Here is a 43,507-nt window from a genome sequence, read left to right on the forward strand (position 1 = left end):
GCAATAAAAATGGCTCTAGAAAAACGGGCCGCTTAAGGCCAATAGTATAACCTAAGACTCTCCTGAAAAATGGAGGAGCATTGGGGCCCAGGTCAATCGCCACCCCTTCCCTACACGATGAGTACTGTGTATTTCAAAATACCAATTTAAAAATCTATTGCTATATTTTCGTAATGGTCGCTTTATTTCTCTAATAATTCGCTCGCCAATCCCAATTTGAATTTTATTGCGTCTCCTTTCTTCGACCTCCATCGAATGCCATTCACTACGCTCAACATCTATAATACTGCCATCAGTTTTTTGCTTACAAAGAGCCGGAAAAATTTGGTAAACACAAAAATTACTCAGCTCGCCCTCACATCCGGAAAATAGATAATTGTCGATTGGGATTTCAGGTTTTTTTAAAATATTTATAATATTACTGGCAGCTTTCTTTGATATAATATACCCAGCTGTACCTAAGTGAATTGATTTTAATTTTCCAATTTTAAAATCAAAATCCGTTAAATTCACAACTTCATCTAATTTAATTTTTTTCTTTTCATCTTTAGTCTCTATTTTAATTATATCAGCATCACCAGGTATCCATTCAATACTACTAAGAAAATGTGAAGCCGATTTAGATAAGATAATATCATCTTCGAAAATCGCAGCATAATCCTCATCCCCCGCCGCGATTAATTCAAAGCACCGTATGTGACTATAAAAACAACCGACCTCTGGCGGCGTTATAAGATAGCTCCAATTCCGTAGAGTTTTAGCATACTCTTTACCATCCACCGCTCTAACCCGAACGAAATCTAAGTTATTATGCTTAAAAACCTCAACAATGTCCTGTAAACGGTCTGCACAACGATCTAGATTAATAACGTATGATTTCATAATACTCCTGACTTAAATCATTGCGCCCGATAGAGCTCCATAAAAGCAGAGTAAACTAGTCACATTATTGACTAGCCCTCAATCTAAATTAAGTATCAAATAATATTATTATATTTAAATTTGTCATAAATGCGCCAGAATTTCATCAACCTCATTAAATTAAATATAAAATACAAAACAAGTATATTAAAATAAATATACTTTTTAAATTATACAAAAATGTTAATTTTAGAAGTAAATTATAAAATAACTATAGTAATTTTATTCAAACAATAAAAATTATATATTTTTTGCAAATTTATTTACACCAAACATCATCCAAAACTGATCAAACGAATAAAATTATAAATAAAAATCGGCAGTGAATAACAATAAAAACAAAAAACTTTAATAATATTTAACATTAACGATTAATTTTAAACATAATTCAACAACAAACAAGACTTTAAAAAAATTAGCAATATAATAAAATAGAAAACAACTATAAAACAAGAGGCACCAATGAATTGCATACCTCACAATGACTTTGCTGCAGGATTTATTGCAGGGTGGCAGACCGTTAACGGGCGAAATTCTTCTATCCCCCCAATTCCAGCGAAACCATACGTACCTGAATTCAAAACACCATTTCTTGTTGGGATAGAACTTGGTTTGGAAAAAGCGCTGGGCTTTCGAGTAGCCTAGCCCCTCACCAGATAAAATACTGCTCACTTTTCCTTTTGTCACAGTCGCTAACTGTAGCTTCATGTTCGCGACAACGGATATTCACTGCATCCTAAAACGCCTTAAATCTGAAAAATTTCAATAACCACTGACAGCTACTACAGGCCGACGGAAATAAAAAAGGCAGAAACAAAAATTGCGCCAACCTTTCCGCTCATCAATAAATCACCAGTGTCAGAACATTCGCACTGAAAAATAAAATCAATGAAGACATTTGTGAATACAGCAAGAGATGGAATATTTATGTGTGTTTATTATTAAATATAGATTGAAACTGTATTTAAACATATTAGTAATCACAATAACTATTGAGGCACCAATTTTAGTTTCTGAAAATCTATACCAAGATCGTCGGCAATTTTGATAGTCCACATTTTTTTCTGATACCACAGAGGTACGGCATATTACCCCAAAATATTTTGTGCTGAAGCCAACAATAATTGCCCAACTTTAACCTGCATCAATCGCTACGATATTATATCCGCCATAAAACAGACCAAAGAAAGATATCTTCAGAGCGCTAACGTCTTTTTCCGCACGAATACAGCAGTTCCGGATACACACATATATCTGCCCGATATCTCATCAACACCAGCATTCAAAACATACACTGTGTCGTCACTATTGAGCGTATATTCTGCCGTCGTTTTAAACAGGCCTTTTTCAAACCGGTTATCTATCCGGCAGCCTCAAACCACTTCCCCAAATAGCGATCAAGCTCAAAACCGCCTACCAGCACAATATCATCCGGAATTGTCAAATTAGCAGATATGTATAATTTATAACCTGCAGCCAAGGCTGCAGCTAGTAGCAATATTTTTTAACACTCATAACAGACTCCTGTCAGGTATATTATAAACGCCAAGAGGCTTTGATCGTTCCGAAATCAATACAGCCGAAGAAAACCAAACTCGACGACAGATCTCCCAATAAATCAATAAAAACAGTCACTTGAGATCAAGAAAATTCATCAATTTCATTCATAATCTCAATCATTTAAATTCATTTGCAATAAATTGAATTCCTTTTATTCAGTAATAATCCTGACGTTTTTATATAGAGAAAATCTTTCTATGCGCTTCCGCTACGACATGAAAAAGCTTCCAACCGGTTCATGGTGCGTCTACGACATCATTACAGGGGCTATTGCAAAACATAATGGCAAAGAAGTTATCGGACTTAATATTGTAGAAACCGATAATATGGTTGATCATTTAAATATGATTTATCAGAACGATTTTTCCAGAACCCTGCACTAGCATTCTGTTTAGCATCAGGATTCCCCTGATTAAAATGCCATTATTTTATCAAAAAGGCTCAATATAACATGACGATAAAAGTCATATTATATTGACTTTATCAAAATTATTTCCCACAAAGCCCCTGCTTCACATCTAACGGGCGAACTGATGGCTATTTACAGGGTAACCTTACTACTTATCTTGATCATAATGGCTGGGTGTACTTCCACAGAGATGGAAAAAGACGCAAAATTTTCAACACCAAGAATTCCGCTCAGTGACGGAACTCTCTTCACACAGAGAGTGACACCTAGCTCTTCCTGTCGTCAAAAATGGAGCGAAATAAAACGTGTACAAAAGATTGTAACGCAGGAGGGCTTTGTCACGCGCGGAAAAGGTGAAGTGCTGGTATTCAGCTATCAGGTCAAACTGATGGAGGATTTTACTAGAACCTGCAAAGCATTCATTATGCGGAACAGCCACTAAAATCCCCCCCCCAAAAAAAACAGAAAGCTCTGCATGTCAGCAAAAGGTTTCGTTCTAGGAGCAATAATAGGCATCGGTGTTGGAGCAGCCCTTATAACATCCAGCCCGAAAACCCCTATTATTGGTATTACCACGGCGATAGCTTTTACAATTTTATTCGGGTTATTATTTTCAAAAATAGACAAAAAATACAAATAAAAACAATGTACTAATTTATTTTTATAAAACCGGAAATTGCTCATGAATCTGGGACTCTAATTACATGAAGCTGTTTAGTACATCATCCTATAGAGCCTCAGAATATTAAGTGCTAACGACAAACATGCATTTATCAATTTTGAGCCACAGAGCTATCAAAAACTTTTTTTAACAACGCTTTATAAAATATCTTATTCAAATTTAATAATTTAAAGCTATTTAAAAAAATAAAGAGAAAAATCATTGAGGACAAGGTTTTGCATCGCGAAAAATTTTCAAAGGTTGACTGTGCTTACGAGACTTTAAAAAATGATATTTTACACATCAAAATTGCCCCTGATTTTCCTTTGAAAATAAATTGGCTACAAGAGACATATGGCTTTGGATCAACGCCGCTTCGTGAAGCCTTATCCCGCCTCGAAGGTGACTACTTAGTAAAGTTAATCCCAAACAAAGGTTATTACACAGCCCCGGTTTCCATTGAAGAATTAATGGAACTCTACAGAAGCAGAAGAATATTCAAGCTACAATTGTTAAAAGAAGCGATGCTATTTGGTGATAATAATTGGGAATCCGAAATCGTTCGCACCCATTATCTTTTAGCAAAGCAAACTTCACCATCCGAAGGCAAGTGCTCCTATGAAGATTATATTGCATGGACGCAGGCACATGATGCTTTTGATAACGCCTTAATCTCAGCCCACCGCTCTCCTTGGGCGAGCCACTTTCACATCATGGCGACCAACCATATACGACGTCAGGGCCGTGCTTTCAGAATTTTGATGCCTAATTTTGAAGATCAGAAGTTTTCAACCGGAACGATACAGTCCCCAACCTTACGTGCTCTGTATGCTACGGATCGATATACAGATTTAAGAAATGCTGTATTAAACCGTAATTTTGAACAAACAGAGATTTTAGTAAACAAGCACCTTGATATGGTTATGGCGACATATAATGAGCTACACAACAAAAATTAAATTGCTCTTTTATGGCTTTAAAACGCATTTTTTTAAATATTATGAAGTTGAAAAATTACTTTTAATTTCCTAATGAAGGATAGTTATCATTAATGAGGCTGAATTGATAAAGAATTATACGGATTTTTTGATTGTAATTATTTAACATTAGGTTATATTTCTTACGCATTATTAAACTATTTTAATTTTTATTTTATCAAAACCCGCTTCAGCGAGTTTTATTACATATGAAAATTAAAAAAATAATACCTAAGCAATCATCCATCTCCTCTCCGCTCACCGAAAAAACTCTACGAACAAACACAGCCCTTTTAGATGAGGGCTTATTTCGATCTTCGCCGCTTTCGCAATTGCCAAGCCAAAAATACAATCAGGACAATTGCTATCGTGACCACTGCCACAGAACTATTATAAATGGATATATATTCATAAACAGCCATACTGCACCTCCTGTATAAGAAACAGGCAATGCGCTTTTTTGTTCCTTTCCAGCTTCAAAGCCACCATGAAACCATTGCGAATCCTTAATAATCGGCGCTTAGATACTCAGGTTCTTGATTATTTGTATGATTTCAGGGTGCATTGATGAAAATATGGGGTCGCATTAACTCAACCAATGTTCGCAAGGTACTTTGGTGTGCGGAAGAGCTCAACCTTACTTATGAAACCATTCCGGCAGGCGGTGAGTTTGGACTTGTAAATGAAGCAGCATATCTGGCGAAGAATCCCAACGGGCGTATACCGTGCCTTGAGGATGAAGGATTTGTACTTTGGGAATCGAATGTGATTGTACGCTATCTGGCTGAGAAATATGGCCTAACACCTTTCATACCATCAGATATCCAGTCTAGATATGCTGCTGAAAAATGGATGGACTGGACATCATTTTCCTTTGGGTTGCCTTTCAGAAATTTATTCTGGAATTTGGTCCGGCATACCCCTGAACAGCGTAATGAAAATGAAGTTATATTGGGCATCAAGCACTGCACACCTTTGATGGCAATGGCAAATGCAGAGCTGAAAAAAACACCTTATTTATCCGGTAATCATCTAGGTATTGGTGATATACCTTTAGGATGTATCGCTTACTCTTGGTTCTCGTTCCCAATTGAGCGGCCATCTATGCCTGCGCTGGAGGATTGGTATGAAAGACTGAAATCCCGTCCGGCCTACCAAAAAGGCGTCATGTCTCCACTTACCTGAATATGATGAAGCCCCGTATATGCGGGGCTTCATCATGTTGGGTCATGCTAAATCTCAACTATCCTGATTAACTCAGTGCTGATTTTTAAATTGTGTAATAGCAATCTCTGCATTGAACGCTACATCCTCAAGTCTGGTAATTTTGCGCGCTGTATATGATGTCAAAATAGCTGCACCGACTGAAAACAGACCACACAACATTAAGACTATTGGTACAACATACCAACGCAACCAATTTGATCCGCCTGCGAACCAACCTATCGCACTTGCTATCAGAACAATGCAAATCATTCCGAGATTACGTCGCTGCACTCTTTCTACGAATGTTATAAGAGCAGCTTTGTCCTGTTTAAGCTTAACCAAATTCTGGCGTAGTTGCACAACATCTTGTTCAAGCTGACCAAGGTGAGCTTCATGAATTTCAGTGTTCAACAAAAAACATCCCGCCATCTTAACCGGCATATTACAACACGCTTACTAGCCGATAGGTATATTTCTCTCATTGAGTAAGCACATTATTATAATCAATGAGCGATAACAAATTTCACAAAAGCACGTAAATTTAAAGACTTGAACAGCTTTATAATTTCACTGCTGAATTTCCTCCGTCAGCAAACAATGCGGAACCGGCAACAAAACTTGCCATCGGACTTGCCAAAAACAGAGCCGCTTTTGCTATTTCTTCAGGTTGCGCAATGCGTTTCATAGCATGCAAGCCGGCTGCCCATTCTTTCTGAGCCGAATCCCCTGCCATAGCCGTGTCAGTACCACCAGCCATCAAGGCATTCGCCCGTATTCCTTGTGCTGCATAATCAGCCGTAACCCCTTTCACTAATCCCATCAAAGCGGACTTGGCAGCAGCATAAACACCCATACCGGGCAGCCCCACACTTGTACCTACAAAACTGGATGTGAAAACGATTGAGCCTCCTCCTCGCTTCAGCATAGCTGGAATTTGACTGCGCGCCCCCAGGAATGCAGATGTCAAAGTCGCAGCAACGGTATCCTCCCACTCCAGATACGCAACGTCCGCAAGTGGCTTAACAGGACCGATAGTGGCAGCATTATTAAAAGCGATATCAACACCGCCAAAAACCTTTTCAGCCTCGCGGACAAGTCTTTCGTGTGTTGTCATCAATTTGACATCGCCGGAAATTGTGCTGACCTGCCCACCCGCAAAACGGATTTCTTCAGCAACTTCCTGCAAACCCTTTTCACCTCTGGCATTTAATACAACGGCTGCACCTTCTGCGCTAAACAGCAAAGCTGCCGCACGGCCAATCCCCGATGATGCGCCTGTAATAATCGCAACCTTATTTTCCAGCATTCTCATGACGTTTCTCCAATCAAAGAAAACAGCCATAAGAATTCCCGAACTACCCAACTATGCATTTCTTACGATCAAATTTTAAATGCCTTCCCGGGATAAAAACAGTTTTGAAAATGAAAGCGCAAACGCAGTTATCACATATTTCCTCGCAGGCGGAGGCTTGTAACTACATTATATGTCTAAGAAACAGGCAGAACTATATAAAGTTCAAATTGAATACACCTCTCTCCATTCTAAAAAATGGAGAGAAGCCCATATAAATAAATTTAAATCATAGCGTAACGGTTCTACGCTCTCAAAATATCAAGCAGAATATAATTATCACTGCCATACCAGTAAACTGCTCTCGATCTATGTCAGGACTTACAGCAAGATCTTACTGTCCAAAAGATAGTCCGTTTGAATAACCTTCCATCTCACTTGCTAACACCCAACCTTGAGGGCAACCAGCATAACCTTTGTGGTTGTCAGCCTTACAATTGGCCATAGTAGCCTGATATTCTTCTGCAAGAGGCTGAGGCTTTTTACACAATTCTTCGCCTTTACATTCCGGCCCGTAATCCATCGGAAGCGCCATGACGTAATATACCATGTCAGTCGCATTCACTTGCGCAACTGCCTGAATACAAACCAACTGATTAGGTGCTAATGCGCCGTTTGTTTTGCCGTCAGAACCCGTTGTAGCCACACCTTTTCTTAAAGAAACCGGCTTGTCATTTATCCGGCCATAGTAAGCTGCATTTACGCAACTTCCGTAGATCCGTACATTATAGTAATCGCCGCTTTCGATTTCGCCGGCAGTGCAATTCTCACTTTTATTCTTATCGCAAGTGATACCTGCAGCACTTTGTAACTCCGCGTGCTGTTCAGCAGTTAAATCACCGGAACCCGAAGAAGCTGCTAAAACCGGAGACAATGGTAATGATGCCATGCTCAGGGCAATCGTAAATCCGCACAATGTTTTTTTAAGACTGATCATCGGGAGGTTCCAAAGTTTTTATTCAGCTTTCGCGATATACGGATAAATTGCCACCTAAGGTCACAATATTACGCATGAGAGAAAAACTTCTAACCCCAAAAACCAACTCAGGAAAGAGCTAAAAGCCACCTTGTAACACTGAACGGACCTGGCAGAAGCTTGCCTTAGATAGGCAGAACAACCAAAGCAAACATGCATCCGGACACCATTGTCGCGAATAATCTTCATCTCTGTAGATGAACATATTGAGCACTTTATACCCAGCCAAACTCAGAATAATTTACCCCTTGTTTAATCAAATCCAGTGCCTGTCTCACATATGGAATGAGATTATCCGGCAGAGTATTAACCTCGCACCACAACACCTGAGTATGTTTATCAGGTTCACAAATGTGAGGTTCCCCATGCCAGCTTTCAACAACGAAAAAATGCCCCATCCATGTGGCTGATCCGGTTTTGCAATGCATCGTGTGGGTATGAATGGCATCGTGAGGGTGAACAATGGTGCCAACCTCCTCCAACGTCTCTCGTATCGCAGCAGTCTTAATAGTCTCACCAGCATCCAGCGCACCGGCAGGAACGCTAAACTGTCCATCCATCCAGCCCGTAGCCATACGCTGAAGTAAAAGAACTCGCTCACCTTTACGCAAAATCACAAATACTGCCGCAGACTGCATATGCCTTTCACGATTGCTCATCTCATCAGCCCTTTTGAAGTAGAATCGACCCAATGATCAGCTTGGCATAAACCTCACAAAATAAGAACAAAATTAGAACGAAACTATCCACTCGATACAATCAAAACCACACTCCAAGAAGACGTGCTGTCACAACCTCGGGTTTGGCATTCTCACAAATTCTGGTACATTACAGAGATTAAAGCAGGTAAAACCAACCGCGCAGAGACCATTTCTAAAAACATTGAGAGACTTATTCTCATGAACTCTAAAAGACCATCCAGCTGTTGCTCCAACAGCTGCCGTTGACCCGATATAGTATGCGCTGGCTGTCAGCACATGCGTGGCAATATCTCGACACTCAAAACCCCAAGACTCTCAGTTCACCGTGGAATCTCCGACAACCTTTTGGCACTGAGAGCTTTTGAAATTGGTTTCGTGATCGTTGCAACGATACACAAATCAAAAAGAGCGCTCATGACATAAGAAAGCTCTCACCAACCCCTGCACCAGAAGCAGCCACTCATGGGCTCATAACATAATACGGATGACCGCATGTTAAACGGGCAGAACTGTGCACGAAAGATACAGATCAAGTGAGACTCGGCATTAAGTCTTCACGCCCTGTTGCTGATCAAATTGGGAACGAATTATCCCGCACCTCAACTAATAGTGCGGGTAAAACGCTAAAAAATAAAATAATTCAAATATTTGAAAATTGGATGGAGGCCTCGCCCGAAGCAGACTTTTACACGCCGATCAATGCTTTAAGTCATGGTGTGGCAGTTTTTACGCTCATAAAATATCAATGACTTACAAGAAGTGGTGCCACACCTAAAAAGAGGCCGTATGCACGTGGCCATATAGCGGCTGTATGAAATGTCAGGCTTTGTCGGAGGGTGCAGTCGGGGGCAGAGATATACCGTCGCGCTTCATGGCGATAATGTGTGGAGAAGATAACGGTATGAAGAGACTGTCTTGAATATGGATCTGCGCAATGAGCGATAATACCACGCCATGATGAAGCAGGCACGCCAACGCGACGCATTGAAAAATTAGGAAAGTCTTTGTGAAGTTCAATACATGTGTTGCAGTATTACTACAGACATTCACATCAAAAAAAGTAGATTAGCTGCATCGGCGGATAGGCGCCACTATAGTTTGGAAAATCCATGAGAATCAAATTTATTTTACTTGCTTCAGTCGTAGCACTTTCGGGAATCTCCGCAGCTAATGCCGCTGATGCAATCCAGTATCAAGAACCTGCTCCAGCTATAGCTGCCCCGTCATTTTCTTGGACTGGTGGATATGCTGGCGCCCAAATTGGTTATGGCTGGGGTGATTCAGACTATACCTATCTATTTACTGATGGCGAATTGAAACCGAACGGTTTTCTTGGTGGCATCTATGCTGGCTACAACTTTGCTTTAGAGAACAGCGTTGTTCTAGGTATTGATGCTGACATCACTTATAGTAACATTAAAAAAGACCACACCATCTCGTCGGCTGAGTACGAAACTGAATTGCTTTGGTCTGGTGCAGTGCGCGCTCGCGCGGGATATGCAATTGACCGTTTTCTCCCTTATCTCGCTGGCGGTGTAGCCTTCGGTCAGGTGAAAAATTCCTACGGCCTGCCAGCTATCAACAAAACTTTTTCCGACAAAGAAACCCTTACTGGTTGGACAATCGGAGCTGGTCTTGACTATGCAGCCACTGATAACCTGATCCTTCGTTTTGAATACCGTTACACAGATTATGGTAGCAAAGATTTTGACTTTGGCGGAACTGAAGGTGTTTCTTATAAGTTAAAAACAAATGATATCCGCGTTGGAATTGCCTACAAATTCTAAGCTACGCATATAATATAATCGCAGCCGCCTAATCTCTAGGCGGCTGTTTTTTATTTTTTATTTTGTGCCAAAGCAGCCAGAACCCGATCAAGACGATAGTTTGTCTCCCTGGCGTCGTCCCGCGCTCTTTTGATGCTCTCATGCAGAGCATAATCACTGGCCTTAATAGAAGCTGCGAGAGTACGGATTACCATCTCTCCAGCCCAATCCTAACCGCAACTTAAAATTGATTATAAATAAAATTAAAAACTAATGATTGACAAAAAATATTAATAGTCCATATTTGTGTTATCGATATTTGCTTGTTTAGCTTTGCTTTCTGCGCCCCATTGGCGCCTTTGACGAATCTTCCTTTCAAAAAAATCGCTATCACTCTCATCGCGTATTTCCGCGTGAGTTTTCTATTCTTGCTATGAAAAGGGTTCGTTATGACCACTGGCACAGTTAAATGGTTTAATTCTACAAAAGGCTTCGGCTTCATTCAGCCTGATGAAGGCAGCGCAGATGTGTTCGTTCACATTTCAGCCGTTGAACGTGCTGGTATGCGTGAACTCGCAGAAGGCCAGAAAATCGGTTACGATTTAGAGCGCGATAACCGCTCGGGCAAAATGTCAGCCACCAATCTTCAGGCTGTATAATTTGGTATAACTCGACTTTGACCACGGATGTACTGGCATTGTTGAAAACATTACCGCGAGAGGTCAGACAATTTGTCTGGCCTTTTTTATTTCTCACTTCAAGATTGGCTACCAGATGAAATCTATGCACAGCTTATTGCGTCAAGATGCAGAAATTGCTTTTGACAAGACACAGATTCAAAACAACGTGCATAACCGTGTCCTTCATGAAATCGAAGAAAATGTGAAACTTCGAGATGAAAAAAACGCTCGATTAAAAGCACAAAGACTTGCTCAAGCAGCAATCACACCGCCTTCAAAAACAAAGAAATCAAAACCAAAGAGCAGCATTAAGGCACATTAAACCCGCCCTTAATCATGAAGCTGACAACGCCAAGGATCAACGCGCTGATAATCAGCCAGACCACCTTCGCCAGAGTATCGCTTACACCGGATATTTTCTTTTCCAGATCGTTAAACCATAACAACATATGTCAATTAACAGCTAAAATCGATGCAACAGCAGAAAGCGCATGAGTTTTTTTAATTGCAAAAATTGCAAAAAGTAACGGAGGGCAAACATCAACAAGAAGAAATGTTATCATCTTCAGAGATATAAAAGCCTGATCTAGCTTGGTTTTTATTGAATCAATCCAGTCTTTACGCTCTCTATATTCAATACCAGGTGGTATAATTTTACTTTCTTCCTTGGTAAAGTAATCTGGATCATCTACTCGCTTTTTCAAGTCTTCGAGCAAGAGCTTATAGTTTTGAATTCTGAATTCGATTGCCTCGAACACCTTACTTTCTACTACTTTTAATATAAAAATATAGAGAAAATAAAAAACTGCCAATCCACATAGGCCAAGAGATAATTCCTTATCAAATTTTGCCTCTAAACCGAATATATTGATAGTTTGTCCTGATATCTGAAAAGAATGAAGAATTATCAAAAACAGACTGGTCACCATTAATGCCTTCCGGCTTTTTATGATGTCTTCATGATCCATTAGTGCGTACATATTATCCCTTGCATCTAACATTACCGATATTGATGTTTGTGACAAAATTCGCATGGATTGTCATCATTTGTTATCCTGAGCCAACACGGCAAGTACTTGATCCAAGCGCTTATTTGTTTCCTTGGCACTATCACGCGTTTCATCCTTTAATTCCTTCATACCATCTCGTAACTGGTTCACATGCCCATCGAGATCAACACGGCGCACGTAATCATCTCGTGTCCTGTTGATCCGCTCGTGCAAAGCATCATCACCGGCTTTGATGGACGCGGCAAGAGACCGGAATGAAGCAATAAGCGCAATGATAAATGAGACCACCATAGAGGCCGATATCCCGATTAACCATTTAATATCCTCTCCCATCACCAGCACCCCTGCCGTTTTCCATTTTGGTCATTACCTTCCACCCTCTCAGCAGCCTGCCGATCAGCTTTTGTCAGAGCCACCAGCCCAGCGGCTGAAAGATCATTCTTGCGCCAGCCCGCGCAGTTGCTCGCACTCTCCAACTGTGCGCACCCCGCGACGGCGAAGAGACTGAATACAAAAATCATAGTCCGAAAGATTGCGTGTTTTCGCATCATCCCTCACCCTCTCCCGCTCAGTACGGATATCGCTTTGTAATTGCTGAATTGCGCCCTCTTGGCGCTGCTTATACTTGCCTAACTGAAATGCACCGGTGAGAGCCGCAGCCCCCACCAGCAGCAAGCCAGCGATGATTTTGAGCCGCCCCATCATCAGAGTGCCTCAACCAGTTCGGTGATTTTGTCTCTCACCTGCTGCATGGTGACGATGGAATAGATTGAGATGCCGATGATACTGAGAACAATCACCATCTGCACACGCCAATCAAATGCCCCCATCAGGGCTGCAGGCGACATGGTGCCGATATAGCCCCACAACCACGCCCGTTTTGATTTCCAGACAGGTTTAGGCTTTTCAGGCTCAGGCGTCAGGTTTTCCGTTTCCGGCTTTTCAGGAACCGGTAATTCATTGCCCGCAGCTTTTATCTTGCGCAAAACCGCCTCAATCACTTCCGGCTCAACCAGAGCCTTATTGAGCGCATCACCGTCATAATAGGACTGGCCGCGCTTGAGCTGTCCGTGCGCGCCTTTCGTCGCGGCAAGCACCGGAAACGAAGCCCATTCCATAGCCAACCGTTTGGCAAACTCTGGCATGGTGATTTTGCCAGCCATGAAATCTTCATAGCCACGGCGCTTAAGCAGGTGATAGCCGAGGCGATCTTGCAGATCGGGATCAAACATCTGCTTGCCGGACAAACGCAGCTCCCGCGCCAAATCCTGCAAGGTTTTGCGCATAAACTGATAACCACCAGAGGCAGAGGATTTAAACCGCCGCGTGAAATCGGCCTGCGCATCCACCAATTCACCAATCGTCATAGACGTGATCGGCTTTGGCAGCTTGTTCTGGTTGTGACCATAGATGACATCATAAGACGCGCGATCAACCCGCCCAACCTCAATCTTACGAATGAAGTCAAGCAGGATCGCCGCGCCGTTTGGCACGGTTTTATCCATTTGTGATTTTCCTATGAAAAAGCCTTGTCGATTATATACAATCAACTAACGGCAACAAAAACCGCCACAGCGGTGGAGAAGAGAAAAGGCGATAGCCAGACATAAGCGGCCTGATTGCGCAAAAAATTGATGTAGACATGCATCTACAGCACGGCCGATATAACCGATATTAAGACTGGTTTAATTACCTCTGGGAATTAGATAATCGACTTAGATGCAATACATGGAATAAAAATAAACCGCCTTATGGCGGCTATTCAGTTTCTGGGTCTGAATGATTTTTATTCTTTCAATTCAATATACATTGAATTCTTCTTATATTGATATCTTTTATAGGGACGCAAAATCTCTCTTATTATGCGCCTCCAAATTGATATATTTTTTTTAATATTAACTGCTCCCACACTCCAAGAGTGGCTTTTCTCCCAGATAGCATGATCATGATTTATTGTGCTATCTATGCCTGATTGGCAGCATAAGGCTGGAATCGTCTGATAAACTATAAAATCATTCAAGAAGCCGCCATTCAAGCAGAAAAGCGCAACATCAATCGGCTTATCATATCCACCCAACAAAGTTAAAAGCCTTTGCGCCGCCGTCTTCGTGATTATAAAACCTGCCGCCCCCAAATGGTCAGACCTAAGCCTGCCATAACTAACCTCACCTTGCTTAGGAGAGATAATTTTCTCAACATGCACATGCATACCACAAGTCTCAAACTTAATGACATCTGCCTTTTTGGGTAGCCATGTTGTATCAGTCAAGTATCTGCCTGCATCGCTAGAAAAAATCAGATCATCTTCAAGTACAATCCCATACTCATCATTGCCGTTTGCTATCATTGTCAAGCAGTGTATATGGCTCATAAGGCAACCGAACTCAGCCGGCCTCAGAGAATATTCCCACTTCTTAACACTTGCCGCATAAGCCATACCATCAAATGCAGGAACACGGACAAAAGAAAGCCCCATTTCATTTAACTTTGCCGACATGAGCTTTAACCGATCAGGCCGCCTGTCTAAGTTAATGAGATATGCTTTCATTATTTGCCCTATAAATTTCTATACTAAAAGAGATTGATACGGATACCACCTCATTTTTTATGACGTAACAATCTCGTATAAAGGAGTGTTTGGCGTGATATTTTTGATTTTAAGCCCAGAATTATAAAGGTGAAACCCTTCCGTTTGCGAGGTAATCAAATCGCCAACTGTTAACCCCTCTGCGAGAAGCAAATTTGATAAAGCGCCAAACATGGGAAAATACCTCTGAATTGGCGCAGCGTGATCAATAAGGCCAAGCCGCTTAACATGATATGTTAACAGATCAGGCCCGATTACTCCCCAATCTTGATCTGCAATATGCTTCCCTCGACCAATCATTTTTTTAAACCTCATCTTGCGCTGCTTTTTCGCAGGCAACCAAGGGGGGATAAAATAATTATCTTCCGATGCACTTAATATTGATTTCAACAGATCACTTTTCTGAGGGAACTTAATGATTGCATTATTTAGACGAATATTGCTTTCCCAAGAAAAAATATATTCACGATCAGTAAATGGCTTTACGCAAAATACATCACAATCAACATACAACCCCATACCTTCGCGTTGGATCCGATATCTGTAGACATCAGAGGCAATTGAAAGGCTCCCCGTTTCTTTATGCGAAAATACTTCATTCTCGCTCATTAATTTGCTGGCATCAAAGAGCCGAACACCAGCCGGAGTATCCTCGGGTTTTCCATAGGCATGCAGTACAACATCATGGCCGTGTCGCAGAAAAGAGCGTAAACATGCGGCATGCACAGGCCCTAATTTTTTACCAATCCAAACTGTATTTACTAACATGCTTAAAACCTTGAACCCATCATGCTCTTTCACTAGCCTTCTTTATGTAATATGCAAGAGCCTTTCCGCCGCGAATTAATGTTAAATACAAAATATTGCATTTTAAAACACCCGCATAAGCGGGGCAAAAGAGCGCGAAGTAGTGACTTATACTTTTACAGCATATACAGGATTGGCCACTCTATAAGCGAGGAATCAATGCCAAAAGACTGTGCAAAAAACATCAAACTTAGCATCCTTATACCTGCATACAACGTTGAAAAATATATTGAAGAATGCTTAAATAGTGTCAATCTTCAAATAACAGATGATTGCGAAGTCATATTGTACGATGATTCATCAACTGATGAGACATTGTCATTAATCGAGAAACATCCGATCACGGAAAATAAAAATTTTAAGCTTATCAAAGGCGACGTCAATAAAGGTTTAAGCTATGCTAGAAATACTCTTAAAAGCTTATCTTCAGGCGATTATATATGGTTTTTAGACTCAGATGATATAATTTTAAATGGTTCAGTAGAAAAAATATTTTTTACTTTTAACAGCCATGATGTTGATATGATATTATTCAATTGTTTAAGGTGGTTCGAACTACTAAGCACCGACGGAACTCCAATAGGATATGAAGTTAAAACTTATCACAAACCAGCCGGTTATTACTCAACCGATAGTGCAAGTATTTTTTGTGATATTTTAAAAAATGGAAATCTTCACGTTCCATTAAAAATATTCCATAAAAATTTATTTATTGAAGGCACTGAATTTCCTGTTGGACGAATATTTGAAGATATCAATATTACTCCTCTACTAGCATCGCTATCAAAAAAATAGCGTACATTGATGAGCCGCTTTACGCATATCGCCAGCGTACTGGCAGCATCACATCTAGTATAAAACCAGAGCTTGAGGTCGAACCCTTGCGTTCTACCAATAACCTGAGAAAAAGATACGAAACCATCCACGGCCCATTATGCAAAAAATCAAATACAGCTGTAGCTTACCTTGCTGCTGTACAAGCCCGCGCGGCAATAAAAGGTATACTCAAGGACGGAAAACAAGAAAACACACCAATGCTACTAAAGGAAGTACTCACCGTATTTAAAGAAACACACAAGCTCAGCCTCTTATCTCTTACGTATATCGCATTAAATAATGGCGGCGTAAGTTTTTGCTACCAATTTTTGAGGCGCATATTACAGGCCAAAATAAAATCTAGAAAAACATGAGCCGGTACTATTGATCTTAAGCATCAACGCACCTTCCAAGCTGCATCAATTTCAGCAGGTGATTTATCAAACATAGCGCCGATCATATCGACATACGGGTCTGTTCGGCTGATATAGGTAGAAACTTCCCACGCATTGAGCGCCTTTTGACGCTCAATATCAAAGGGGATTTCATTGATTTTTGCAGCCACCATATGCGGGAAAATACCCATATCGGTTAGGATATCACGAAACTCACGCGGGGTTTTATCCGGCATTTGTGCACGCAGTTCTTCCGCCGTTGGTTCGGGTGGAGGGATATATGGCAGGATTTCAGGATTATTGTCTGCAATCCATTGTGTGATGATTGGTGTTAATGGGCTGTAGATGTCAGAGGCTCGGTAAGCGTAAACAGAACGAATACGTCCTTCTGGTCCTGTATAATCCATATCGAATACAAGTACATTATCAACATCAGCGCGTACTGAAAAAACTTTATTAATCATTATCTTACCCTCTGAATAAAACATCCCCACTGAGTTGTAGATACAATCGACTGTCCAATACCTACCCACACACCAGTCAAAAGAGCTCCAGAGCCGAAATTTGCAACCACCCTTTTACTGGTGTGAAGCCTAGGTACAATTATCTCGTTAAGTAGAGGAACAGTGCTCTCGGTGGTGTGACAACTTAAGATAGCGCCGATTGGGTAGTTAACCTCATCAGGATCACTGCCAGCATAAAACCCAGCCTTCGCATTAATCTCAGCTATTACGTTTTTATCGCCAACCCATAAATCACCTTGGGTGACAATATCGCCCTCGGCTTGGATGTAGCCTGTCGCGTCGATATTTCCCGTTACTGTCCCACCGGATTTATCAAATTTTTCAGCCAAAGCATCAGCAATAGCTCCAGTCTCAGTCATCTGTGCTTCGGACTTGTTGGCGACGTTGCCAAGGTCAACCGCAGAGCTATCCATTGTAGCCAGAGTACCATCTCCGCGCACATATTCCGCAGTCGTGCCAGACGGAGATGCAAACGCACCTATGTTTGTTCTGGCCTGCATCTTTTGAGGCTCGGTTAATGTCTGCGGCTCATACTGGACAGAGTGTAGAACATCACCAGCGGCAGCTTCTGCGCGATCAGCTTCGCTTTCGGCTCTGTCGGCCTGCTGCGTTGCTTGTGTCGCTGATTGAGCCGCCGATAGAGCAGAGGCTGGATCATTCATAATCCGATAGCGTCCGTCACTTTCGCGGGTCAGCATTACGCGACCTTGCCATTCACCGGCTGCAAGCGGATTGCCTGCCGCATTGAGAACAACACCCTGACCAAGTCCTGTCACGCTAAGGGTTACGCTCCCCGTATTCGGCGATGCCACATCAATATAAAACACCAATGGAGAAGCCGGATTGACGCCGGTTCCTACCACCGCTGTCGGCGTATTAACGCCACCGCCCGCAATAGTCAATTTCGCAATTGTATCCGGCATTGTGCGGCCAAACACCCAACCGGCACCGTCATTTGTATAATAGCCATCCCTAAGAGGATCAGGGTCATTAAGCACGATACCAGCCGATGGAAACGACAACGGCAGATAGGCGACAAGTGCCGCATAGGTCTGGAAATAGACCACGCCGGAATTGAGATATTGCGCAAGGCTATCAATATCATATTCCGCTGCCGTTCCGATTGGCACAAACGGCCACGTGCGTTCTTGATTGCCAAACTCTGCCTTTATCGTATAAGCGCCGCCTGCAACGAAAAACAACACTTGCCCGTTTTCATCGGCATTAAACGGGTTGGCTTTGGGTGCAGAGCCGTCACGGGCACTATAGAGCTTTGCCAATGCCCCCGTTGACGTGTTGCGGACGGTGATCTTTGCCATAGGGACAACAGCGCCGTTACCGTCCTGAATAACGCTGTGCCATGCTGAGTATTCCATATTTATACCTCAGTTTATGCGTGGGCCTCGGACATCGCCTTGGCCGTTTGTGAATGTTAGAAATGAAAAACCATCAATTGCAGCACCGGCAGCCCCGCCATTTGACCAGCTATTACCGAGGCCATGCTTGCCGGGCTGACCTGCTGCACCACCATATGCACCATCGTTACCGCCGCCATTGCCCGCCCCCGGTCTTTCAGGTGTGCCCGCAGCACCATCGCCCTGCCCAGTGCCCCCAAGCCCTGCAGAAAACCCCTGCCCGCCTCCACCACCACCGCCATATTTCCAAGTGCCGGAACCGCCACCACCGCCGCCGCCCCAAATCTGGTTTGACTGCTCAATCATGACAGGTCTGCGTGTATAAAAAGCCGTTCCGCCTGCCTGACCATGTGTGGCGTGCCCATCATTGCCAGCGCCATTGCCACCATTGCCGCCGCGCCCTTGAATACGACCGCGGATAAAGAGTTTCAGAGGAATATCGGAAGGCCAGTCACCAACAATAAAGGCAGCCCGACCGAAAATCTGACTGCCTACTTTTGCACCTTCATTAATGATGCAGATTATTTCATCTTCCGGCTTCGGTGGCGGATAAAGCCGGTCGTAAGCCTGCCGCCAGTTGAAGTTATAAACGTCACCGTCAATGGTAATTGTTCGGTCATTCAGATCATCCTCAGAGAAGTCCAGAAAGCGCATTTCAAGAGCGCTCACGTCAAAACCTTCCGCCTTCGGCACGACTTTTGTTACCTGAACCGGAACAAGATCAGGCGCACCGGTTGCGTCCTGCAGAATGCGCGATGAAACCAGATAGCCATCGCCTGCCATTGGCGGGATTGTATCGACACCTCTAAATGTTCTGAACTGAAACTCCCGTGGCGGGTTTACGAACCGGCCAAGCAGAATTTCATTGATACGCTTGGCAACCGGACGGCCGAATGCTGGTATCCATGAGGCATGAAGCGTCTTGATAATATCGCTGCCGTAATTGGTTTCTTCCTCAAGGTTCACATCCATCTGCAAGGAATGGTAGCTCGTTGGCTCCGTATCCCGCTCCAACGGGCTACGCTTCCCGTAATAAGTCATCACCTGAGAAAGACGCGTATCCGGCTTCTCCGTTTGTTTAAAGCTGCCTTTGAGCGTGTTCATATCATCATAAACACGAGCGTCAGTATCAATCGCCCGGATAACTTTAAGACGGATCAGCTTTGTATTCTCATCCCACCACACCATAAGTCCGGCCTGCTGAATAAGCTCCGATATGGCCTTAGACACGCCCATAGGCTCTGCAATGATGCGGAAATACCGCCGCCGTAAGAATGTTGCGGTTTCAACGCGCCAGTCATCAATCGGGATATATTCAGTCGTTATCTTGGCATATGAAACGAGCAGATCGCGAATAATGTCTGCAGGGTCTATACCGTCATAGACTTGGCAGACTTGCACACGATCTTGCGATTTGTGCGCGACATTGACCGAGCCTTCAACACCGCGCTCCACTGTGAACACATCGCCGGAACGGGTGAACGTGCAAATCTCCTTACCACCGATATTGATATGTCCACTTTCAGGATATTCGAGATTACCCGCACCTGTCGGCCCGATAGTGAATGTCGTTTGCGTGGCATTGATATCTGATAAAAGATAACCACGCGATGCGATTGGCACCTTCACACGGGCATCGTCTGCCAGTTTCAAAACATCTTTGGCTGTAATGTTAAAACGTCCATCCAGTGTCGGCCCATTGAAATTATCAATGATGAAGTGGCGCACTTCCATTGCATCAATCGACTGCCCGACCTGCCCCTGTATCCATCGCATAGGGCGACCACGCAAATAGCGTTGACGTGCCGAGAACTTGCCCCAAAATGTGCCTTGGTCGTATGGGTTATAGTCACGCTGAGCATGATATTTATCAAAGCCAAGACCGGTATCAGACCACAAAAAATCCGACATCGTGACGGACAGGCTTGCTCTGCGGCCAAGATTTTCACCAATCGACACCTCACCGGCAGAATAGGATACGCTCTCAACACAGGGCGCCGTAACTTCAATGCCAGATGATTGAAGATAAGAAGCCCCGACTGCAAAGCGAAGCGTGACAGACTGCGCCTTAAAGCTCGTTCGTGCCTGACAAGTCGATTTTGTGTTGAAACACGGGCTTGAGCCGGTCGCGCCACAAGGCAGCACTCCATGATTGAGACTGCAATATTCAATATCAATCTCAATAAATTCGAGACGCTGCATTTAACACCTATGCGATTGTCGATATATCCAGTGTGAAATTCACCTGAATGCCGCCGGCATAATGTGCAGCATCAGGATTAATGTCGGTGTTGAGCCAGCCGAACCCGACTTCATCCGGGTAAAGTTTTGGAAGCCATGAAAAGAAGAACGGCTGCGTCAGTGAAGTTTTGGCAAAATCGCCAAACTCGCGTTTGAACCAACTGTAATCAACCATTTCAAAGGTATAAGACACGTTTTTGGACTGGTCAGTGATGATACGGCCAAGGAAATCCCCGCTCTCTGCGCGCCCTGTTGTAACCTCTGTTTTATAGGCAAAATGCAGCGGAACCACTTCCTGAGCGATGCCACGCTGCATAACCGTGAGCTTGCCAACATAGAGAATGGCAACCTGTGGCGGCGCTTCCTGCGGTTTCAGCTTCACACGGATGCGCGTGGGGTAAATCTCATCAAAGCGGATAATGACCGGTTCATCGGAGCCAAGATATTGCCCATTGATAAGCTCAACATATCCGTCATTTTCCAAACCAGAAATAAGTGCTTCAACACTGATCTCGCAGAATGTGCTGCCGAGATTGTGGCGGGCTACAGCGATGTAATCAATCGGTGCACTACCGCCTAATTCCACATCAACGGTCTGTTCATCCAGTGAGGTTGAGCGCCATGACAAGGCAGTATTGGTGTTGCCCAGATTGCTTGCCGGAAAGAGTGGATTTTCAAACTGGGCGACAACATTCCCGCGGGTCACATAGTTGCGCCATGCAAACCACGGCTTGCCACTTGTGCCGGACTGCGCCGAAGCGACAACCATGTTTTGCGATATGATGATGGTCATGTTTGATGTTCTCTCCTTAAGCGCATGCCGTGCACTTAATTAACAGCGTTGGTTAAGCTCAACCTTGCGTGATTATCTCTTTTACGCTATATAGCACATATGCGATGGACAGTAGAAACACTTGACGAAAATGTAGACGCCGAAATTGAGGCGCTACCTGCTGGCCTACAGGCTCGACTTATCCGTTTAATGGAAATGGTCGAAGCAGTCGGCCTTGAGCAGTTGCATGAACCTCATGTGAAGCATCTAGACGGAAAGCTCTGGGAGCTTCGCGCTAAAGCGTCAGAAGGTATTGCTCGCGGGTTATATGTTACAGTCACGGGTCGCCGTGTTGTTGTCCTTCACGTATTTATTAAAAAATCGCAGAAGACGCCTAAAAGCGCCTTGGATATAGCGAAACAGCGAATGAAGCAGGTAAAGCCATGACCAAGATTGCAGAACTCAAAAAACGCCTGATGCAAAATCCTGAATTCCAGCAGGAATATGAAAAGGCAGATGCAGAATTTGCCATTATCGAAGCCCTTGTGAAGGCCAGAACAAAAGCAAGAATGTCACAAGCTGATGTTGCCAAGACCATAGGCACAACACAATCAGCTATTGCGCGTCTTGAAGGTGGCGGTGTTTCTCCTTCGCTTTCAACCTTGCGTCGCTATGCAGAGGCTACAGGCTCTAAGCTTGAAATTAATTTGGTTCACCTATGAGCCGATCCAGAAAGAAAACGTCTATATGCAGAATGACTACCGCAGATAGCGATAAAAAATTCAAATCAACCGAACATCGTCGCGAGCGGTAAGCAGTTTCTGCCGCTCTAAACACCGAGCAAGCGATGCCTCATGAGCGCCAATTTGGCGACCCATAGAAATCTGAAAAAGACGGCAAGCAATGGGTATGGATTGCATAAGTGCAGACGGCGGCCTAACTGCTGAATTAGGTTTTGTGACCATTAAAATCCACGAAGACACAATCAAACAGTTGTTGCTTGATGCTGTTGATGCATCATCAGAAGAGCCATCTATAAAGGAACTTCTAAAAGCAAAAATTAAATCGGGAACTGTCGAAATGCTGTCACGATTGTTAACGGAAGATCTGAGAAAGGGTCTATCTCAGATGCCGAACGCAGCCCTGTGGCTTCGTACACAACTTGGCCTTTGATTACAGCGACAAAGAACAATCTATTCCTTCCTGTTAAATACCCTTCCAGCTAATCACGTGTCCGTCTTTCTGAACATCGTTGATTTTCTCAATCAGGCGGATCACCGTTCGAGGTTGCGGGTTCTAGTTGCATTCAATGGTTAAACGTGGTTCGCATGCATGTTTTTGAAAACAAACAGCGAGGCGGTAAAGTGAAAGAAGCAATAGAGCAGTTAATTACCAATGATATGGCAATCATATCGGCAACCGTAGATAGCACAACGCTACTCATCCAATCCCTTGTTGATGCGAAGGTTCTAACGAAAGAGCAAGCAGCCGCGTCATTGCATGGTATTGCCGACCACATGCATAAATTAAGTCAAAACCCGAACATCCCTGATCAAAAGAAAGTTTTAACAATTATTTCGGATCGCTATCGAGAAAAGGCGAACGCATTTATTAAGTAACTGCAATATCGATGCGCTTCATACCGTATCTCACAGCTAAATATGATTACGGTATTAAGTTTTTCATACTCACGTCACCTTCACATCAAGAACATACCCATCCTTCATCATTTCGTTCATTTTTCCAAAAAGTTTTGCAACAGCCTCAGTTGAATGCATTTCGCCACCATGCAAGGTGATCTGCGCCATTTGCCTGAGTGGTGCCTTTTCCCGTGGTGCTGCGGCTTGGGTGGTGCCGGCACTACCGCCCCCGCCACTTGCCGATAACTTCGATCCGGACTTAATGGCCGCAACCAAGGACATACCCTTTGCCAACACAGTAGCCATAGCCGCAAGGTTTTGCGGAAAACCTAACTTCAGCGCCTCTGCTGCGCCGACATAGGTGCTAATCAAAGCAGATGCGGCACCGAAAATACGCTGTGCCTTGAGCATTTTTTCATTATTCGATCCAACTACACTAGCCATTGCCCCCATAACATCACCAATGCCACCAAGGGCATCAGCATAGGCCATCATTCGCAGGTCGCGCATTTTCTGCTCATGCTCTGCAGTTATTTGCTCACGCCACCTATTATATTCTTCCTCTGTTATTTTCTTCTGCTCTAGGAAGTTTTTAAGCATCTCAAGCTGTCGTTCATATTCAGATATTTGGCGCTCTTCCTCAGTCAATGCGCGCTCAAATGCTTTCTCCTGAATCTGATCCTTGAACATTTCATACTCTTCTTCAGTCATCTTTTTGTTATCAAGATACCATTTGAGAGTTTCCATATCCTTGGCGTACGCTTCAATCTTGGCTTCCATCTCGGATTGCAGGCCAGACTTCAAAGCCTCAAGGCGAGACTTCATTTCATCGGCGATTTTATCGGCTTCGCTAGTGCCGGAGCCGCCACCGGAGCTGCCTCGGCCTCCTCCTGATGCAGGAAGATTTAACTCTGGCACTTTTGTTGGTTTTGTCCAGCCTTCAGGAAGTTGTGGCCCTTGCTGCTCGCCCCATCCTTCAGGCAAGTTAGGGCCAAACTGAGCGAGAGCGGCTATTTCGCCCCGAGCGGCGGCAGCGTTTTTAGCAAGATTCTGTAGTTCTGCAATCCAGCCAGCAAATGACGGGTTGGTAGCCGCTAATTTATCAAGAGCAGAGGTAAGCTCCTCAGCAGATATTTCCCCGCCCTTAAATCGATGAATTAGCTCCCCAGCTTCTTTATACGCTCCGCTCATAGCGGTCTTGATATTGATAAGGCCGCGACCGGCGGCGTTGTAAGCCTCCTCAAGATCGGCCATGAGAATAGCTTGACGGCGAGTAGCGGCCTCAAGGGCAACTATTTTTTGTGCTTCTGTGGCTGCTGCACCGAGATCGTAGAGTGACCGTGCTGCTGCCTCAATTCCGCCTGTTGCTCCCTGACTATTGTCGCCGGCAATCTTTATTGCCTCAGCATAGTATCTTGCAGAGTCTGCACTTTCGCGTGCCCTCTGGTTAAAGGCGTAAACAGCAAGCCCAAGAGCACCAATGATCACACCAACAGGCCCGCCCATAGCAGTGAAGGCACTATTCAAAAGCCCTATAGACCCACGAAGGGTGTTAATTGCTAATGTGCTGGCTGCGGCTGTCGTTGTTAACCCTGCGATAGATGCGGCCGCATTAAAAGATGCCGCTGCTGTAGCCCCCAAAGAGAGCACTAGGTTAACGCCGAATGCAGTGGCGAGGGTGCCCACAACATACGCAGCTTCTGGTAGATATACGGCCATATCAGAGAACACACCAACAAGGTCAGTAACAGCCTGAATGGTGGATCTCAACACAGATTCTAATCCGGCCTCACCAAGGGCAATTATCAACCCCTCCGCTGCGGATGAGAGGTTGTTAAAATCTCCCTGCAAGTTATCGCGCATAGTGTCAGCCATACGCTTGGCTTCGCCGTTAACGTCTCGCAACTGCGTACTTAACTCGCCTAATCGGCTTGATGCTCCGGCCATGGCGAGACCAGCACTGGCAGCCTCTCGACCAAACAGCATCATTGCAGCTTCTGCGTTTAGACCCCGCTCCTGCAACAGCTTGAAGATGTCCGCCAGCGACTTTGTTTGCGGGTTGACATCCTTCATTGTCAAGCCCATTGCCTTTAGTGCCACCTCCCCTTCCTTGGAAGGCTTTACCAGAGAGGCAAGAACAGCGCGCAGACCTGTGCCAGCCTGTGATCCCTGAATACCAGCATCAGACATAACGCCAATAGCGGCGGCGGTATCCCCCATAGAGATACCAAGCGAATGAGCCACAGGAGCGGCATACTTCATTGCATCGCCAAGTTGCAGCACATCAGTATTCGCTCGTGTCGATGCCGCAGCAAGAATATCAGCGGCTTCACCAGCCTGATTAGCGCTTAAACCAAAGCCTGACATAATATTGCTGGATATGTCAGCAGCTTCTGCAAGCCCCATAGACGATGCAGTCGCAAGATCGAGTACATCAGGAATTGCGGCTATCGAGTCCTTTGCCTGAAAGCCAGCCATACCAAGAAACTTAAGAGCATCGGCAGCTTGCGACGCGCTATATTCCGTAGTCGATCCAAGCTCTTTGGCTACATCGCGCAGAGCAATCATTTCATCGGCATTGGCGCGGGTGATCGCTTTAACGGCAGACATTGAATGCTCAAAGCCTGCAATTGTTGTAGCAACCCTATCCATTGTGAAGGCTGTAGCAGCAAACGCAGCAAGTCCAGATGCCAACTTGCCAAACGAGCCGGTAAGGCTATCTGTAGCGCTCTCTGTGCGCTTTGACTGACCCTCAATGCTTTTTAGCTTGCTGTCAGCAGCCTCAGCGCCGTCTAATTTAACACTGATATTTAAAATAGCGGTACTCATAGCGACCTCATGCTTCACCGGCCACGCATTCTTGCCGCCGCTTCATTGTGCCTGTCTATTCGGGCTTGATTGTCTCTAATCTCCCCTCGGAAAGAGGAAATGTAAGCTTCATCCATCGCTTTCAGGATTTTGAATTCAAACGGCTTCATGCCCCGACCAGTCAGCCGAGACCATGCATCATAATCAGCAACAGATATGCGCTTGTCAGCTTCCTGCCTCATGTTGGACAGGTCGAAAAACCACTCCCAAAGGTAGCTGCCCGCTAAAGGGATAACGATGTGCGGCGACGGCTCGTCAACGCGTGCGTAACGCTGCCGTCGCGTCTCACCGTTATGATCCGGCGTGTCGTATCGAATATGATCACGAACCGCCGTGCACAGATCATCCTTTAGCGTTTCATAAAATTTGAGATTTTACTGACCTGTGCGTCCAACTGTTTCTGGATCCAGTCTTTTGAAAGCAACTTCATCTTATTCTCAAGGGTAAGAGCAGGCTCATCTTCATCGCCATCCTCAAGAACATTGCCGTTAAAATCCCAACCGACAATCGCCGCCGCAATGCGCTCACGCGCAACCTGCATGCCGATAGTCAGGCGCTCATTCCCTGCGATTTTCTGGCTAATGTCCGGCTGTAGAAGGTGCTCACGGAACACACTAACTGCAACATCGGACTCAATCGAAACCAAATCAAAGAAAACACCAAGGCCTGTGCCATTAGCAGGATTTTTAAGCTCGTACCGGATCGGCGTGTTGTAATCGACCAAGCCAAGAATTGAGCGCTTAGTTGAGGTTTTGTTTTTAGGCATTTTCTGTCCTTTAAAAAAGAAAAGCCCCGCATGAGCGAGGCTGTGTAAGGTTACGCAATATCCGTAACCACCTAATCGTAAATTAACTTCTCCATGTGATGTTCTGTATAAAATTTATGGAGATTAGAATGGTAAAACCTAGTAAAATAGAAAAAATTAAGGCCACCTCAGCAATGTATGCAAACATGAGTGTCGTTCTTTTTGCAGGCGCAATTTTTAGCATTTTATTGCAGAGTGTAAAAGGGGCTAATCTTGATTTTGCTGTGGCTATTATCACTGCGGGAGTGTTTATTGGCTTTAGTATTTTTAGTAAATCTCACTCCCTCAAGGAACTTGAAAAGCTTGATACTCTAACGGAGGAATGAAAAGGCGGCCTGAGCCGCCTTCTTTTATTATGCAATTATCGCTAGTGCAGCTTACTCACTAAGAGCCTTTAGTGTTTTGACCAACGCATGGAGGTGTATACCAACCATAGATTCTATGGTCTTAGAAAACTCCAAGAACTCCTGCGCTACATCTCTGGGAAGAGTGCATATCTTTCTTGGCTTTAATCTTTCAAGCTCGGCTTTTGATTTTTGAATAACTGTTGGGCAGCTAAAAACGGTTCGGCCTGATCTCGACTCTTTCATTTCTGGTATTCGCTGGCAATCAATAGCGAAATGATCCTCATATTCCCCCTCTGAATTCAGGAACATAAAGCCATATTTTGAATTTCCGCCATTGAAGACGAAACAAAAGTGAAATTTTGCTTTCCCCGCCACCGCGCTTTCAAAGAGCACGATGTCCCCCACTTCAAAATCCATATCTTACAATCCAGATATGTCTTGAAGTTCACGCGCTTTATCGAAGTTCGGGACTTCAAATAACAACCCTAAACTCATCGGGTATTGTTTACGGTCACCATCATCCTCCCAAGCGTCTACATAAGCAGGGTCTTCATGAGTGAGCCGTCTAATTTGACCAAACCCCAAGCTTTTGACAGTAATTGCCGCTTCGTTTAGCGCCTTCTTGTCACTCAATGAAAGATGATCATCCACCCACGAGACATCACTATTTGAGTATATAAAAAGACCACGCTCACCTTTTTCCATATCCCAAGGCAATTCATCAAGATTATACATTCGCATAGTATGCGCGTTACGTTTTAGAATATCGTAAGCTACCGTAGGCACTGGCCCATGATACATAGCAACATAATTATCAGATGATATTAGCCGACCATATCTGTTAAGGTGAGCTCGATCGGCCAGAAACATAGTTTTTACTATATCATATTGCGTAACGACATGATTATTCTCGCTAGCAGCTTTTATAATATAGCTGATAGCTGCAATAATTTTGTCTATGTTTGGCACAAGGTTAGCTATCTCAGCCTTTTTGCGTTCCATCTGATTCTTGCCCCGCGTTTGAGGACGCCTTACTACAAATTTACAGATTATTAAAGATAACTGTCAATCTGGTTAATTTGATGACGCCCTGCAACCTTCATAAGTGATCGGTCGATCACATCCAACTCATGCCCTGTCATTGCCCCCTCGGCATTTCCATCACTACTAGTAAAGTACATTTATGCAGTTATGCCGCGATCCTAACAAAAAGGCGGCCTGAGCCGCCTTCTTTTGTCATTGCTAAATCACAGTAGTTGGACAAAGCCATCATTATCGCTGCCGGATAAGCCCGCATCTTACTTTGTGGTCAAGAAAAGAATCCCAATGACCACCATGCAGCTTTTGCATTGCTTCGCAGAGCTTTGCAGCATGGTATTCGCAGAGTTCTTCAAGTGTCATGGCCTGACTTGACGCTGCAAGCGCCAAAGCAGGGGCAGCAATGACAGCACCTGCAACCGGTGCAGCACAGAGGAAAGAGCGACGGTTCATGCTGCGCCCCTCATTCTTAGGTCATCAGGGACGCGTTCATTAAGGTATTTCAGCCCTTTAGGAGTGATAAACGCCTGCGGCCGCACCTTATCATCGATCAGAGTAGTCTTTACTTCAAAGATGCCCATCTGGATGAACTGAACACGCGCCACCAGATTGCCGCCCTGATAAAACAGATAATGCTCTTTCAGCCAACGGATGAATAGGTTTGGCCGGCAATTAAGTGCCCGCGCTGCATTTTGAAGGCCATAAAGACCGTCAGCGTTCATGAACTGATCGAAGAACTGAGTTTTCGGCTTATCCGCTTCAATGCGACCCTCAAGCTCGATAACCTTCTCGCTGTACGTAAGAAGTAAACCCCGCATAGCAGCCGGATTATTAAGAACTGCAACCGGATCAACTGCATTTTTGGCTCGGCGCTCACATTCGATGAAATACTGACGAGCCTGCTTGCCCTTTTCGTTGCGCTCTACCATGGCAAGCTCTTTCGCCATATCCAACGAGATATGGTATTCGCGGCTCGGTCGGCCACCGGATGTAGTTTTACTCAATTCCGAGTAAAAGTCCTTTCCTTCCTCAAATTCGTATTCCGTGATCCTGCGAGAGACCCAATCATTGAAGCGAACACCAAGTTCAAGAAATGAGTGTAACTCACGAGCATTAACCGTCTGGATTGTTTCTGATCCGATAGTCCCTTCCATAACGGCAGGGAATGCAGTATTGTTATTTGGCATTTGATACCTCATCGTTTCAATTGTTATGAAAAAGCTGGATTATGCTGTGGTAGGCGATCCGGCTTTTTCGTTTTCTATGGCTTCAAGACCCTTCTCGACCAAGTCTCGAACAGCTGCGGCTCTCGCCCCGATTCTCTGCTCAAAGCGATAATCATCAATCTTTTTTATCAAAGATGGCTCCCACATGATGGGAACACGCTCAGTCTTAGCTTCCGACAAGTATAACTCCTTTCATTGCTTATCTTATTAATATGGCCTAGTGCCATATTGTCGTCAAGCCAATATATGGCCTAAGGCCAATATTTATTTATGGCACTAGGCCACATATAATGCTGACATGACACAGGACACGCCAAGCCGCTCTTTAGATAAAGTAATCGTACGCCTACCGGACGGTATGCGTGACCGCATCCGTGAGGCTGCGGAAAATAATAACCGATCAATGAATGCTGAGATTGTATCCCGTCTTGAGGCTTCGTTCGGGATGGACATCCCCTTGGTTCAAGGTACAGTAAATACCGTTCAAGGGTTTCAAGCGATTGCACAGCAACTCGTTACCTTAACTCAAAATCCTCAATTTCAAGCATTCATAAAAGGCATAGATCAGCCCTCATCAAAAGAGATTGAACACTTACCTAAAGATGAAAAGCAGCCAAGTTCTCCCACCAAGGCCGACGAATGAGCCTGATTCACAACGAGCGCATTAAACTACTGGCGACTTACCTAAACGGCGTAGGCATTGCCATTTTTGCCGTCGGTGGTTTTGCGCCAATAATATCAAGCCTTTACAACCAAACAGGGCCAACGCTGATATTAATGCTTGTCAGCCTTGTTTGTTTTTTGGTGTCCGCTGTATTACATTATGCAGCGAGCAATGTTCTTAAGAGGTTGAAGCCATGACAACACTGGAAATCCTATCCCTGCTGATCATGCCTGCTGCTGGCCTTATCCTTGCAGGTGCAGCCGTCTACTTCGCTAATCACATACGATAATTGCCACATTTTGCACGTCCTCAAATTGAGGGCGTACCTTACCAACGACAAAGACCCCGCCTAGCGGGGTTTTATTTTTATAACCTGTGAATCACTCAGGTTTGCATCACTGCGATGCACATCCTCAATTTGAGAATGAATAATTATTTCCCATTTTGGGAATTATCACTTGTTCCCAAAATGGGAATACGCTATATAAAGTCATGCAGATCATAGCCAAAAAAGCACTCAAAGATTTCTGGGTTAAACACAATCAAGCTGAGGCACCTTTAACGGCTTGGTATCTAGCAGTAAGCAAGGCCGAATGGTCTGGCCCACAGGATATCAAGGCTATGTTTGGCTCCGCAGACTTTGTTGGCGACAATCGCGTTATTTTTGACATCGGCGGCAACAAGTACCGCATCGTTGTACATGTGGCTTACAAATTTCACCGTGTTCTCATCAAATTTGTCGGAACACATAAAGAGTATGACAAAATCAATCCGGAGAAGGTGTGATGGAAAATATTCGTCCTATTAAAACCGAAGCCGACTATGATTGGGCTATTGTCGAAATTACCAAATACTTCGAGAATGAACCAGAAGTAGGCTCCCCTGATGGCGACCGCTTCGATGTCCTCGCTACTCTCATTGAAGCATATGAGGATAAGCACTACCCTATTACGACACCCGACCCTATCGAAGCCATTCAGGCGCACATGAATATGGCAGGATACAAGCAGGCCGCCCTTGCTGATGTAATCGGATCACGCTCTCGAGCTTCCGAAGTTCTGAGCAAAAAGCGCCAGCTTACTATGGATATGGCATTCAAGCTCAACAGAGACTGGCACATTCCTGCAGAGGTTCTCATACAGCCGTATCATTTGGTGAATGATGACCAGAGAGACAAAGCCAGCGCAACCTAACGTTGAAACTCCACATCCATCTCATATCAAGGAAGACTAGCCCCGCATAGCGGGGTTTTATTCGGCTCGACTCTCTTGCACGACTCTGGTTTGTTTTCTTGCTTAAACAAACGGGGGTTTTTTATGGGTGAGTTACTGGATCGTGGGTTCCAACGCCAAATTCTAATAGCTTTGCAAAGCGCCTACCCGCGCTCCGTTAAACCTACCGAAATGTTTGGGGAACAAGCCGACAATCGGCTTCTTGTTAATCTAGCTTATCTAGATGAGCATGATCTAATTGACCTCACGCTATCTACATTCATGGATGGAGAAATTACCCTAGATGCTGCGAAGATTACAGCAGCAGGTATGGACTTCATCGCTGATGACGGTGGACTCTCTGCTATTCTGGGGGTCGTAACGGTAAAACTTCATGAAGATACTATCCGGCAACTTGTGATAGACAAAATTCAGAAGGCGGATGGCGACCAATCTGTAAAATCAGCTCTCATCGACAAAGTGAAAAGCCTCCCTGCTGAGGCACTCGGCAAATTGGCCGTAGATGGACTTGGCACTGCAATTTCAAAGGCGCCCGACGCCCTCAACTTCCTCACTGATATGCTCGGGTAGTTCCTTGGATGCTTTGATAAACTCGGCATCGTTGATCGGTCGTCCCGCCCTGTGCCGCTTTATCATTTTAATGGCATCGCCCAATTCCATGTTGGCTGAAAGGACGATGTACCAACTTCCATCTGATGCCTGTATTGGGCCGCCCGGAATCTGACCTTTAGGGATGGCAATTAGATCAAAATGTTCTTTCATTAAGCATCTCCTGACAGTTATTTACCGCCTACCCCTGCCTGTCTCGAAGGCATGCCCCGCATAGCGGGGTTTTATTTAGGTTGCAGGAACTTCAACACAGCGCTGCTGGAAGCCGCATGTCCATGTGCGTGTCGGGAAATCTTCTGGGCCTCCACCGGCAATCAATGGGCCAACAATAATGCCGCGATCATAAATCGTTGTACCGGTTCCGCCTGTCGTGAGCTGGTCATTCCATACCCGTTTGAATGCGTAGTTCATATTGGTCAACGCAAGATCACTCATAAGCTCTTGGCCTGCGTCGCCGGTTTTCAGCTTACAGGTCAATGTGAAATCGCCTGCATTGGAGATACCCTTGCCTTTCTGCGTGAACTCTGTGTCCATTGTATCAAGACCGACAATGTTTGTATTCGTGCCAGACTCACCGACCTCAGACACAAGCGAAACTTTCACCCAGTCAGTGAGCGCCTCGAACTCTATCAGCGCCATATCCTGTGGTTGCGGGGTTTTACTGACATAAAAAGTCATGCCTTTATTTGTTGCCATAACGGAAACCTCTATAAAAGTTGATGTTACTGATCAGCCTGCCAGTAGATCGAAACCGGCAGCGTGACTTGAGAAGGCTCGGAAAAGATCGTGCCTATTTCGGGTATATGAGTAATGCGAACTTGGGCAGCCCCGTGCCAAAGCGTGAGATCAGCGGGGAAATGCTCGACCAGCTTTTCACCAAGCGCGAGATAATCGCCCTCTGACTTAATCCAATCGGCTTGTGTGGGAATATGGGTGATTGTGCATTGCAGAATGCCTTTGTGCAGGCTGACATTGCCCTCGCCCATCGTTAAGCGCTGCGGCTTATTGCGGTACAAGTTCACCCGAATGAACGGCTCCCTACCCCCATTTTGAGGCGAGTAACGCTTAAGCTGGTAGACGACTGGAATTTCAGTATTTAGCAGTGATAGCCGTGTGTAGAGTGCGGCCATAATGTCTTTGTAAATCATCAGACTGCACCCGCCTTTCTAAAGGCTTGCTCGACATAAGTGTTCCAATTTTGCGCGGCACCACGCACCCAGAACCGGCCAGACTGGTTGTAGAGCCTGCCGAGGCTGTCCATATCTTCAAACCCGTATTCGAGGCGCATGGCGTAGGAAGCTGTGAAACTCAGATAAACCGTGTCGGATAACTTGATGCTTGCCACCGCACCCGATATCCCGTCGAGGCCGATACCCGTATCACCTATCCTCGGCAGCGTATTGAGCGTGATCTGAAAGCTATTGCGCAGAAATCCGGTATCGACCGGCGAGGTCTTCACAATATCCTCTGCCATAAACTGCACACTGGTCTGGAACACAGCGAGAATAAGCTTCATCACATCCTGATGAAACGCGCCGACCTGTCTTGCGAAGTTCATCGGTCTTTCCTCGCAAAGAAATTGAGGCGCACGAAATAAGTACAGCGGCAGTTGATTGTTTGGCTTGCTCCTGCTCCTAAGCTGTTATCCATCGGATATTGCATCTGCGTGCCGTCCGGCATGGTGAAAGGCGTGTCCATGCCAACCACTGAAACACCGTTCATATGAGCATGCTGATCGCGTGTGCGGCTGTCAGTCGTGGCAATCCAGACCTTTTCCGCTTGATCCGGATCGACACCGGCCTGTTCTGCAGCCTGATAACCGGCTTCCATACGGGCAGAGTTCAAAGCCTCCATAACTTCGGTCTGGCCGATGGTGTTTGCGCGTGTGATCAACAACCGCTCGGAGTACCGCAGCGTCAGTTTGTTGATCTGGGCTTGCGATAGTTCAATCTCACCTCGCATGGCCTTCATTACTGTTCCATCAAACCGCTTATCGCGGCGCGTTCGGGTTAGATAATTTGCCAATGCCTGCGGATTACCAGCTGATAATTCAGCTCTCGCACGTTGGACATATTCGGCCTGATTGCGGTTGAGTACCAGTGCACCGCCTACCCGCTTGCGCTGCGCCGGATCGTAAACCCCGATCAGTTCTTGGGCGACCTGTCGTGGGTTGCGTCCTGCCTTCAATCCTGCGGCCAAGGTTGCCCGTGTAGCGGCTTCGGCCTCTTTAGTGAAATCCTGTATCAATCCGCTCAAATAGCCACTCAGACGGCGCTCTGCGCGAAGATTACGGGCATTAAACTGGAAGTTGACTTTGAAGCCGCGCGCATCACGAACAAGCGGCAACATCGCCATAGCCGCAGTGCCGGATGCTGCATAGGCCACTGCCATCGCATCACCCAACGCATTGAACGAACCGGCCTGAATGCCGATAGACCGGAGAACATCGCGGACACTTCCCGTCTCAATCGCTTTCATCAGTCTGGTAAAATCAGCATCACGAATAATCTGATCTGCTACAGCGAGAAAGGCATCACGCACAACCGGCTCAAACCGCGCTGTCAGTGCATCAAGCTGTCGGCGCTGCTTTGCGGATAGCCGATATGTCATGAATTACGCCTTAGCTGCGAATGAGTAATAGACCGGCGTTCCGGCAGGGTTGAGATCACGCGAGCCGATTACAACCAGTTCCTCACCGCTCACCTTGATGATGTCGGTCGGTTGCGGCTGGATACGATCTGCTCCCTTACCGCTGATTTTCTTCATCTGCACAGCCATGTAGCCAAATCTGGCTAGCTGCATGGTGAAGTTGCCTTCAAACTTAAGGTCGAAATTGTCAGCCTTGCCAGCGCTGACCGGCAGCATGGCAACTGTGACCTCATAAGTTGACTGAGTGCCGGCCGATGATTGCCAATCACTCGGATCGCCTGTCTCAATGCGTGAAAGCTCAGCTTTTGCCCCAAACTCAGCCAAAAGCTCAAGCGCAGTATCGCGCATCATCCCATAGTCAAATGCTGCCATATTACACCTGTGATATAGAGCCAAATACTGCTGTTCCGGATTGATCTGAGTGGATTAGGCCAGATAAGAGGTTTTCGATTACCGCACGCCCTTGATCGTCGTTCGTTTCTGACAGGGACATGAAGGCCAATTCGCAAACAGAGGCGACGATTTTCTCAGGAATTTCATTGTCGGGAAAAAAACGTCCCTGAAACTTTGCCCGTTTGCGCGGCCATGCAAGTGGTTGCCCGAAGGTTGCAGTCTCACCGATAAAGCGAGGGCTATAAGTTGTGTCCAGAAACTCACTAGCGCGGCACAGAGCTTGCTCAATGATGCTGTCGGTGTATTCGCCTGCATGATGTCCAGCGGCATCACAGTGGGCGGCAAACTGATCAGCATTGGCATAGCTGATTATTGACGGAGTAATCGGCATATCAGCCCACCGATCTGACCAGTAGGCCGTTAGATGTTTCATTACGAAGATATGGCGCAAGCATCCCATCAACCGTGGATATGAGCGGCGTTAAGAAAGATGCCGTTCCATCGCTCTGCGCACCTGAATACTGAACTTCAAGCTCACCAACCTTCTTGCGCACGACCGCGCCAGATGCAGAGCCAATGGCATTCAAACCACCTTGATTTCGCGCTTCTTGATAGGCAGCCTCAAACGAGGCGTAGATAACCGCCTGCGGCACTACATTGTCGGGAATAGCCGTTCCGCGCAGGGATGCACCAGTACGCGGCCAAGCCCGTTCCTGATCAAATGTCACAACGCGCCCGATAAACCGATCACCATATACAGCATCGACATACTGACTGCCTCGCTGACGCAGAACAGCGGGGGCCGGTGCATCCGAAGTCAGTGTATAGCCGTTATCAGCCAACCATCGCTGAAACTGTTCGTCTGTACCGTAACCCGCCATATCCGTTATTCCGCCAGTTTCGCGTCGATGAGTTCTTGCAGTTTTTCGTTTGAGATGTTTTTTGCATACTCAACGCCAAGCTCATCGGCCTGCTTTTTCAGTTCATCACGGTTCGCAGTAATGGCAGCCTTGCCATCATCATCGCCCTGAATGATTTCATAACGCCCTTCCCATCCCTTCGGCTCAGATTTGAGCGTCAGTTCGGTGCCGACTTCAATTTCACCGGATGCACCGTAAATGCCCGGCTTCGTGATTTTCACACGCATGAGAATACCCTTTCCAAATGAAAAGCCCGGCGCTTTGGCCGGGCAGTTTCATCAATTGACCTGTGTGGAATAGAAGACACCGGACTTACCGTTAAAGTCGGCACGGATTTCCAAGCCCATCGCCCCCATGACCAAGAACTGGTAGTTGTCTGACGGGTTCAAGCGAACCTTGGCCGTGGTGTTCACCGCCATACCGATCAACGGACGAATGTATTCAGCATCAGGCACGAAACCGAAGAATTCGTTTCCTTTCAGCTCAAAAGTCACCACGATTTTGTTAATCCGGCGATTGGTCAGCAAATACGACAGTAGCGTACCACCCTTGAAGCCAGTCGAACCGGAATATGACTTGTCAAAGTTGCGGCCAATCTCCGGCGAGATATACAGATTGACCTTGCCAGTGATCAGGTTGGCATCCAGCATCGCGCCGAGCGTCTGCGTGATGAAGGTATCAACCTCATCAGAACCGGCAGTGGTCAGATCAATATTAGCCCCACCCGCAGCAGAACCGAGATTGATAGCCTTGGAGTATGGTGAGGTACGGATACCGTAAGCGGTGTAGCCACTCACAGCGATTGTGGAATCGCCATCCAGAGCATACCGTGCCATATCACGGCGGATTTTAGCGGTATGTGCTTCCTGATCATCCGACAGAGCATCAAAATTTTCAGACTGCAGGGTGTTCCACTCGCGCCATTCGCGGCCATAAGCGGTCGAGAAGATTGGCACCGGTGTACCGCGATAGTCATAGGTGACTTTATCGACCGGCGTTGGCACCTGACCGGACAGAGAGCGGGTAACCGCACCGGCATCCGAAGATACGCGGTTCAAATGCACCAGCTTGCCGATATTAACCGCTTTTGCTAACGGCATGAGATCAGCCATATAAGCCTGACCTTCATCGTTACGCATCACGCGACGGGTAATCCCATCCAGTTCGAGCCATGCATCGCGCGGCAAGATAGCAGCCTGATTACGGACTGATGCAAGTTGATCTTCGGCATTGTGGAACCATTCACGATCTGCCGATACTTCATTCCACCAGTCAGCGTGAACTCGTGAACTGTTGAGAAGCTGAGAAGAAAAATAGCGCATGTGGCGAAGCTCCCTTATGCTGCTGCCAGATGGCTCTTGGCTGCACGCACGCGCACAAGCTGATCCGATCCGGTTGTATTGTTGAATGCTTCTTCCGCAGTTGCGATGATACGATCACCGGCAGCAGCCAGCACAAAGCGTCCTGTTGCGTTTGTGGTCAGTTTTGCGCCCTTGGTGATATTCTGACCGGTTGGCACGCGGACATTGAAAAGCTGTGCATCCAGCATTTCCATGCCGATCATGCGATCTCCGGCTTTCCATTCATCATCAACGCCGTTCAGCGTCAGATAATTGTCCTGAGCGATGAAAACTGCGTCATTGATCGAAGCGCCCGCGATTGCAAAACCGCCTGTTGCATTGAACACCACAGCAAGCCCCGGCAAAGTCGCAGCGGCGGCAATACTTTCATGTACCTGTGGTGTTGCCTCAGTGAATGGGCCTGCAAAAATCTTGTTATACCGAGCCATACTTATTCTCCTTCCGGAACTTTAAAGCCCTGCTTTTCAGCATTTGGCTTGTACTGACTGTTGAGCGGCGCGGCCTTGCCCGGCTCTGCTTTGGGAGCCAGTTCTTTGAGGGCTTCAATACTCAGGCTGTTTGCCACGGCTTCTGTCAGCAGATTGGCCTTAACCACCTTTTCAACCAGACCAGCCTTTTCGGCATCGTCCTTGGCCTTCTGGTTTTCCAGTGCCGTATTTTGTGCATCGACCAATGGTTTAACGGCATTTGCCACCGCATCACCTACGGTAGTGCCAATATTGGCAAGCCCTTCCGAGAGGGTTTCAACCTTCGCGGAAAGTGCGTCAAACTGCTCTTTAGAGACAGACATGTCGTCTTCCTTTCTGTTTGTAGAGGGTTCCCGCTCAGTAAAGCCAAAGGCTTCCATGATGACGGATTTCATACGATCCAGAACTGTCGCCTTTTGGCGGCGTTCCAATGCACGGGCGAGTGAATCCACTGCCCAATCGAGTTCAATGTCGGCCTGATCGACGGCAGAGTTGATAACTTCGATTTCCTGCGCTTCACCATTGGAGTTAACGAGCATTCCAACGCCTTGCTCAGGTGTGGCGGCGCCTTGTTCCCCAAGTAGGATTGCATCATGATCAAATACGATTTCTCGGGCGATATGCTTGTAATCAACATCACCGTTTGCAACTTCCAGCATTGCCAAAAGGCCGGTAGATGTATGAACCGCCTCACCTTTATCGATAGCACTCAGAACAGCTTTCCCGCCCTCTGAGCGGTTCGCCATTTCAACGTCGATCACCTTATCGAGCAGCACACGGCCATTCTCACGGCGCACATTTTCATTCCACGCCCCTATCCAAGAAAGGTTGATACCTTCTGGATCACGTGCGGAAACAAACTTACCGTTAATGGTAGGGTGACCGAGTGGTGCAGGAGTGCGCTCAAGACCGCCAAAGCTCTTCTCGATTTCCTCTGCCGGATACATGATGTTATTCATCACGATATTGTCCGGCAGGGTTGCTGACGGCACGATCACAACATCACGACCGTTCCTTTTCTCACGTCTAATCGCACCGGCGTTAGCCAGTGTGCGGATATTCACCCGAACTGTCTTCATTGATTAGTCCTCGATTTCAGGATCAGCAGGCGGGACAACTATCGGAGGCGTGTCAAACTCATCGTTGTCATTGCCGTCAATACGATCAGGGTAGCGCTGATCATCATTCAGTGGCTCTTTGCCCAGCACTTCACGCATTTCGTCACCGGTAAACACCAGTTCGCCAATTCCCTGCATTTTCTGGTTTGTGTCAGCCATCCTGGTCACACGGTCGATCTTTTCAGTCATCGACACCTCGGTCAGATCAGACCAATCAAGATACCAATCGCGTTCTGGTAGGATACGAAACCGTTCAAGGCGGCTCACAAGCTCCATGATGTTCGGGCGAACCGTATTATTGCGCCTCGCCATGTTGGTCTGTGACCACTCAGTCGCGTCCTCTGTGCTGGCACGCTCGCCGGTCTGCGATCCAACAAGAATTTTAACCGGCATGGTGATAGAGGCGGCAAAGGATTGCAGCGCGATTGCAAAGAAATGCTCAGGGCTTGGTAGCGTCACACTCAGGCTTTTAGCTTGCATGCCTTGGATCATCAGGAGCTTGTCAAAGCCTTTCTGCCAATCCTCGACCTGCTCATTCATGCGGTCTACCAGTTCCTCGACTGGTACGCCCATTGCCCGAGCCATTTCGTCAATTTTGGCTTCCGGATCAACTTCAAGCACCGGTGCGGATTTGGCATTCTTCCAGAAACCTTCACCGCCTGCACCACTGATCTTTTCCAGCGTCATCAGATCATTGTAGCCCGGCTCAAGCAGCGACTTGCAATCAAATGTGCCATCCCGTGACCAGATGATCACGCGATCCGGATGCAGCATAAAGCTGCGTGGTTGACGGACGTCATCACCGACACTTGCCTCATTGAACTGGAACATAAGCGGCTGGCCGTAGGCTTCGCTCTTTTCGTCTGTCTCCCATTGAGAGACTTGGAGTTGCCCTTCCCATGCCGGAATGATTTCAACCAAGCCAAGCAGGCCACCTGAAACCGTATCAACAGGCTCGGAGAACATCTTATTATCAGCCAGCCGCAGAATAACCCCAGAATAAGAACCAACCATTGAGCGCCGATCAGCCTCTGCTAGTCTTGACCAGATCCGCAGGTCTTCAAATCGTTGCCGAATTTCTCCCTCAGCTTTCGTCTCTTTAGTATGCGCACCCTGTGTACCGTCACGCTGTTGCTCCTGCAGAAACGGAACATCCTGCCATGTTTTCAGAATGGTTTTATCAACGGCAGCTGCTGCAATGCCATTGCGGGTATACATGGCATAGAGCATGTCGAAGGTGACTTTATCCGGATAGCCGAAGTCCCTGTAGTGATTATGTTTGGCCGTCATAAAATATCCGGGAAACATCACATCAAGCCGCCGTGCCGCAGCATTAGCCAAGGCTTTTAATGCGCTCATCGGTGCCTCTTACTTAAGAACATGCCCGCCGTCGGGGCTTTATCACGTGGTGCAAATGCCATAACGAAAGCATCTGCCTTGTTGGGTGATGGCACATCGCGTTTATCGAGGTCTTTTTTGCTCTCGACCTTGGAACGCCCTGCATTGTCAAAATCTTTGCGTGGTGTTGAAAGCTCATCAATCAAGCCGTCCAAATGCTCACACTCGCTCGAGATGGCGATTAGATCATCTTCATCAAAGACTTCGCCCTTGGTGACTGCATTAAATGTGTTGCGAAACCGCTTTGAGACGCTCCACCATGTCTGTGCTTTCAGGTTGGCGTAGAAATCTTTGTTCTTCGGCGATTTCGGATCATTCGGGTCAACCTGTCGTTCTGGGTTAAGAACCGCAGCGCCAGCATTGAACCGGAAATACTCAATCTTCACATTGTGATCGACATTAAGGGCTTGGAATTGAGCGCCAGCAAAGGCACCCACCCCGATACTGTCATAATCAATCTCTGCGTCGAGTTCTCTTGCTAGCGCATGAACACGGCCAGCGGATTTGAGAAGCTCGTCCTCTCGCGCCTTCCATTCATCCACATGCGTTGCAAGAAAGCCGTGTGCGGCCACAGTCGCGCATTTATCATTCCCGCTGTCAGCAACGTCGAAGCCGATACGCTTCACGCCCTTGGGCTGAATGCCGAGCTTCTTATGAGCATCAACCGCAGCCAGCACCCAAGACCGTTTAATAATAACAGCCTCATCATCCTCTAATGGCTCACCCAGATAGATATGCCGGAACTCATCTTCATCCTCGTTGCGCTTGGCATCGATGACCTTGAGAATGGTTGTCGATAAAAACGGGTTCTCATTGAAATTGATATGCCGCTTGATCGTATCGGGCGGGGTATTGCGCACGAAACGCTTATAGACAAAATCAGTGGTCAGCCTTGGATTGAAGATAATCCAGAACTGAGAGCCTTCCTTACGAAGTGTTGGCTCAAGAATGTCCCACTGCTCCTGCGTGAGGTTATGTGCTTCCTCAATCCAGCATATGTCGATGCTTTCCAGCGATTTGATTTCATCGATATGGCGCCACAACCCATAGAACATGAACTCCGCACCGGTCACTTTATGCCGGATGGTGTTCTCAGTGATGATGAACTGATTAGTCAGACCAAAACGGCTGATCTGAATTTTGAGAAGCGTATAGACACTCTCTGCAATTTTGTTCTGAAACTGGCGGGCACACAGAACACGGATATTACACTGTGTTGCCAGATACACCGCAAACCCCGCGGCATCCCATGATTTAGAGCTGGATCGACCACCATAGAGAACACGGTTGCGTGCCGGCGTAAGCCAGAAATCACGAAGTGCCGGATTGAGGGTTGGCGTAGAAGTCTGCAAGTGTTTTAACCTCTATCGGCTTACCATCCTTGCCGGTGTGTTCATTCACGATCTTGTCTGCCCAATCGTCTTGATAAAGGTTCTTCATGGCGAAGATGATTGCCGCCGTGTTGCCGGAACCGGTTACTGCCTGATTAGCCAGCCGCCTTTCCCAGACACCTTGCCCTTTAACACGCCCTTTTTTTATAGCGTCGGAAAACTCTGAATGAGTATTAGCCCATTCATAGACAGTATCACGACAAACGCCGATCTCCCCTGCCCATGACGCAAGCGTAAAGCCCTCGCCAAGATGCGAGATTACATCATTCACATATGCGGCTTTGTAGAGCGTTGGGCGCCCGCCTGCGTTGCGATCTGTTCTATCCGCTATCTGCTTTATACGGTCAGGCGAAATCCCCATCACTCACCCCTTACAGCAGCAGCGACCATTACAAGCCCTGCGGATATCGCCCAGATTAAAATGATCATGCCGATAAAGTGCCAGAATGATTGAAAGGTGAATTCAAGAAAGGGCATGAGTTATCCTTTTCTCATCGAGAAAATCCCTCTTGCTTTGATGCTAGAGTCAAGTTTCAATACCGCAAATCATAGAGGGAACGAAAATGAAGTTGTTTACTTTGATGGCCCTGGGCGCAGTTGTCTTCGCACTACCATCTTACGCATCAATTGACTGCGATAAAGCAGAAGACCAAGCAACGATGACCAAATGCGCTAACGATGAATTGGCTAAAGCGGATAAACAGCTCAATGCAAACTACAAGAAAATAGAAAGTCGTTTGGCTGACGATGAAGATACCAAAAAATTATTGATTACCTCACAGCGCCTTTGGATGAAGTTTAGAGATGCCGAATGTAACTTTGCAACGTCAACAATAGCTGGAGGAAGTCTGCACCCAATGATGGTTGCCATGTGCAGATCTCAATTAACCTCAGATCGCAACAAGCAATTATCTAATTATTTAAATTGCGAAGAAGGCGACCTCACCTGCCCAGTGCCGTCTGGCGAATAACAAGGAGTGAAATCTCCCACATCAATCCCCTCTCCTGAGGAGATAGAAATGAGCACCCGCGCCGAACTGTGAGGAACGGCAGCATAACCCGGCCATTTGGAGGAACTTCGCCTACTCCCATTTTGGAACATATGTTGTCGTTCAACGTTTTCATCCTCAAGTGATAGTTGCAAGAGGTAAAGTATGGAAACATTTCAAGCCGCGCTTACGTCAACTCTGAGCGCCGACAATTTTAATGTATGGCCGCATATTATCGCTCTGGCTGCAGCATATATTTTAGCTTTACCTATAGGGTGGCACCGTGAGCGAGAGGAACGAAGTGCCGGACTTCGAACATTTCCTTTAGTCGCAGTAGCTAGCTGCGGTTTTGTTCAAGCAACCGAGGGAATTGCAAATGGCAATCCTGAAGCCCAAGCAAGGATTATTGAAGGGGTCATTACCGGTATGGGCTTTATTGGTGGCGGTGCTATTCTGCGATTAAGCACTTCAGTTAAAGGCACTGCAACAGCTGCGAGTCTATGGGCAACTGGCGCAATTGGCATTGCATGTGCCATGGGAACTTTTGATGTTGCGATAATAATCGTGATTTTTGCCCTGCTCACTTTGTGGATGTTCTCTAACGGAAAATCTCACAC

61 protein-coding genes are annotated in these 43,507 nt (G+C 46.0%); 21 read left to right on the forward strand and 40 right to left on the reverse strand.

The features are described 5' to 3' along the window. Positions 1-51: 51 nt before the first annotated feature. Together DFR47_RS20245 and DFR47_RS22420 are read right to left on the reverse strand one after the other, a co-directional pair. Positions 52-882 (reverse strand): glycosyltransferase family 25 protein, encoded by an 831-nt coding sequence (locus tag DFR47_RS20245; protein ID WP_113946325.1) that lies wholly within the window; start codon positions 880-882, stop codon positions 52-54. Positions 883-2,117: 1,235 nt separating this feature from the next. Next, positions 2,118-2,285: a lipocalin family protein gene (locus DFR47_RS22420; RefSeq protein ID WP_113946326.1), complete on the reverse strand. Its 168-nt coding sequence runs from the start codon at positions 2,283-2,285 to the stop codon at positions 2,118-2,120. A gap of 393 nt (positions 2,286-2,678) precedes the next feature. Here DFR47_RS22420 and DFR47_RS20255 point away from each other — a divergent pair, with 393 nt between their 5' ends. The 4 genes from DFR47_RS20255 to DFR47_RS20275 all read left to right on the forward strand — a co-directional run bounded on the left by DFR47_RS20255 (position 2,679) and on the right by DFR47_RS20275 (position 5,713). Further along, positions 2,679-2,864: a hypothetical protein gene (locus DFR47_RS20255; RefSeq protein ID WP_113946327.1), complete on the forward strand. Its 186-nt coding sequence runs from the start codon at positions 2,679-2,681 to the stop codon at positions 2,862-2,864. 501 nt (positions 2,865-3,365) lie between these two features. Next, complete coding sequence (locus DFR47_RS21910) at positions 3,366-3,530, forward strand: hypothetical protein (protein WP_170137582.1); 165 nt, start codon at positions 3,366-3,368, stop codon at positions 3,528-3,530. Between the two features lie 257 nt (positions 3,531-3,787). Further along, positions 3,788-4,510, forward strand: a complete 723-nt coding sequence (locus DFR47_RS20270; protein WP_170137583.1) for a GntR family transcriptional regulator — start codon at positions 3,788-3,790, stop codon at positions 4,508-4,510. 582 nt (positions 4,511-5,092) lie between these two features. Beyond that, on the forward strand, positions 5,093-5,713 hold the full coding sequence (locus DFR47_RS20275; RefSeq protein ID WP_113946331.1) for a glutathione S-transferase family protein: 621 nt from the start codon (positions 5,093-5,095) through the stop codon (positions 5,711-5,713). Between the two features lie 72 nt (positions 5,714-5,785). Here DFR47_RS20275 and DFR47_RS20280 read toward each other — a convergent pair whose 3' ends face one another. The 4 genes from DFR47_RS20280 to DFR47_RS20295 all read right to left on the reverse strand — a co-directional run bounded on the left by DFR47_RS20280 (position 5,786) and on the right by DFR47_RS20295 (position 8,720). After that, on the reverse strand, positions 5,786-6,145 hold the full coding sequence (locus DFR47_RS20280) for a hypothetical protein (protein ID WP_147245677.1): 360 nt from the start codon (positions 6,143-6,145) through the stop codon (positions 5,786-5,788). A gap of 148 nt (positions 6,146-6,293) precedes the next feature. Further along, positions 6,294-7,046 carry an SDR family oxidoreductase gene (locus DFR47_RS20285; protein ID WP_113946381.1) on the reverse strand — a complete coding sequence of 251 codons (753 nt, stop codon included), beginning with the start codon at positions 7,044-7,046 and terminating at the stop codon, positions 6,294-6,296. Between the two features lie 373 nt (positions 7,047-7,419). Next, positions 7,420-8,022 carry a hypothetical protein gene (locus tag DFR47_RS20290; protein WP_113946333.1) on the reverse strand — a complete coding sequence of 201 codons (603 nt, stop codon included), beginning with the start codon at positions 8,020-8,022 and terminating at the stop codon, positions 7,420-7,422. 254 nt (positions 8,023-8,276) lie between these two features. Continuing rightward, positions 8,277-8,720: an NUDIX hydrolase gene (locus DFR47_RS20295; RefSeq protein WP_113946334.1), complete on the reverse strand. Its 444-nt coding sequence runs from the start codon at positions 8,718-8,720 to the stop codon at positions 8,277-8,279. A gap of 1,151 nt (positions 8,721-9,871) precedes the next feature. Here DFR47_RS20295 and DFR47_RS20300 point away from each other — a divergent pair. From DFR47_RS20300 to DFR47_RS20310, 3 genes are all read left to right on the forward strand, one after another. Then, positions 9,872-10,549, forward strand: a complete 678-nt coding sequence (locus tag DFR47_RS20300; protein ID WP_113946335.1) for an outer membrane protein — start codon at positions 9,872-9,874, stop codon at positions 10,547-10,549. 428 nt (positions 10,550-10,977) lie between these two features. Continuing rightward, on the forward strand, positions 10,978-11,187 hold the full coding sequence (locus DFR47_RS20305; protein ID WP_113946336.1) for a cold-shock protein: 210 nt from the start codon (positions 10,978-10,980) through the stop codon (positions 11,185-11,187). A 115-nt stretch (positions 11,188-11,302) separates the two neighbouring features. Then, complete coding sequence (locus DFR47_RS20310; RefSeq protein WP_113946337.1) at positions 11,303-11,530, forward strand: hypothetical protein; 228 nt, start codon at positions 11,303-11,305, stop codon at positions 11,528-11,530. On the opposite strand, the gene DFR47_RS21920 is transcribed toward DFR47_RS20310, so the two are convergent. The 7 genes from DFR47_RS21920 to DFR47_RS20340 all read right to left on the reverse strand — a co-directional run bounded on the left by DFR47_RS21920 (position 11,517) and on the right by DFR47_RS20340 (position 15,573). After that, complete coding sequence (locus DFR47_RS21920) at positions 11,517-11,657, reverse strand: hypothetical protein (RefSeq protein WP_170137585.1); 141 nt, start codon at positions 11,655-11,657, stop codon at positions 11,517-11,519. The genes DFR47_RS20310 and DFR47_RS21920 overlap by 14 nt on opposite strands. A gap of 3 nt (positions 11,658-11,660) precedes the next feature. Further along, complete coding sequence (locus tag DFR47_RS20315; protein WP_147245679.1) at positions 11,661-12,137, reverse strand: hypothetical protein; 477 nt, start codon at positions 12,135-12,137, stop codon at positions 11,661-11,663. 114 nt (positions 12,138-12,251) lie between these two features. After that, positions 12,252-12,551 (reverse strand): hypothetical protein, encoded by a 300-nt coding sequence (locus tag DFR47_RS20320; RefSeq protein ID WP_147245681.1) that lies wholly within the window; start codon positions 12,549-12,551, stop codon positions 12,252-12,254. A gap of 102 nt (positions 12,552-12,653) precedes the next feature. Continuing rightward, positions 12,654-12,923 (reverse strand): hypothetical protein, encoded by a 270-nt coding sequence (locus tag DFR47_RS20325; RefSeq protein WP_113946340.1) that lies wholly within the window; start codon positions 12,921-12,923, stop codon positions 12,654-12,656. Beyond that, positions 12,923-13,723 (reverse strand): lysozyme family protein, encoded by an 801-nt coding sequence (locus DFR47_RS20330; protein ID WP_113946341.1) that lies wholly within the window; start codon positions 13,721-13,723, stop codon positions 12,923-12,925. Before DFR47_RS20330 ends, DFR47_RS20325 begins: the two co-directional genes overlap by 1 nt. A gap of 281 nt (positions 13,724-14,004) precedes the next feature. Next, entirely contained in the window at positions 14,005-14,766 is a 762-nt protein-coding gene (locus DFR47_RS20335; protein ID WP_113946342.1) for a glycosyltransferase family 25 protein, read from the reverse strand. 57 nt (positions 14,767-14,823) lie between these two features. Continuing rightward, complete coding sequence (locus DFR47_RS20340; RefSeq protein WP_147245683.1) at positions 14,824-15,573, reverse strand: glycosyltransferase family 32 protein; 750 nt, start codon at positions 15,571-15,573, stop codon at positions 14,824-14,826. Between the two features lie 198 nt (positions 15,574-15,771). On the opposite strand from DFR47_RS20340, the gene DFR47_RS20345 reads away from it, so the two are divergent. Together DFR47_RS20345 and DFR47_RS21650 are read left to right on the forward strand one after the other, a co-directional pair. After that, positions 15,772-16,407, forward strand: a complete 636-nt coding sequence (locus DFR47_RS20345; protein ID WP_170137586.1) for a glycosyltransferase family 2 protein — start codon at positions 15,772-15,774, stop codon at positions 16,405-16,407. Positions 16,408-16,493: 86 nt separating this feature from the next. After that, complete coding sequence (locus DFR47_RS21650; protein ID WP_147245685.1) at positions 16,494-16,802, forward strand: hypothetical protein; 309 nt, start codon at positions 16,494-16,496, stop codon at positions 16,800-16,802. A 23-nt stretch (positions 16,803-16,825) separates the two neighbouring features. On the opposite strand, the gene DFR47_RS20350 is transcribed toward DFR47_RS21650, so the two are convergent. The 4 genes from DFR47_RS20350 to DFR47_RS20365 form a co-directional block, all read right to left on the reverse strand. Further along, the gene (locus DFR47_RS20350) at positions 16,826-17,287 is read right to left on the reverse strand and encodes a hypothetical protein (RefSeq protein ID WP_113946345.1); all 462 of its coding nucleotides are present in this window, start codon (positions 17,285-17,287) and stop codon (positions 16,826-16,828) included. Then, positions 17,287-18,666: a hypothetical protein gene (locus DFR47_RS20355; protein WP_210207358.1), complete on the reverse strand. Its 1,380-nt coding sequence runs from the start codon at positions 18,664-18,666 to the stop codon at positions 17,287-17,289. The genes DFR47_RS20350 and DFR47_RS20355 overlap by 1 nt, the downstream gene beginning before the upstream one ends. 66 nt (positions 18,667-18,732) lie before the next feature. Continuing rightward, on the reverse strand, positions 18,733-20,964 hold the full coding sequence (locus DFR47_RS22260; RefSeq protein ID WP_113946347.1) for a hypothetical protein: 2,232 nt from the start codon (positions 20,962-20,964) through the stop codon (positions 18,733-18,735). Positions 20,965-20,971: 7 nt separating this feature from the next. Then, the gene (locus DFR47_RS20365) at positions 20,972-21,796 is read right to left on the reverse strand and encodes a hypothetical protein (RefSeq protein ID WP_113946348.1); all 825 of its coding nucleotides are present in this window, start codon (positions 21,794-21,796) and stop codon (positions 20,972-20,974) included. A gap of 99 nt (positions 21,797-21,895) precedes the next feature. Here DFR47_RS20365 and DFR47_RS20370 point away from each other — a divergent pair, with 99 nt between their 5' ends. The 4 genes from DFR47_RS20370 to DFR47_RS20385 all read left to right on the forward strand — a co-directional run bounded on the left by DFR47_RS20370 (position 21,896) and on the right by DFR47_RS20385 (position 23,394). Further along, on the forward strand, positions 21,896-22,222 hold the full coding sequence (locus tag DFR47_RS20370; RefSeq protein WP_113946349.1) for a type II toxin-antitoxin system RelE/ParE family toxin: 327 nt from the start codon (positions 21,896-21,898) through the stop codon (positions 22,220-22,222). Further along, entirely contained in the window at positions 22,219-22,497 is a 279-nt protein-coding gene (locus DFR47_RS20375) for a helix-turn-helix domain-containing protein (protein ID WP_113946350.1), read from the forward strand. The genes DFR47_RS20370 and DFR47_RS20375 overlap by 4 nt, the downstream gene beginning before the upstream one ends. Before the next feature lie 181 nt (positions 22,498-22,678). Further along, positions 22,679-22,948 (forward strand): hypothetical protein, encoded by a 270-nt coding sequence (locus tag DFR47_RS20380; RefSeq protein WP_113946351.1) that lies wholly within the window; start codon positions 22,679-22,681, stop codon positions 22,946-22,948. A 155-nt stretch (positions 22,949-23,103) separates the two neighbouring features. Continuing rightward, positions 23,104-23,394, forward strand: a complete 291-nt coding sequence (locus DFR47_RS20385; RefSeq protein WP_113946352.1) for a hypothetical protein — start codon at positions 23,104-23,106, stop codon at positions 23,392-23,394. A gap of 69 nt (positions 23,395-23,463) precedes the next feature. Here the strand turns inward: DFR47_RS20385 and DFR47_RS20390 are convergent, their stop codons facing one another. Genes DFR47_RS20390 through DFR47_RS20400 form a run of 3 tightly spaced genes read right to left on the reverse strand, consistent with a single transcriptional unit; the run spans position 23,464 to position 27,049 of the window. After that, complete coding sequence (locus DFR47_RS20390; RefSeq protein WP_147245687.1) at positions 23,464-26,244, reverse strand: phage tail tape measure protein; 2,781 nt, start codon at positions 26,242-26,244, stop codon at positions 23,464-23,466. A gap of 14 nt (positions 26,245-26,258) precedes the next feature. Next, a complete protein-coding gene (locus tag DFR47_RS22425; RefSeq protein WP_425373340.1) occupies positions 26,259-26,624 on the reverse strand; it encodes a phage tail assembly chaperone in 366 nt (121 codons plus the stop codon). Positions 26,625-26,632: 8 nt separating this feature from the next. Further along, the gene (locus DFR47_RS20400; protein WP_113946355.1) at positions 26,633-27,049 is read right to left on the reverse strand and encodes a hypothetical protein; all 417 of its coding nucleotides are present in this window, start codon (positions 27,047-27,049) and stop codon (positions 26,633-26,635) included. Between the two features lie 128 nt (positions 27,050-27,177). Here DFR47_RS20400 and DFR47_RS20405 point away from each other — a divergent pair, with 128 nt between their 5' ends. Then, complete coding sequence (locus DFR47_RS20405) at positions 27,178-27,414, forward strand: hypothetical protein (protein ID WP_113946356.1); 237 nt, start codon at positions 27,178-27,180, stop codon at positions 27,412-27,414. Positions 27,415-27,465: 51 nt separating this feature from the next. On the opposite strand, the gene DFR47_RS20410 is transcribed toward DFR47_RS20405, so the two are convergent. The 5 genes from DFR47_RS20410 to DFR47_RS20430 form a co-directional block, all read right to left on the reverse strand. Beyond that, complete coding sequence (locus DFR47_RS20410) at positions 27,466-27,852, reverse strand: hypothetical protein (RefSeq protein WP_113946357.1); 387 nt, start codon at positions 27,850-27,852, stop codon at positions 27,466-27,468. A gap of 3 nt (positions 27,853-27,855) precedes the next feature. Continuing rightward, positions 27,856-28,437 (reverse strand): Panacea domain-containing protein, encoded by a 582-nt coding sequence (locus DFR47_RS20415; protein ID WP_113946358.1) that lies wholly within the window; start codon positions 28,435-28,437, stop codon positions 27,856-27,858. A gap of 270 nt (positions 28,438-28,707) precedes the next feature. Then, on the reverse strand, positions 28,708-28,926 hold the full coding sequence (locus DFR47_RS20420) for a hypothetical protein (RefSeq protein ID WP_113946359.1): 219 nt from the start codon (positions 28,924-28,926) through the stop codon (positions 28,708-28,710). Next, positions 28,923-29,660, reverse strand: coding sequence for an antA/AntB antirepressor family protein (locus DFR47_RS20425; protein ID WP_210207359.1), 738 nt, complete (start codon positions 29,658-29,660; stop codon positions 28,923-28,925). The genes DFR47_RS20420 and DFR47_RS20425 overlap by 4 nt, the downstream gene beginning before the upstream one ends. Positions 29,661-29,699: 39 nt before the next feature. Then, positions 29,700-29,879, reverse strand: coding sequence for a hypothetical protein (locus DFR47_RS20430; protein ID WP_113946360.1), 180 nt, complete (start codon positions 29,877-29,879; stop codon positions 29,700-29,702). Between the two features lie 118 nt (positions 29,880-29,997). Between DFR47_RS20430 and DFR47_RS20435 the strand changes: the two genes are divergently transcribed. The 5 genes from DFR47_RS20435 (at position 29,998) to DFR47_RS21925 (ending at position 32,165) form a co-directional block, all read left to right on the forward strand. Next, the gene (locus tag DFR47_RS20435) at positions 29,998-30,342 is read left to right on the forward strand and encodes an Arc family DNA-binding protein (protein WP_113946361.1); all 345 of its coding nucleotides are present in this window, start codon (positions 29,998-30,000) and stop codon (positions 30,340-30,342) included. Beyond that, entirely contained in the window at positions 30,339-30,560 is a 222-nt protein-coding gene (locus DFR47_RS20440; RefSeq protein ID WP_113946362.1) for an amino acid transporter, read from the forward strand. Before DFR47_RS20435 ends, DFR47_RS20440 begins: the two co-directional genes overlap by 4 nt. 295 nt (positions 30,561-30,855) lie before the next feature. Further along, complete coding sequence (locus DFR47_RS20445; RefSeq protein ID WP_113946363.1) at positions 30,856-31,149, forward strand: type II toxin-antitoxin system HigB family toxin; 294 nt, start codon at positions 30,856-30,858, stop codon at positions 31,147-31,149. Then, complete coding sequence (locus tag DFR47_RS20450; protein ID WP_113946364.1) at positions 31,149-31,556, forward strand: helix-turn-helix domain-containing protein; 408 nt, start codon at positions 31,149-31,151, stop codon at positions 31,554-31,556. Before DFR47_RS20445 ends, DFR47_RS20450 begins: the two co-directional genes overlap by 1 nt. Positions 31,557-31,679: 123 nt before the next feature. Then, positions 31,680-32,165, forward strand: coding sequence for a hypothetical protein (locus DFR47_RS21925; RefSeq protein ID WP_170137587.1), 486 nt, complete (start codon positions 31,680-31,682; stop codon positions 32,163-32,165). Here DFR47_RS21925 and DFR47_RS20460 read toward each other — a convergent pair. The 15 genes from DFR47_RS20460 to DFR47_RS20530 form a co-directional block, all read right to left on the reverse strand. Next, positions 32,118-32,357 (reverse strand): hypothetical protein, encoded by a 240-nt coding sequence (locus DFR47_RS20460; protein ID WP_113946365.1) that lies wholly within the window; start codon positions 32,355-32,357, stop codon positions 32,118-32,120. The two genes, DFR47_RS21925 and DFR47_RS20460, sit on opposite strands and share 48 nt — an antisense overlap. A gap of 75 nt (positions 32,358-32,432) precedes the next feature. Continuing rightward, positions 32,433-32,900, reverse strand: coding sequence for a hypothetical protein (locus DFR47_RS20465; RefSeq protein WP_113946366.1), 468 nt, complete (start codon positions 32,898-32,900; stop codon positions 32,433-32,435). 26 nt (positions 32,901-32,926) lie between these two features. Beyond that, complete coding sequence (locus tag DFR47_RS20470; protein WP_113946367.1) at positions 32,927-33,352, reverse strand: phage tail terminator-like protein; 426 nt, start codon at positions 33,350-33,352, stop codon at positions 32,927-32,929. Next, positions 33,352-33,762 (reverse strand): HK97 gp10 family phage protein, encoded by a 411-nt coding sequence (locus DFR47_RS20475; protein WP_113946368.1) that lies wholly within the window; start codon positions 33,760-33,762, stop codon positions 33,352-33,354. Before DFR47_RS20475 ends, DFR47_RS20470 begins: the two co-directional genes overlap by 1 nt. Further along, on the reverse strand, positions 33,759-34,814 hold the full coding sequence (locus DFR47_RS20480; RefSeq protein WP_113946369.1) for a phage minor head protein: 1,056 nt from the start codon (positions 34,812-34,814) through the stop codon (positions 33,759-33,761). Before DFR47_RS20480 ends, DFR47_RS20475 begins: the two co-directional genes overlap by 4 nt. A 3-nt stretch (positions 34,815-34,817) precedes the next feature. Continuing rightward, on the reverse strand, positions 34,818-35,225 hold the full coding sequence (locus DFR47_RS20485) for a hypothetical protein (protein WP_113946370.1): 408 nt from the start codon (positions 35,223-35,225) through the stop codon (positions 34,818-34,820). Between the two features lies 1 nt (position 35,226). Beyond that, entirely contained in the window at positions 35,227-35,637 is a 411-nt protein-coding gene (locus tag DFR47_RS20490; protein WP_113946371.1) for a DnaT-like ssDNA-binding protein, read from the reverse strand. Between the two features lies 1 nt (position 35,638). Then, complete coding sequence (locus tag DFR47_RS20495) at positions 35,639-36,127, reverse strand: DnaT-like ssDNA-binding protein (RefSeq protein ID WP_113946372.1); 489 nt, start codon at positions 36,125-36,127, stop codon at positions 35,639-35,641. Between the two features lie 5 nt (positions 36,128-36,132). Further along, complete coding sequence (locus DFR47_RS20500; protein ID WP_113946373.1) at positions 36,133-36,393, reverse strand: hypothetical protein; 261 nt, start codon at positions 36,391-36,393, stop codon at positions 36,133-36,135. Between the two features lie 51 nt (positions 36,394-36,444). Then, positions 36,445-37,488 (reverse strand): major capsid protein, encoded by a 1,044-nt coding sequence (locus tag DFR47_RS20505; RefSeq protein WP_113946374.1) that lies wholly within the window; start codon positions 37,486-37,488, stop codon positions 36,445-36,447. A 14-nt stretch (positions 37,489-37,502) separates the two neighbouring features. Then, complete coding sequence (locus DFR47_RS20510; protein WP_113946375.1) at positions 37,503-37,955, reverse strand: hypothetical protein; 453 nt, start codon at positions 37,953-37,955, stop codon at positions 37,503-37,505. Between the two features lie 2 nt (positions 37,956-37,957). Beyond that, positions 37,958-39,073, reverse strand: a complete 1,116-nt coding sequence (locus DFR47_RS20515; RefSeq protein WP_113946376.1) for a hypothetical protein — start codon at positions 39,071-39,073, stop codon at positions 37,958-37,960. 3 nt (positions 39,074-39,076) lie between these two features. Further along, positions 39,077-40,471: an anti-CBASS protein Acb1 family protein gene (locus DFR47_RS20520; protein WP_113946377.1), complete on the reverse strand. Its 1,395-nt coding sequence runs from the start codon at positions 40,469-40,471 to the stop codon at positions 39,077-39,079. Then, positions 40,468-41,862: a PBSX family phage terminase large subunit gene (locus DFR47_RS20525; protein WP_113946378.1), complete on the reverse strand. Its 1,395-nt coding sequence runs from the start codon at positions 41,860-41,862 to the stop codon at positions 40,468-40,470. The genes DFR47_RS20520 and DFR47_RS20525 overlap by 4 nt, the downstream gene beginning before the upstream one ends. Then, positions 41,822-42,262 (reverse strand): terminase small subunit, encoded by a 441-nt coding sequence (locus DFR47_RS20530; protein ID WP_113946379.1) that lies wholly within the window; start codon positions 42,260-42,262, stop codon positions 41,822-41,824. The genes DFR47_RS20525 and DFR47_RS20530 overlap by 41 nt, the downstream gene beginning before the upstream one ends. Before the next feature lie 202 nt (positions 42,263-42,464). Between DFR47_RS20530 and DFR47_RS20535 the strand changes: the two genes are divergently transcribed. Together DFR47_RS20535 and DFR47_RS20540 are read left to right on the forward strand one after the other, a co-directional pair. After that, entirely contained in the window at positions 42,465-42,872 is a 408-nt protein-coding gene (locus DFR47_RS20535; protein WP_113946380.1) for a lysozyme inhibitor LprI family protein, read from the forward strand. A gap of 183 nt (positions 42,873-43,055) precedes the next feature. After that, on the forward strand, positions 43,056-43,507 hold a 452-nt coding region (locus tag DFR47_RS20540), incomplete at its 3' end, for an MgtC/SapB family protein (protein WP_147245689.1).

The sequence above is a fragment of the Pseudochrobactrum asaccharolyticum genome (genome assembly GCF_003314995.1).
Taxonomy (GTDB): Bacteria; Pseudomonadota; Alphaproteobacteria; order Rhizobiales; family Rhizobiaceae; genus Pseudochrobactrum; species Pseudochrobactrum asaccharolyticum.

Excerpts from the sequence above, each read along its gene's own strand:
- DFR47_RS21925 (WP_170137587.1), top strand. The coding sequence starts at position 31,680 with ATGGGTGAGTTACTGGATCGTGGGTTCCAACGCCAAATTCTAATAGCT.
- DFR47_RS20385 (WP_113946352.1), top strand. The coding sequence starts at position 23,104 with ATGCATGTTTTTGAAAACAAACAGCGAGGCGGTAAAGTGAAAGAAGCA.
- DFR47_RS20445 (WP_113946363.1), top strand. The coding sequence starts at position 30,856 with ATGCAGATCATAGCCAAAAAAGCACTCAAAGATTTCTGGGTTAAACAC.
- DFR47_RS20255 (WP_113946327.1), top strand. The coding sequence starts at position 2,679 with ATGCGCTTCCGCTACGACATGAAAAAGCTTCCAACCGGTTCATGGTGC.
- DFR47_RS20370 (WP_113946349.1), top strand. The coding sequence starts at position 21,896 with ATGCGATGGACAGTAGAAACACTTGACGAAAATGTAGACGCCGAAATT.
- DFR47_RS20535 (WP_113946380.1), top strand. The coding sequence starts at position 42,465 with ATGAAGTTGTTTACTTTGATGGCCCTGGGCGCAGTTGTCTTCGCACTA.
- DFR47_RS20420 (WP_113946359.1), bottom strand. The coding sequence starts at position 28,926 with ATGAACCGTCGCTCTTTCCTCTGTGCTGCACCGGTTGCAGGTGCTGTC.
- DFR47_RS20405 (WP_113946356.1), top strand. The coding sequence starts at position 27,178 with ATGGTAAAACCTAGTAAAATAGAAAAAATTAAGGCCACCTCAGCAATG.
- DFR47_RS20380 (WP_113946351.1), top strand. The coding sequence starts at position 22,679 with ATGGGTATGGATTGCATAAGTGCAGACGGCGGCCTAACTGCTGAATTA.
- DFR47_RS20485 (WP_113946370.1), bottom strand. The coding sequence starts at position 35,225 with ATGGCAGCATTTGACTATGGGATGATGCGCGATACTGCGCTTGAGCTT.
- DFR47_RS20440 (WP_113946362.1), top strand. The coding sequence starts at position 30,339 with ATGAGCCTGATTCACAACGAGCGCATTAAACTACTGGCGACTTACCTA.
- DFR47_RS20290 (WP_113946333.1), bottom strand. The coding sequence starts at position 8,022 with ATGATCAGTCTTAAAAAAACATTGTGCGGATTTACGATTGCCCTGAGC.
- DFR47_RS21920 (WP_170137585.1), bottom strand. The coding sequence starts at position 11,657 with ATGTTGTTATGGTTTAACGATCTGGAAAAGAAAATATCCGGTGTAAGC.
- DFR47_RS20520 (WP_113946377.1), bottom strand. The coding sequence starts at position 40,471 with ATGAGCGCATTAAAAGCCTTGGCTAATGCTGCGGCACGGCGGCTTGAT.
- DFR47_RS20510 (WP_113946375.1), bottom strand. The coding sequence starts at position 37,955 with ATGGCTCGGTATAACAAGATTTTTGCAGGCCCATTCACTGAGGCAACA.
- DFR47_RS20460 (WP_113946365.1), bottom strand. The coding sequence starts at position 32,357 with ATGAAAGAACATTTTGATCTAATTGCCATCCCTAAAGGTCAGATTCCG.
- DFR47_RS20310 (WP_113946337.1), top strand. The coding sequence starts at position 11,303 with ATGAAATCTATGCACAGCTTATTGCGTCAAGATGCAGAAATTGCTTTT.
- DFR47_RS20315 (WP_147245679.1), bottom strand. The coding sequence starts at position 12,137 with ATGGTGACCAGTCTGTTTTTGATAATTCTTCATTCTTTTCAGATATCA.
- DFR47_RS20410 (WP_113946357.1), bottom strand. The coding sequence starts at position 27,852 with ATGGATTTTGAAGTGGGGGACATCGTGCTCTTTGAAAGCGCGGTGGCG.
- DFR47_RS20305 (WP_113946336.1), top strand. The coding sequence starts at position 10,978 with ATGACCACTGGCACAGTTAAATGGTTTAATTCTACAAAAGGCTTCGGC.
- DFR47_RS20365 (WP_113946348.1), bottom strand. The coding sequence starts at position 21,796 with ATGACCATCATCATATCGCAAAACATGGTTGTCGCTTCGGCGCAGTCC.
- DFR47_RS20495 (WP_113946372.1), bottom strand. The coding sequence starts at position 36,127 with ATGGCGGGTTACGGTACAGACGAACAGTTTCAGCGATGGTTGGCTGAT.
- DFR47_RS20515 (WP_113946376.1), bottom strand. The coding sequence starts at position 39,073 with ATGAAGACAGTTCGGGTGAATATCCGCACACTGGCTAACGCCGGTGCG.
- DFR47_RS20505 (WP_113946374.1), bottom strand. The coding sequence starts at position 37,488 with ATGCGCTATTTTTCTTCTCAGCTTCTCAACAGTTCACGAGTTCACGCT.
- DFR47_RS20450 (WP_113946364.1), top strand. The coding sequence starts at position 31,149 with ATGGAAAATATTCGTCCTATTAAAACCGAAGCCGACTATGATTGGGCT.
- DFR47_RS20475 (WP_113946368.1), bottom strand. The coding sequence starts at position 33,762 with ATGAACTTCGCAAGACAGGTCGGCGCGTTTCATCAGGATGTGATGAAG.
- DFR47_RS20335 (WP_113946342.1), bottom strand. The coding sequence starts at position 14,766 with ATGAAAGCATATCTCATTAACTTAGACAGGCGGCCTGATCGGTTAAAG.
- DFR47_RS20470 (WP_113946367.1), bottom strand. The coding sequence starts at position 33,352 with ATGATTTACAAAGACATTATGGCCGCACTCTACACACGGCTATCACTG.
- DFR47_RS20415 (WP_113946358.1), bottom strand. The coding sequence starts at position 28,437 with ATGGAACGCAAAAAGGCTGAGATAGCTAACCTTGTGCCAAACATAGAC.
- DFR47_RS20490 (WP_113946371.1), bottom strand. The coding sequence starts at position 35,637 with ATGCCGATTACTCCGTCAATAATCAGCTATGCCAATGCTGATCAGTTT.
- DFR47_RS20340 (WP_147245683.1), bottom strand. The coding sequence starts at position 15,573 with ATGTTAGTAAATACAGTTTGGATTGGTAAAAAATTAGGGCCTGTGCAT.
- DFR47_RS20465 (WP_113946366.1), bottom strand. The coding sequence starts at position 32,900 with ATGGCAACAAATAAAGGCATGACTTTTTATGTCAGTAAAACCCCGCAA.
- DFR47_RS20435 (WP_113946361.1), top strand. The coding sequence starts at position 29,998 with ATGACACAGGACACGCCAAGCCGCTCTTTAGATAAAGTAATCGTACGC.
- DFR47_RS21910 (WP_170137582.1), top strand. The coding sequence starts at position 3,366 with ATGTCAGCAAAAGGTTTCGTTCTAGGAGCAATAATAGGCATCGGTGTT.
- DFR47_RS20320 (WP_147245681.1), bottom strand. The coding sequence starts at position 12,551 with ATGGGAGAGGATATTAAATGGTTAATCGGGATATCGGCCTCTATGGTG.
- DFR47_RS20345 (WP_170137586.1), top strand. The coding sequence starts at position 15,772 with ATGCCAAAAGACTGTGCAAAAAACATCAAACTTAGCATCCTTATACCT.
- DFR47_RS22260 (WP_113946347.1), bottom strand. The coding sequence starts at position 20,964 with ATGCAGCGTCTCGAATTTATTGAGATTGATATTGAATATTGCAGTCTC.
- DFR47_RS20295 (WP_113946334.1), bottom strand. The coding sequence starts at position 8,720 with ATGAGCAATCGTGAAAGGCATATGCAGTCTGCGGCAGTATTTGTGATT.
- DFR47_RS20480 (WP_113946369.1), bottom strand. The coding sequence starts at position 34,814 with ATGACATATCGGCTATCCGCAAAGCAGCGCCGACAGCTTGATGCACTG.
- DFR47_RS20350 (WP_113946345.1), bottom strand. The coding sequence starts at position 17,287 with ATGATTAATAAAGTTTTTTCAGTACGCGCTGATGTTGATAATGTACTT.
- DFR47_RS20355 (WP_210207358.1), bottom strand. The coding sequence starts at position 18,666 with ATGGCAAAGATCACCGTCCGCAACACGTCAACGGGGGCATTGGCAAAG.
- DFR47_RS20300 (WP_113946335.1), top strand. The coding sequence starts at position 9,872 with ATGAGAATCAAATTTATTTTACTTGCTTCAGTCGTAGCACTTTCGGGA.
- DFR47_RS20330 (WP_113946341.1), bottom strand. The coding sequence starts at position 13,723 with ATGGATAAAACCGTGCCAAACGGCGCGGCGATCCTGCTTGACTTCATT.
- DFR47_RS20530 (WP_113946379.1), bottom strand. The coding sequence starts at position 42,262 with ATGGGGATTTCGCCTGACCGTATAAAGCAGATAGCGGATAGAACAGAT.
- DFR47_RS20390 (WP_147245687.1), bottom strand. The coding sequence starts at position 26,244 with ATGAGTACCGCTATTTTAAATATCAGTGTTAAATTAGACGGCGCTGAG.
- DFR47_RS20285 (WP_113946381.1), bottom strand. The coding sequence starts at position 7,046 with ATGAGAATGCTGGAAAATAAGGTTGCGATTATTACAGGCGCATCATCG.
- DFR47_RS20425 (WP_210207359.1), bottom strand. The coding sequence starts at position 29,660 with ATGCCAAATAACAATACTGCATTCCCTGCCGTTATGGAAGGGACTATC.
- DFR47_RS20400 (WP_113946355.1), bottom strand. The coding sequence starts at position 27,049 with ATGCCTAAAAACAAAACCTCAACTAAGCGCTCAATTCTTGGCTTGGTC.
- DFR47_RS20375 (WP_113946350.1), top strand. The coding sequence starts at position 22,219 with ATGACCAAGATTGCAGAACTCAAAAAACGCCTGATGCAAAATCCTGAA.
- DFR47_RS20245 (WP_113946325.1), bottom strand. The coding sequence starts at position 882 with ATGAAATCATACGTTATTAATCTAGATCGTTGTGCAGACCGTTTACAG.
- DFR47_RS20325 (WP_113946340.1), bottom strand. The coding sequence starts at position 12,923 with ATGATGGGGCGGCTCAAAATCATCGCTGGCTTGCTGCTGGTGGGGGCT.
- DFR47_RS20500 (WP_113946373.1), bottom strand. The coding sequence starts at position 36,393 with ATGCGTGTGAAAATCACGAAGCCGGGCATTTACGGTGCATCCGGTGAA.